At 41.7% G+C, this 40,492-nt stretch carries 37 protein-coding genes and 2 pseudogenes (1 of these 39 running past the window's edge); 20 read left to right on the top strand and 19 right to left on the bottom strand.

Annotated elements, in window-relative coordinates; all coding sequences use genetic code 11:
• Positions 1-287: 287 nt before the first annotated feature.
• From LC653_RS19375 to LC653_RS19365, 3 genes are read right to left on the bottom strand one after another with little or no spacing between them, the layout of a single operon-like run.
• A complete protein-coding gene (locus LC653_RS19375; RefSeq protein WP_229496233.1) occupies positions 288-602 on the bottom strand; it encodes a helix-turn-helix domain-containing protein in 315 nt (104 codons plus the stop codon).
• Between the two features lie 47 nt (positions 603-649).
• Positions 650-895, bottom strand: a complete 246-nt coding sequence (locus tag LC653_RS19370; RefSeq protein WP_229496232.1) for a hypothetical protein — start codon at positions 893-895, stop codon at positions 650-652.
• Positions 896-949: 54 nt separating this feature from the next.
• A complete protein-coding gene (locus tag LC653_RS19365; RefSeq protein WP_229496230.1) occupies positions 950-1,333 on the bottom strand; it encodes a surface-adhesin E family protein in 384 nt (127 codons plus the stop codon).
• 289 nt (positions 1,334-1,622) lie between these two features.
• Between LC653_RS19365 and LC653_RS19360 the strand changes: the two genes are divergently transcribed.
• From LC653_RS19360 to clpB, 3 genes are all read left to right on the top strand, one after another.
• Positions 1,623-1,985 (top strand): hypothetical protein, encoded by a 363-nt coding sequence (locus tag LC653_RS19360; protein ID WP_229496228.1) that lies wholly within the window; start codon positions 1,623-1,625, stop codon positions 1,983-1,985.
• The gene (locus LC653_RS19355; protein WP_229496226.1) at positions 1,982-2,383 is read left to right on the top strand and encodes an HNH endonuclease; all 402 of its coding nucleotides are present in this window, start codon (positions 1,982-1,984) and stop codon (positions 2,381-2,383) included. Before LC653_RS19360 ends, LC653_RS19355 begins: the two co-directional genes overlap by 4 nt.
• Positions 2,384-2,573: 190 nt before the next feature.
• Positions 2,574-5,192, top strand: coding sequence for an ATP-dependent chaperone ClpB (gene clpB, locus LC653_RS19350; RefSeq protein ID WP_229496224.1), 2,619 nt, complete (start codon positions 2,574-2,576; stop codon positions 5,190-5,192).
• A 208-nt stretch (positions 5,193-5,400) separates the two neighbouring features.
• Here the strand turns inward: clpB and LC653_RS19345 are convergent, their stop codons facing one another.
• Positions 5,401-5,967: an SRPBCC family protein gene (locus LC653_RS19345; RefSeq protein WP_229496243.1), complete on the bottom strand. Its 567-nt coding sequence runs from the start codon at positions 5,965-5,967 to the stop codon at positions 5,401-5,403.
• Between the two features lie 421 nt (positions 5,968-6,388).
• On the opposite strand from LC653_RS19345, the gene LC653_RS19340 reads away from it, so the two are divergent.
• The 6 genes and pseudogenes from LC653_RS19340 to LC653_RS46855 form a co-directional block, all read left to right on the top strand.
• Positions 6,389-6,583 (top strand): hypothetical protein, encoded by a 195-nt coding sequence (locus LC653_RS19340; RefSeq protein WP_100901319.1) that lies wholly within the window; start codon positions 6,389-6,391, stop codon positions 6,581-6,583.
• Positions 6,584-6,911: 328 nt separating this feature from the next.
• The gene (rd, locus tag LC653_RS19335) at positions 6,912-7,073 is read left to right on the top strand and encodes a rubredoxin (protein WP_229496222.1); all 162 of its coding nucleotides are present in this window, start codon (positions 6,912-6,914) and stop codon (positions 7,071-7,073) included.
• 52 nt (positions 7,074-7,125) lie between these two features.
• The gene (locus LC653_RS19330) at positions 7,126-8,361 is read left to right on the top strand and encodes a BaiN/RdsA family NAD(P)/FAD-dependent oxidoreductase (RefSeq protein WP_229496220.1); all 1,236 of its coding nucleotides are present in this window, start codon (positions 7,126-7,128) and stop codon (positions 8,359-8,361) included.
• Positions 8,362-8,873: 512 nt separating this feature from the next.
• Positions 8,874-10,421, top strand: a pseudogene (locus LC653_RS46865) (serine/threonine protein kinase); the annotation flags it as partial.
• Entirely contained in the window at positions 10,388-12,649 is a 2,262-nt protein-coding gene (locus LC653_RS46860) for a GAF domain-containing protein (RefSeq protein WP_308189105.1), read from the top strand. The pseudogene LC653_RS46865 and the gene LC653_RS46860, both read left to right, overlap by 34 nt.
• A pseudogene (locus tag LC653_RS46855) lies at positions 12,637-12,780 on the top strand (ATP-binding protein); the annotation flags it as partial. The gene LC653_RS46860 and the pseudogene LC653_RS46855, both read left to right, overlap by 13 nt.
• Before the next feature lie 658 nt (positions 12,781-13,438).
• On the opposite strand, the gene lpxD reads toward LC653_RS46855, so the two are convergent.
• Together lpxD and LC653_RS19315 are read right to left on the bottom strand one after the other, a co-directional pair.
• A complete protein-coding gene (gene lpxD / locus LC653_RS19320; RefSeq protein ID WP_229496219.1) occupies positions 13,439-14,491 on the bottom strand; it encodes a UDP-3-O-(3-hydroxymyristoyl)glucosamine N-acyltransferase in 1,053 nt (350 codons plus the stop codon).
• Between the two features lie 564 nt (positions 14,492-15,055).
• A complete protein-coding gene (locus LC653_RS19315; protein WP_229496218.1) occupies positions 15,056-15,961 on the bottom strand; it encodes a CoB--CoM heterodisulfide reductase iron-sulfur subunit B family protein in 906 nt (301 codons plus the stop codon).
• Between the two features lie 421 nt (positions 15,962-16,382).
• Between LC653_RS19315 and acpP the strand changes: the two genes are divergently transcribed.
• The 7 genes from acpP to LC653_RS19280 all read left to right on the top strand — a co-directional run bounded on the left by acpP (position 16,383) and on the right by LC653_RS19280 (position 23,134).
• A complete protein-coding gene (acpP, locus tag LC653_RS19310; protein ID WP_229496217.1) occupies positions 16,383-16,637 on the top strand; it encodes an acyl carrier protein in 255 nt (84 codons plus the stop codon).
• A gap of 258 nt (positions 16,638-16,895) precedes the next feature.
• Positions 16,896-18,146, top strand: a complete 1,251-nt coding sequence (fabF, locus tag LC653_RS19305; RefSeq protein ID WP_229496216.1) for a beta-ketoacyl-ACP synthase II — start codon at positions 16,896-16,898, stop codon at positions 18,144-18,146.
• Between the two features lie 306 nt (positions 18,147-18,452).
• Positions 18,453-20,480 carry a transketolase gene (tkt, locus tag LC653_RS19300; RefSeq protein WP_229496214.1) on the top strand — a complete coding sequence of 676 codons (2,028 nt, stop codon included), beginning with the start codon at positions 18,453-18,455 and terminating at the stop codon, positions 20,478-20,480.
• Between the two features lie 121 nt (positions 20,481-20,601).
• Positions 20,602-20,877, top strand: coding sequence for a hypothetical protein (locus LC653_RS19295; RefSeq protein WP_229496212.1), 276 nt, complete (start codon positions 20,602-20,604; stop codon positions 20,875-20,877).
• 159 nt (positions 20,878-21,036) lie between these two features.
• Positions 21,037-22,038, top strand: a complete 1,002-nt coding sequence (locus LC653_RS19290) for an ATP-binding protein (protein ID WP_229460625.1) — start codon at positions 21,037-21,039, stop codon at positions 22,036-22,038.
• A 27-nt stretch (positions 22,039-22,065) separates the two neighbouring features.
• Positions 22,066-22,386, top strand: coding sequence for a hypothetical protein (locus LC653_RS46850; RefSeq protein ID WP_308189103.1), 321 nt, complete (start codon positions 22,066-22,068; stop codon positions 22,384-22,386).
• Between the two features lie 355 nt (positions 22,387-22,741).
• Positions 22,742-23,134, top strand: coding sequence for a hypothetical protein (locus LC653_RS19280; RefSeq protein ID WP_229496210.1), 393 nt, complete (start codon positions 22,742-22,744; stop codon positions 23,132-23,134).
• 214 nt (positions 23,135-23,348) lie between these two features.
• Here LC653_RS19280 and LC653_RS19275 read toward each other — a convergent pair whose 3' ends face one another.
• The 4 genes from LC653_RS19275 to LC653_RS19260 form a co-directional block, all read right to left on the bottom strand.
• Positions 23,349-23,540, bottom strand: coding sequence for a hypothetical protein (locus LC653_RS19275; RefSeq protein ID WP_118167650.1), 192 nt, complete (start codon positions 23,538-23,540; stop codon positions 23,349-23,351).
• Positions 23,541-23,756: 216 nt separating this feature from the next.
• Positions 23,757-23,927: a hypothetical protein gene (locus LC653_RS19270; RefSeq protein WP_229496208.1), complete on the bottom strand. Its 171-nt coding sequence runs from the start codon at positions 23,925-23,927 to the stop codon at positions 23,757-23,759.
• A 141-nt stretch (positions 23,928-24,068) separates the two neighbouring features.
• Entirely contained in the window at positions 24,069-25,613 is a 1,545-nt protein-coding gene (locus LC653_RS19265; RefSeq protein WP_229496206.1) for a hypothetical protein, read from the bottom strand.
• A 111-nt stretch (positions 25,614-25,724) separates the two neighbouring features.
• A complete protein-coding gene (locus LC653_RS19260; RefSeq protein WP_229496204.1) occupies positions 25,725-26,327 on the bottom strand; it encodes a DUF3318 domain-containing protein in 603 nt (200 codons plus the stop codon).
• 428 nt (positions 26,328-26,755) lie between these two features.
• Between LC653_RS19260 and LC653_RS19255 the strand changes: the two genes are divergently transcribed.
• On the top strand, positions 26,756-27,016 hold the full coding sequence (locus tag LC653_RS19255) for a hypothetical protein (RefSeq protein ID WP_196528148.1): 261 nt from the start codon (positions 26,756-26,758) through the stop codon (positions 27,014-27,016).
• Positions 27,017-27,120: 104 nt separating this feature from the next.
• On the opposite strand, the gene LC653_RS19250 is transcribed toward LC653_RS19255, so the two are convergent.
• The 5 genes from LC653_RS19250 to LC653_RS19230 all read right to left on the bottom strand — a co-directional run bounded on the left by LC653_RS19250 (position 27,121) and on the right by LC653_RS19230 (position 33,416).
• Positions 27,121-28,785, bottom strand: a complete 1,665-nt coding sequence (locus LC653_RS19250; protein WP_229496202.1) for an iron uptake porin — start codon at positions 28,783-28,785, stop codon at positions 27,121-27,123.
• 127 nt (positions 28,786-28,912) lie between these two features.
• On the bottom strand, positions 28,913-29,542 hold the full coding sequence (locus tag LC653_RS19245) for a Crp/Fnr family transcriptional regulator (RefSeq protein ID WP_229496200.1): 630 nt from the start codon (positions 29,540-29,542) through the stop codon (positions 28,913-28,915).
• A gap of 1,056 nt (positions 29,543-30,598) precedes the next feature.
• Positions 30,599-31,267: a phosphate signaling complex protein PhoU gene (gene phoU, locus LC653_RS19240; RefSeq protein WP_229496198.1), complete on the bottom strand. Its 669-nt coding sequence runs from the start codon at positions 31,265-31,267 to the stop codon at positions 30,599-30,601.
• Positions 31,268-31,296: 29 nt separating this feature from the next.
• Positions 31,297-32,613 (bottom strand): sensor histidine kinase, encoded by a 1,317-nt coding sequence (locus LC653_RS19235; protein ID WP_229496196.1) that lies wholly within the window; start codon positions 32,611-32,613, stop codon positions 31,297-31,299.
• Positions 32,614-32,666: 53 nt separating this feature from the next.
• Positions 32,667-33,416 carry a winged helix-turn-helix domain-containing protein gene (locus LC653_RS19230; protein ID WP_229496194.1) on the bottom strand — a complete coding sequence of 250 codons (750 nt, stop codon included), beginning with the start codon at positions 33,414-33,416 and terminating at the stop codon, positions 32,667-32,669.
• 903 nt (positions 33,417-34,319) lie between these two features.
• On the opposite strand from LC653_RS19230, the gene LC653_RS19225 reads away from it, so the two are divergent.
• Together LC653_RS19225 and LC653_RS19220 are read left to right on the top strand one after the other, a co-directional pair.
• The gene (locus LC653_RS19225) at positions 34,320-35,303 is read left to right on the top strand and encodes a coiled-coil domain-containing protein (protein ID WP_229496192.1); all 984 of its coding nucleotides are present in this window, start codon (positions 34,320-34,322) and stop codon (positions 35,301-35,303) included.
• A 53-nt stretch (positions 35,304-35,356) separates the two neighbouring features.
• Complete coding sequence (locus LC653_RS19220) at positions 35,357-36,436, top strand: coiled-coil domain-containing protein (RefSeq protein ID WP_229496190.1); 1,080 nt, start codon at positions 35,357-35,359, stop codon at positions 36,434-36,436.
• An 871-nt stretch (positions 36,437-37,307) separates the two neighbouring features.
• Here LC653_RS19220 and LC653_RS19215 read toward each other — a convergent pair.
• The 4 genes from LC653_RS19215 to LC653_RS19200 form a co-directional block, all read right to left on the bottom strand.
• Positions 37,308-37,958: a Uma2 family endonuclease gene (locus LC653_RS19215; RefSeq protein ID WP_229496188.1), complete on the bottom strand. Its 651-nt coding sequence runs from the start codon at positions 37,956-37,958 to the stop codon at positions 37,308-37,310.
• Between the two features lie 329 nt (positions 37,959-38,287).
• Positions 38,288-39,061 carry a 1-(5-phosphoribosyl)-5-[(5-phosphoribosylamino)methylideneamino]imidazole-4-carboxamide isomerase gene (gene hisA, locus LC653_RS19210; protein ID WP_229496187.1) on the bottom strand — a complete coding sequence of 258 codons (774 nt, stop codon included), beginning with the start codon at positions 39,059-39,061 and terminating at the stop codon, positions 38,288-38,290.
• 280 nt (positions 39,062-39,341) lie between these two features.
• Positions 39,342-39,626, bottom strand: coding sequence for a DUF3593 domain-containing protein (locus LC653_RS19205; RefSeq protein WP_229496185.1), 285 nt, complete (start codon positions 39,624-39,626; stop codon positions 39,342-39,344).
• Positions 39,623-39,958 carry a DUF2499 domain-containing protein gene (locus tag LC653_RS19200; RefSeq protein WP_118167662.1) on the bottom strand — a complete coding sequence of 112 codons (336 nt, stop codon included), beginning with the start codon at positions 39,956-39,958 and terminating at the stop codon, positions 39,623-39,625. The genes LC653_RS19205 and LC653_RS19200 overlap by 4 nt, the downstream gene beginning before the upstream one ends.
• Positions 39,959-40,372: 414 nt before the next feature.
• On the opposite strand from LC653_RS19200, the gene csaB reads away from it, so the two are divergent.
• Positions 40,373-40,492, top strand: partial view of a polysaccharide pyruvyl transferase CsaB gene (csaB, locus tag LC653_RS19195; protein ID WP_229496183.1) — the 5' portion only. Its footprint extends 924 nt past the window's final position; the window shows 120 of its 1,044 coding nt (coding positions 1-120); its start codon is at positions 40,373-40,375; its stop codon lies off the right edge, out of view.

Here is a 40,492-nt window from a genome sequence, read left to right as displayed (position 1 = left end):
GGGCAGGATTTGAGGGTTCTAGGATACTGGCTCTCACCTACATGGTCATTCAGTTATCAAGGTTTTGTACCTTGCGGCTAATCCTCCAGACCCTTATGGGTCTTAGTTTCTAGCCAACGATTCGCACCTCATCCTCATAATCGAAATCATCATCTTCAAAGTCGTAGGGGTCATTCATTTTCAGCATCCACTAGGCGACCTGGAATCATGTTAACTCTGTGTGGCGGCAAGATAGAAGAACTTTAATACGTCATGCTTGGTGTACGTATTTAGATTTATGCTCAGGTTCAGCCAGCTTCGGCAATAACCTTTCCAATTTCTTGAAGGGTTGCACCTGTTGCCAGCATCGCACGTATCAACAGTTCAATTGAAACTGAAGCATCACCATTCTCTGCCTTAGCAACACGCGGTTGACTTGAGTGAATTCTATCGGCTAATTCAACTTGTGTCATTACTTTTTGTCGTCGTGCTTTTAAACTCTGGCTAAGTGCTAGTTTGATTCCAATCAGAGCATTTTCTTCTGGCGTTAGTTCCAAAAATTCTGAACCTGTGCCAACCTTCCAACCCCTTGCTTCTAGACGTTCCTTTTTAAGTTGATCCATGACTAATACTGTGTATCTGTATCGGATTTACTCAATTGCTCTTTACGTTAACCATACATTCTAAGAAAAAAATAGTAAGCTTTAGCTTTCGGGGGTAAGCTGTTTTCAATGCGATTAAGTGTAGTTGACCTTATAAAATATCTACTTGACCATTTCACATCTTTTAAATATAACTTTACCTGCTCCAAATCTCTTTCTTGGGAATAATTCTGTTTAATAAGTATCTCTATAATGTCATCAATATTAATCGAAAAAGCTTTGAGAGTTTCTTTGATAGCTGCTTGTGAATTCATTGTACTTGTCTTATTTTTCCATCTGCTTTCTATAAAAAACTTATCAATTGTCAGTTAGCGAGAGCATACTGCTTTAAAAATACTCTCACCCACAGTGCCAGGAACAAATTTGTTGAGAGGCTCATTATCTCCATCGTTCATACTAAAAATGACTTCACCTGTGCTGTTATAAGAAATTAATTGCCTTATGCGATAGGTACGATTACGGCAGTCTGTAGAGTCAAAGGATTTTGTGGAAATCACTCCGGTTTCATCAGGTTGTACTCCTTCTCTCATTCTCCAATACCACGCTACGGCTCCTCGTCTTTCATACGACTCGTTATCAATAAAAATACGAGTACCGTCCGATGCTTCGCTAACTAAAACCCAATCAGCAGCCAATGCAGTCGAAGGAAATGCTATTAAAGAAGCAATTGCTAATCCTATAACTCGTTTCATAAAACTGATATCTTAATTAAAACTTTTGCATGGTTAAAATCGGATTTTTGCCTGCAAGAGTATAACTACTTTTTAGCAGGTTTATCAGATACCACATTTTATTTGTCTATTACCTATAATGGGTTCAGTAATTCTGCTAAACCTTAATCTGGTAAGACCATTTAAGTAAAAACTAATTTATAAAGCAAGTATGAATTTTCTATAATCGCTTTTTACAATTCTCAATCACTTGCTCAGGTGTTGTTCGCGTAGAGCTATAATTTGAGGCAAAGGATTCCAAACTGGAAGCATGACTACAGTAGCAATCTTGCCAATCTTTGATGCTGATGGTGAAAAAACTTATCGCGCCATTGCAGGGGATAAGCACTCTGTTGGCAAAACTGCGGGGCAAGCCCTAGATGCGTTAACTATTCAGTTGGGTGAAACGGAGTTCAGCGCACTGCTTGTCATTCAAAATTTCAGCCCTGACCCGTTTTTTAGCGCTAAACAACAAAAACGGTTATCGAAATTAATGAGTTTATGGCGGTTGGCACGAGATCAGGGGCAAGCATTACCATCAGAGCAACAAGCAGAGTTGGATACTTTGGTTGAGGCTGAATTAAGAGCAGCAGCAGCCCGAACAGCTGCATTGATACAGCAAGAGAGTTTGTGAATCGGTATTACGCTGCGATCGCACAACGTGCCAACCATCGTTGCGAGTACTGCCAAGCCCCTGAACTAATCTTTAACTTTCCGTTTGAGGTTGAGCATATCATCCCGCTCTCTCGGCAAGGGGAAAATGACGAAGCAAATTTAGCTCTTGCGTGTCGCTCGTGTAATCTCCGTAAAGGAACTCGTATTAGTGGCATTATGCCTGCTTCCAACATTGAAGTTAATTTCTTTCATCCCAGACAGGATAAGTGGAGTGAGCATTTTCAGGTTGATACTCAATCTGGCAAGATTATAGGCATTACTTCCTCTGGAAAAGTCACTATAGAATATTTGGAGATGAACAGTGCTTCTCAAGTGGCAGCCCGACAATTATGGATTCGCTTGAGTTTGTTTCCGTAGTTGTACAGCACAGCAATAAATGGGAAATCGGAACTACGGGAAAATACGACTTTTACAAGACGTGAACACCGATCTAGGCGATCGCTCTGCTGTTCATACAATATCTATTGAGAACAGAAATTTTATTTACTTGGTGTTCTGGTGGTAGCCTCTGACAAGCTGCTGCGCCTTTACGTTCCTGAAAAAGCCTATGCAACCTACTAATCCTAACCAATTTACAGAAAAAGCCTGGGAAGCGATCGCCCATACCCCGGATATTGTTAAACAATATCAACAACAGCAAATTGAAAGTGAACACCTGATGAAAGCGCTGCTAGAACAAGATGGTCTAGCAACTGGGATTCTCACTAAGGCGGGTGTTAACCTCCAAAAACTGCGCGATCGCACTGAACAATTTTTCCAACGTCAGCCAAAAGTATCCGGTAGCAGCAGTTCTGTCTACTTAGGACGCAGCTTGGATACACTTCTAGATCGAGCAGACGGATATCGCAAAGAGTTTCAAGACGAATATATTTCAATTGAACACTTATTGCTGGCTTACGCTAAAGATGACCGCTTTGGCAAAGCTTTATTCCAAGAGTTTGGTTTAGACGAAGGCAAACTCAAAGATATTATTAAACAAGTTCGGGGGAGCCAAAAAGTGACCGACCAAAATCCAGAAGGCAAATATGAAGCACTGGAAAAGTACGGGCGTGACCTTACAGAAGCTGCACGTAAAGGTCAACTCGATCCAGTGATTGGGCGAGATGATGAGATTCGTCGCACTGTCCAAATTCTCTCTCGCCGCACCAAGAATAACCCTGTGCTAATTGGTGAACCAGGTGTTGGTAAAACTGCGATCGCTGAAGGATTAGCACAGCGCATTATCGCAGGTGATGTACCCCAATCCCTCAAAGACCGCAAGCTAATCGCTTTAGATATGGGTGCTTTGATTGCAGGGGCAAAATTCCGGGGTGAATTTGAAGAACGTCTGAAAGCAGTATTAAAAGAAGTTACCGAATCTGGCGGCAATATTGTTTTATTTATTGATGAAATTCACACCGTTGTCGGCGCTGGTGCAAGCCAAGGCGCGATGGATGCTGGTAACTTATTAAAACCAATGTTGGCGCGGGGCGAATTGCGCTGTATTGGGGCGACAACTCTAGATGAATACCGCAAACATATCGAAAAAGATGCCGCACTAGAAAGACGCTTCCAGCAAGTTTATGTCGATCAGCCTAGTGTAGAAGATAGTATTTCGATTTTGCGCGGGTTGAGAGAACGTTATGAAAACCACCACGGGGTGAAGATTTCTGATAGTGCTTTAGTTGCAGCAGCCGTATTGTCGAGTCGTTATATTAGCGATCGCTTCCTTCCTGATAAAGCCATTGACTTAGTGGATGAAGCCGCCGCGAGATTAAAAATGGAGATTACCTCCAAACCAGAAGAACTCGACGAAATTGATCGCAAGATTCTGCAATTGGAAATGGAGAAGCTTTCGCTGAAAAAGGAAAGTGATGCAGCTTCTCGTGAACGTCTAGAAAAATTGGAAAAAGAAATTGCTGATCTCAAAGAAGAACAAAGAACCCTGAATAGTCAATGGCAGTCTGAAAAAGATATCATTGACAAAATTCAGTCTGTTAAAAAAGAGATTGAACGGGTTAACCTGGAGATTCAGCAAGCAGAACGCGACTACGACCTTAACCGCGCTGCGGAGTTGAAATACGGCAATTTAACCAGTTTGCACCGTCAATTAGAAACAGTAGAAGCTGAATTGGCAAACGCTCAAAGAAGTGGTAAATCACTATTACGGGAAGAAGTCACAGAAGCTGATATTGCCGAAATTATTTCTAAATGGACAGGAATTCCTATCAGCAAGTTGGTGGAATCGGAGAAAGAAAAACTGCTGCATTTAGAAGATGAACTGCACCGCCGCGTGGTTGGACAAGAAGAAGCAGTCACAGCTGTAGCCGATGCAATTCAGCGATCGCGGGCTGGATTAGCCGATCCCAATCGTCCCATTGCTAGCTTTATTTTCCTTGGCCCTACGGGTGTGGGTAAAACCGAGTTGGCGAAAGCGCTGGCGGCGTATATGTTCGATAGCGAAGATGCGCTGGTGCGAATCGATATGTCTGAGTATATGGAGAAACACGCCGTCTCTCGCTTAATCGGTGCGCCTCCAGGATACGTGGGTTACGAAGAAGGCGGACAACTTACAGAAGCAATTCGTCGCCGTCCTTACTCAGTGATTCTTTTCGACGAAATCGAGAAAGCACACCCCGATGTATTTAATATCTTCTTGCAAATTCTTGATGATGGTCGCGTTACTGATGCCCAAGGTCATAAGGTGGACTTCAAGAACGCTATTATCATCATGACTAGCAACATCGGTTCGCAGTATATTCTTGATGTCGCCGGAGATAACACCCACTACGACGAAATGCGCCGTCGAGTGATGGAAGCAATGCGAAATAGCTTCCGTCCAGAGTTCCTGAACCGGATTGACGAAATCATCATCTTCCACGGTTTAGATAAGAAAGAATTGCGGCATATTGTGCTATTGCAAGTGGAAAGATTGCGGCAAAGATTGAGCGATCGCAAAATATCCCTCAAGCTCTCGGATGCTGCACTTGACTTTTTAGCCGAAGTAGGGTACGACCCAGTATATGGGGCGCGTCCACTGAAGCGGGCGATTCAGCGAGAGTTAGAAACTCAAATCGCTAAAGCCATCTTGCGCGGTGAATTCACCGACGGCAACACCATCTTTGTAGATGTGCAAAATGAGCGTCTTTCTTTTAGTCGCTTACCTGCTGAGGTATTTACCAGCTAATTGAGAAAGAGGCAGGGAGCAGGGAGCAGGGAGCAGGGAGCAAGGAACAAAGTGACTTGAGTGAGAACTTGCAACAAGTCTTTCCCCTTGTCCTCTTCCCTCTTCGTTGAAGATCATTTCACAAAAAAACGCCAAGTCAAGCAAGAGCCTCTTGGCGTTTTTTTGTAAAACATTCGTAAGGTAATAATTACGAATTACGAATTACGAATTACGAATTATTTTGACCCTTACAAAGTACTTGTCGCATTTTACGCATATTTGCAGGTAACTCTAAATTCATTGCTTGTTGAATGAAAATTGATGGAATTGGAATAAGAGGTGTAGCTTGCACAGTATAAGCAAGTATTGTGCCGTTACCGCAATCTTTGAGTTCTAAATTGGCGTTAAAATCCTCAAAAGTCCCTTTTTCCATGCGAAATTGGATTTGTTGCCCCAGCACCTCTACAACGTTAAGGTAAATTTCAACTTGAGCTGTGAAAAAGAAAAAGGCTTTTTGTGCTGCTTGATACAGGCGTTTGACTTCACCTTTATGTAATATCTCGCTTTTAGTGATATCGGGGAAATATTGCACCCACCGGGGGTAATCAGTTAATTGCTGCCAGACTTGCGATCGCACCATCGGCACATACATCCAGGCTGTCACCGCGCCACCCCAGCTTTTGTGCGATCGCGTTTCTATTAAAATTTCACCCTGTACCAGCAACTTTTGCTTGTCTTGATTCCAAGCCATATCTGAACCTGCAATAATTGAGTCTGAGATATGAGACGCAGACATCATGATTTTAGTTACTCCTCAACTCATCCACCTAAATAGAGTTGAAACTACAAGCCATAAAACTTGATTTAGATCCAACTCACTAAATTTTAGTTCCAGTGTAATGCCTATCCTTTACAGAAACGGCGAGTTTTTGGTAATTATTTCAGTTATTCTACTGTAAAAACTGTAGTTCTTATCACAATTAACACAATTAATATTTAAGTAAACTTGATAATAGCGGTATTTATAAATTAAAAACTAAGTTATTAACAGCTAGAATGGCACAAACACGACCTAATATCAAGTATCTTACCCCAACGTTTGGATAGCATCTCTCGATTTTTACGTGTTATTTCTGATGAAACTGCAACTTCATCGTAACTTCATATTTTATTGTCAATATCAAGTGTAATCTCTGTTGAGTTGAGAGGAAAAGTAGGTGAGTCAATCTTCTTTAAATCGTAGATTAATCCAGATTTTCGGTATCCTTCTCGGCATTAGTGTAGCCGTCTGGGTACTGAGAGGTTTTGGTATTCTCACTTTTATTCCAGGTGGAATAATTTGGCTACTGCTACTAGGGGCGATCGCGATCGCGATTATCAGTTATGTTCAAAGGACATGGTGGCGTTTTTAGTTATTTGTCATTTGTCATTTGTCATTTGTCATTGGTCATTGGTCTAAGATACAAGAGTTTTTGGTATATATCGCACCACTCCCAATACGGTTCGGTTAAGAATATTTGTAGGTTGGGTTGAACATTCGTGTTACCCAACAAATCCCACAATATGTTGGGTTTCGTTCCTCAACCCAACCTACACATTTTCATTTTTCGGGCTTAACCGAACCGTATTGGCGTTGGGTGGGCGTGGTTTCTCTTGGACTAATGACTAAGCCTATTTTGACTAACTACCAGAAGTATTTAATACTGAAGCAAAGCCAACAATTTACTAGAGGAAACGAACATGGCAAAGTATATATGTACTGTTTGCGGCTATGAATATGACCCAGAAGTAGGCGATCCAGATAGCGATATAGCGCCAGGAACAGCCTTTGAAAATATACCAGATGATTGGGTATGTCCGACTTGTGGTGCCACAAAAGATCAATTTGAACTAGTTGAATAGTGAAGATAACGGCTAGCCTAGTAAAGTACGTGCTATTGAGAAATTTTAGAACTTGCTACCGTTACGAATCGTAGTTATTGGGGGTGGGGCAGCAGGATTTTTTGGCGCGATCGCTTGTGCTAAAGCCAATCCTGATGCCCAAGTTACTTTACTTGAAGCCAGTCGCCAACCCCTAGCGAAAGTGCTAATTTCTGGTGGCGGACGCTGCAACGTTACTCACGCTTGCTTTTTGCCTGAGGAGTTAGTGCAAAATTACCCCAGAGGTGCAAAAGCTTTGCGGGGTGCTTTGACTCGGTTTGGGACTCAAGACACAGTAGCTTGGTTTGCTGCTGGTGGAGTCTATCTAAAAACTGAAGCCGATGGCCGGATGTTTCCTGTCACCAATACTTCAGAAACCATTGTGGAATGTCTGATTAAAGCGGTGGCGACATCTGGTGTCAAACTCCGTATCGGTACACACGTAACTTCGGTGATAACCGCAGCAGATGGAGGGTTTGATATTCATCTGAAGTCGGGAGATCCGATTCAATGCGATCGCCTACTTCTTGCGACCGGCAGCAGCCTGGTAGGTTATAAAATTGTCAAAGAGTTAGGTCATCAAATAGAACCGCCAGTACCCTCTCTATTTACCTTTAACATTGCTGATCCTCAATTGCGGGCTTTAGCTGGAGTTAGTGTTAACCCTGTACAATTGCGGTTATCTGCGGGCGGAAAATCCCAATTACAACAAATTGGGCCATTGCTAATTACTCACTGGGGTTTGAGTGGCCCCGCAGTTCTGAAGCTTTCTGCTTGGGGTGCGAGAGTTCTGCACGAAAGCCGCTATCAAGCCACATTATTGATTAATTGGCTGCCTAATTTGCACCAAGAACAAGTACGAGAAAAAGTTTTAGCAGTTAAAGATGAATGGGGAAAGAAAGCGATCGCATTGCATCGCGGCGTTGATCTCCCCCATCGTCTCTGGCAATATATCATTGCCCGTGCAGGCATTACCACAGAAGACCGTTGGGCAGAAATATCTAGTAAAACCTTAAATAAACTGGTGCAGGAACTAACTCAGGGACAATATTTAATTAGTGGTAAAGGAGCCTTCAAAGAAGAATTTGTTACCTGTGGCGGTGTCAACCTCAAAGAAGTCAACTTCAAGACGATGGAAAGTAGGTTAGTTGCGGGCCTTTATTTTGCCGGAGAAATCTTAGATATTGATGGCGTCACCGGTGGATTTAACTTCCAAAGTGCTTGGACAACAGGCTATTTAGCAGGCATAGCAATGGCGACTAGCGATTAGTAGTCTGTCAGCTTTGAATTGAGGAGTAAACAAGTTCGTAGTAAGGACTTTAGTCCTTGTTTTCTAAGCACTAAAGTCCTTACTACAAACTCTCAAAACTAGCTTGATAGACTACTTTTGTGCCGCTTTGCTCACACATCTCTACACGCTAATCATCTACTTATAAGCCTGCTGGCAAATGTCAGTAAGGGACTTCCAAATAAAAAAATACCCAATAAATTTACGAAAAAGCTCTCTCTCCTCATTCCTCTGTGTTCTCTGTGTCTGGAGTGGTAGCCTGCGGCAAGCCCTCCGGGTTCGGGGGTGACGCTCCTAACGTCGCTAACGCTGCGCTAACGCAATCGACGGGAACCGCCAAGACTGCGACCCCCTCACCGCTTTGCGTCTACGTTTATTTGGGTAATTTATTTCTTGGAAGTCCCTAATGTAACAACCGTTATCAATACTCAAGTTAAGGGCATACTAAGCGTATAAATTTCTGCCATGAAACTTGTGCGGTAAGGTAAGTACAAATGGATGCGATCGCCATAATTCCCCGATATCAACTAATAGAAAAACTCTATGCTGGCTCTAGAACAGTGGTCTATCGAGGCATAAGAGAAGTAGATCAGCTTGGCGTTGTGGTCAAATTGCTACAGCGCGACTACCCAACCTTCAGTGAACTGTTGCAGTTTCGTAACCAGTATACCATTGCCAAAAATCTAGATAGTCCGGGGATTATTCGTCCATATAGTTTAGAAACCTACCGCAATAGCTATGCATTAGTGATGGAAGATTTTGGCGGTACTTCACTACGAGACTATGTTCAAAATCAACCACTAGCATCAACGGAGTTTTTGGAAATTGCCATCCAACTTGCGGATATCCTCAACTATCTGCACCATCACCAGATTATCCACAAAGACATCAAACCTGCAAATATCTTAATTCACCCAGAGACAAAGCAAGTTAAAATCATCGATTTTAGTATTGCTTCATTATTACCCAAAGAAACCCAGGAAATTAAAAATCCTAATGTTCTAGAAGGGACACTAGCCTATCTTGCACCAGAACAAACTGGACGGATGAATCGAGGGATTGATTATCGGGCAGATTTCTATGCACTGGGAGTCACTTTTTTTGAATTGTTGACGGGACAACTGCCATTTTTGACTGATGATCCAATGGAGTTGCTACATTGTCATATTGCCAAACAACCGGATCAATTTAAAATTAAAAATGACGCTCTCTACGAGACGCTGCGCGTAGCTTGCTTCTCCGAAGGAGTACGCGGACTCGCTAACGCTGCGCTAACAACATTCAAAAATGAAGAAACAGTTCCCCAAGTTCTCTGTGACATTGTGATGAAGTTGATGGCAAAAAATGCTGAAGACCGCTATCAGAGTGCATTGGGTTTGAAATATGATTTGCAAACTTGTCTAGAACAACTCAATTTTACAGATAAGATTAAGACCTTTAAAATTGCAACCAGGGATGTGTGCGATCGCTTCCTCCTCAGAGAAAAATTATACGGACGAGAAAACGAAGTTCAGCAACTACTAGCAGCCTTTGAGAGAGTCGCTAACCCCCCTGAATCCCCCCTTGGTAAGGGGGGACTAAGGGGGGTTGAACTGATGTTAGTAGCAGGTTTTTCCGGTATTGGTAAAACTGCTGTAGTTAATGAGGTTCATAAACCCATTCTTAAACAACGGGGTTATTTCATTAAAGGTAAATTTGACCAATTTAATCGCAATATTCCCTTCTCTGCATTTGTGCAAGCTTTTCGGAATTTAATGATGCAGTTGTTAACAGAAAGCGACCAACAGCTACATCAATGGAAAACTAGTATTCTGGAAGCTGTCGGCGAAAATGGACAAGTAATTATTGAAGTTATTCCTGAATTAGAAATAATTATTGGTCAACAACTACCTGCACCAAAGTTATCAGGAAATGGGGTACAGAATCGCTTTAATTTACTATTTCAGAAGTTTGTAGAGGTATTTACAACTAAAGAACATCCCCTAGTGATGTTCTTAGATGATTTGCAGTGGGCAGATTCAGCCTCTCTGAAGTTGATGCGATTCAAATCCAATCTTATTTAGCTCAAAGTCGTTTTGATAATTCAATTCAGACTGCGATCGCACTACTGAATCTTTTAGGTATTAAACTCTCTCCTCAAGCAAGTCAAACCCAAACATTACTCGGTTTAGGCAAAATAACATTACGATTGCTAGGTAAATCTCCGTTAGCTTTAATTGACTTGCCTAACATGACTGGGGGCGAACAACTAGCAGCAATCCGAATTCTGGCTAGTACGAATTCAACGGCTTATATTGCTCGTCCAGATTTACTACCACCAATTATTTTGAGCGAAGTCAATTTATCAATGCAGTATGGTAATGCGGCAGAATCTGCATTTGGCTATGCCTGGTATGGATTGATTCAGTGTGGTGTTGTCGGTAATATTCAAGCAGGTTATGAATTTGGTCAATTAGCATTACAAGTTCTGGAAAAATTTAATGATCAGGAATTAAAAGCTAAAACCTTTTTCATTGTTGAAACATTTGTCAATCACTGGCATCAACACCTTCAAGAGACAATTGCACCGTTAATCGAAGCTTATCAAATAGGTTTAGAAACGGGAGATATTGAATATGCCTCATGGGCTAGTTATAGTTGTAATTTTCATGGGTATTTTCTCGCTCAGGAATTATCTGAGTTAGATAAACAGATGGGAGATTATGCTGAAGTATACAAGCAATTTAAACAGGAAAAACCTTACACATATATAAATACATTTCGTCAAGCCATCAAAAATCTGTTGGGGGAATCTACTAATCCTAGTAAATTATCAGGTTCTGTTTATGATGCCAAAACCATTCGCACATTACAAGAACAAGCAGGCGATCGCACTGGATTAAGTTTTAGCTATGCCAATGAATTAATACTTTGCTATCTGTTTGAAAATTATGCTGAAGCCTCAGAGGCAGCGATTAATGCCATAACTTATTTAGATGGGGTAACATCGGCAGCAGTAGTACCAATAGTTTATTTTTATGATGCATTAGCAAAACTGGCTCTTTATCCACAATCAACCGTTATTGAGCAAAAACAAATTATTAAAAAAGTAAGTTCCCACCAAAAAAAGTTGAAAAAATGGGCGCATCATGCCCCAATGAATCATCAGCACAAATTTTACTTAATTGAGGCAGAACGGCATCGAGTTTTACAGCAAAAAAACAAAGCAATCGAATTGTATGATCGCTCTATCTCCCTCGCCAAAGAAAACGGCTATATCCAAGAAGAAGCCATCGCCAACGAACTTGCAGCCAAGTTATACCTAGAATTGGGAAAAGAAAAAGTAGCTCAGGCATATATGCAAGAAGCTTACTATTGCTATGCCAAATGGGGCGCTAAGGCAAAAACTGATGACTTAGAAAAACGCTATCCTCAGCTACTCCAACCTATTCTGCAACAACAAAAACTCAACTTCAACTCTCTAGAAACTATAGCCGCTATTGGCAGCACTTCAATTTCCAAATCAAGACTTAGTTCTAGTTCTAATAATATTAGTATTTCTGATGTCTTAGATTTTGGATCTGTCCTCAAAGTAGCTCAAGTCATTTCCCGCAGCATCCAATTAGACGAATTAATCGCTAATCTCACTAAACTTATTTTGGAAAATGCTGGAGCCAGAAAATGTGTATTAATTCTACCAGATAAAAATGAATGGCAAATTCAAGCGATCGCCTCTATTAATCCCGGTAATCAGCAACTGACAACAGTTCTTTACTCACAAAGATTAGATGATTGTCAAGAGGTTCCTGTACAACTGATTCAATACGTTAAGCATACATTAGAACCTCTTGTAATTGACAATTGCCAAACCGAAATCAGTGGTGTAATTGGCGATTATATGTTGCAATATCAACCTAAAAGTGCTTTGTGTATACCAATTCTCAATCAAGGGCATTTAGTTGGAATTATTTATCTAGAAAACAGCTTAACTCAAGGTGTATTTACAGTTGAGCGGCTAGTAGTTATTAACTTTCTTTGTACCCAAGCCGGAATTTCTCTAGAAAATGCTCGACTTTATCAACAGTCGCAACAAGCATTGCAAGACTTACAAAAAGCTCAATTGCAACTTGTACAAAGTGAGAAAATGTCAGCATTGGGTAATTTAGTTGCAGGTGTCGCCCATGAAATTAACAATCCTGTAGGCTTTATTGCCGGAAATATTACCCCAGCATTAGATTATCTCAAAGACATTTATTTACAACTAAAGGAGTTGGTCAAGGTACAGGATTAGGATTAGCGATCGCTCGTCAAATTGTGGTAGAAAAACATGGTGGTCAAATCATTGTGCAGTCTGAAGTTGGTGAAGGCACACAATTTGTGTTGGCTCTGCCCACCGCAGGTATCGTCATCCCTGTGAATTGAAGGAGGCAGGGCTATTTCGTTCTATACAGAAACCGCCCAGAACTGAAGTTCAGCGGCTCATAGCTAAAGTCCGTTAAAACGGACTAAGCTAATCGTCAACCCCTTCGGGGAATTCAAAATTCACGCATTCAAAATTCACGCATTATTAATCCCCAAAGGATTTATCCGGGGGCTTGATACTTCTGATGCTGCGCTTTTTATACCTCCATTAATAAATTCTTGGCGCAAGACCGTTGCACGAACATTCAATTTCAAGTTCAAAATTCAGATAATAAAGAAGTGAAAATTGAAAAATTATTTAATTAATTTTGAATTTTGAATTGATAATTTTGAATTTCGAGAAGCGACGGTCATTTATTTTTCCAGATTGATTCGCTTGTAGTAAGCGGCTCCAGTCCTGCTTTTATGCAACTTAAATGCTCATTAGGGACTTCCAAATAAAAAAATACTCAAAAAACTCTCTCCTCCTTATTCCTCTGTGTTCTCTGCGTCTCTGTGGTTCGTTTATTTGGATAATTTATTTCTTGGAAGTCCCTTAGCTTATAACCTTTTGTTAGTCGTCTAAAGACGACTTTCGCTATTAGACTCAGAATTCATTCTGAGGCGGACTAGATGAGAATGTTACAAAAATGTGGGTAATTCCAACCTCATGCCTTCTTCACTCATTGTTATTTTTGGATTTACGTTGTAATTGTTTTAACGATTGATACATATCTGGCAGGCGATTATAAACAGCACATACCTTGAGATATAGTTTGTAAGGAATGGCTGGAGATCCGCAGACAACTTCTCCTGGTGCAACATCGCTGTGAATTCCACTTTGAGCAGATGTCATCGCCCCATCTCCAATCTTCACTTGATTGGCTATTCCTGTTTGTCCAGCCAAAATAACGTGATTTCCCAGCTTAACACCTCCGGCCATGCCAACCTGACCTGCGATCGCACAGCCTGCACCAATTTGGCAACCGTGACCTATTTGCACTAAGTTATCAATTACTGTATTGCAGCCTATCCGTGTTTCTCCAACGGCTGGGCGGTCAATGGCACTGTTGCAGCCAACTTCCACGCCATCTTCTAAGACTGTACAGCCAGATTGTTCCATTTTCAACCAACCAGTACGAGTAGGAACAAAACCAAAGCCTTCTGCACCAATGACAGCACCACTATGAATCACACAATCTGCACCGATGCGGGTGCGTTCGTGGATGGTACAGTTAGCGTGCAAGGTGGTGCGATCGCCTATTTTGGCATCTGGATAAATCACCACATTGGGATGAATAATTGCCCCATCGCCAATTTCTACCCCTTGTTGAATCACAGCATGGGGGCCAATGTAAACATCACTACCAACTTTTGCGGTGGAGTGAATCACAGCAGTGGGATGAATTTCTGGGATAGGCCGATATGGTTGATAAAAAAGTGCGATCGCTTTGGCAAACAATAATCGCGGATCTGGGGTTGCTAGCCAGACAATACCGCTCTCTTGTGCAAGCACCTGTAATTTTTCATCCTGGGGCAAAATTAAAGCACTAGCATTGGTCTTGCCGATAAAAGACCCAAACTTTGCCCCTTCTACGTAGCTGAGAGTACCGATAGTAGCTTCATCAATGGCTGCTACCCCTATAATTTCTGGGTCATCGTCTGGGTTGCTAGTCAAACTATGATTGATAGCGGCATCACCAAATTGGCCGAGGATTTCGCTGAATTTCATTGTTGGATATATTCAAAAGTAATTTCGTAGACGCATAGCATAGTGGAAGCCAGCGCGTTGCTGGGGTTCCCACGGCAGTCGCTCATGGGGGAAACCCCCAAGACTGCGCTGCCTCCCCGTTGTAGCAACTGGCAAACACAAACTAAATAGTACTAGTACAGCGTGGCGGAAATGAAGATACCATTCTCAATCGTTCAAAGCCCTAAAATAAATGACTTTTGACTTTTGACTTTTGCGTAGCGGTACTAGCCCTTTCAAGGTAGGTAAAAATTTTGGTTAATAAATTCCTCTTTAAACTCTTTACTCTGTGTCCTCTGCGCCTCTGCGGTTTAAAAATAATTTATTTAACCTTATTAGCCGCAGAGAGCGCTGAGAAAAAACAATCTTATTTTACGAGTCATCTTGAAAGGGCTAGGTCGTGTTTTCAAACCTCTCTTTAAGCACCCTAGTCTTTGAAGATCCCCCCAACCCCCCTTTCCAAGGCTTGCTCTTAGAGTTTCTTTTCCCCCCTTTTTAAGGGGGGTTAGGGGGGATCTTCGAGTTTGAAAACAGTCCCTAGTCCTACTAAAATCCTAATTTCTCCAATACTGGCTTTGTAGAAACAACGTGGCGATCTAAACCCAGTTCTTTTGGACTAACCCCAAGTGCCAAAGCAATCAACTGGGGTAAATGCAGCACTGGTAAACCTAACTTTTGCTCAATCACCTTTTCCACCTCTGGCTGACGCGAATCTAAATTTAAGTGGCACAAAGGACAAGGTGTAACTATACAGTCAGCACCAGATGTCAAAGCGTCCTGAATATGCATCCCCGCCATCTTGAAAGATTGGGTAGTGGCATAACTAGCCAGGGGCCAACCACAACATTGTGTCCGGCCTCGGTAATAAATTGGTGTCGCATCCACCGCCCGAAACATATTTTCCATCGCTTCCGGTTGGAACGGGTCATCATAGGGCATAGATTTTTGGGCGCGGAGGAGATAACAGCCATAAAAAGCCGCGCATTTTAATCCAGTTAACTTCCGGGTGACACGTTTGGTAATTTCCTCTAAACCGTAATCTGTTACCAAGGCGTAGAGAAGATGTTTAACGTCGGTAGTGCCGCGATAAGGTGAACAGCCTTCTTTATCCAGTAAGCCATTAACCTGTTGAATGTAGGCAGGGTCAGAAGTCTTACATTCTTTCAGGTGTTCGTTGACATGACCAATAACACCTTGACAAGTGCTGCAATGGGTAAGTAAGGGCAAATTTAATTCTTCTGCTAGGGCAATATTTCTGGCGTTAACTGTATCTTCCAGCAGTTTAGAATCTTCTTTAAATGTCCCAGATCCGCAGCAAGCAGCTTTTTTAAGTTCAACTAGTTCAATGCCCAGTGCTTGGGTAAGCGCTTGAGTTGACTGGTAAAGTTCCCGACAGGCCCCTTGGGCAACACATCCAGGAAAATAAGCGTATTTGAGTGTCTGAGATAGCATAGAGGTATGTTTGGGTTAGAGCGATCGCTCTAAAACAATAACTGTTTTATTATTCCTTGTTAGCATTTAAGCTCTGATGTTTGATGTTCACCGTCTCTTTAACCGTCTAGGTTCAAAGCCGCAGCGTCTATATATTTTGATTGCTAGCAAGGCTTTAAATACTGACCGAGACATTGTAAAAAAAGTTAGCAATAATTGGACAACCGAAACATTTACATGCTGTTGGCAATGGCGTAGCCCACTCCCCTACCCAATTCTAAGAAAACTTACCCGATTCTCTTGAGGAAAGGGAGGGATTTTCTAACAGAAAAACCCTTGGTAGTATACGGGCGATCGCGCTTGACGATAAGATGTATATGCTCAAAACAATGTTTCCCATAAAGAGCAGAACCTAGCAACTGGTTAAGGACTTTTATTATTTATGAGCCAAACGGAACTTTTTGATAAGGTCAAAAAAATCGTCGCCGAACAATTGAGTGTCGAAGATGCTACCAAAATCACACCCCAGTCCAAGTTTATGGACGATCTAGGAGCAGATTCCTTGGATACTGTTGAACTGGTGATGGCCTTGGAAGAAGAATTTGATATCGAAATTCCCGACGAAGCTGCCGAGCAGATTTTAACGGTTCAAGACGCAGTAGATTACATCAATAACAAAGTTACCGCATCAGCTTAAAAAAGTTTTGAGTCTTTGAAGTTTAGATGGCAATGCCATGCCCCCTCTGGGCATCTAGGCAAAAACCACTGCTTTAACTTTTCACTGAGTGCTGAGAGACGCGATTAATCGCGTCTGTACAGGGTTTAGGAGTTAGAGTTTTAGGAGGCAAAAGTTCGGAGTTTTCTCCATCTTTGGGTGCTTCCAAAACTCAGAACTCAGACTCAGAACTCAGCACTGTTTAATGCCTGCTGCTTTTTCGCCACCTTTAACTGAATCATGACAGATTATACACGTAAACGCGTTGTTGTAACTGGTGTTGGCGCGATTACACCTATCGGTAACACAGCAACAGAATATTGGGATGGATTATTGAGTGGACGCAATGGCATTGACTACATCACATTTTTTGATGCGTCTCGCCATGATTGCCGCCTTGCTGGTGAAGTAAAAAACTTCGATCCACATGATTACTTGGAGCGCAAAGAGGCCAAGCGCATGGATCGATTTGCCCAATTTGGGGTTGCGGCAGCAAAACAGGCTTTAGCTAACGCGCAGTTAGTTATTAATGAACTGAATGCAGAACAGGTAGGTGTCATGATCGGTTCTGGCGTTGGTGGCATTAAGGTATTAGAAGACCAGCAAACTATCTACCTCAACCGTGGGCCCGATCGCTGTAGTCCATTCATGATACCGATGATGATCGCCAATATGGCAGCAGGATTAACGGCAATTCACACGGGTGCTAAAGGGCCAAATTCCTGCCCAGTAACTGCCTGCGCTGCTGGCTCTAACGCTGTAGGCGATGCTTTTCGCTTAATTCAAGGGGGATATGCCCAGGCGATGATTTGCGGCGGAACAGAGGCAGCTGTGACACCATTATCGATGGCTGGGTTTGCCGCTTGCAAAGCCCTCTCTTTTCGCAATGACGATCCGCATAAAGCTTGCCGTCCCTTTGATAGCGATCGCGATGGATTTGTCTTGGGTGAAGGTTCAGGAATTTTAATTCTAGAAGAACTGCAACACGCCCTCAGTCGCGGCGCTCACATTTATGCCGAAATGATCGGCTATGGTATGACCTGTGACGCTTACCATATCACTTCCCCTGTCCCTGGTGGACTCGGAGCCGCTAGAGCAATAGAACTAGCGCTCAAAGATGCCAACATAACTCCCGAACAAATTAGCTATATTAATGCCCACGGCACTAGTACCCCAGCTAATGATTCAACTGAAACCTCAGCCATCAAAAAAGCTTTGGGAGAACATGCCTATAAGGTGGCAATTAGCTCCACCAAATCGATGACAGGTCATTTATTGGGCGGTTCTGGAGGTATTGAAGCAGTCGCAACAGTGCTGGCGATCGCTAATGACCAAATTCCACCGACAATAAATCTAGAAAATCCCGATCCAGAGTGTGACTTAGATTACGTGCCTAACTTTAGCCGCGCTCAAAAAGTTGAGGTGGCAATATCCAATTCTTTTGGGTTTGGCGGTCATAATGTCACACTGGCCTTTAAGAAATACGTTTAAAAGAATTCAGGAGTCAGAATTCAGGAGTCAGAATTCAGTAGTTTTATCCGACTCTGCTCGTTTGCCCCCTGCCCCCTGCCCCCTGCCCCCTGCCCCCTGCCCAAAGTATCATAGATATCATTCCGATATAACTTAAGCGTTCAGCATGACCCAATTATCAGCTTGATTTATCACCAGAAACTCAGGAGATCCCGCTTGTCCATCGACAAGCGGGAGTGGGATGATGAGGATACTGTGGGGAATCTAAAATAACCCCAACAAGAGAAGCTACGAAGAGTGCTAACCCGTCGTTAAAAACAAGAGATTATGACTGTTGCAACCCAATCCGCCAAAGAATTGTCCGTCGAAGAACTGGCTATTAACTCGATCCGCTTCTTGGCTATTGATGCCGTAGAAAAAGCAAAATCGGGACACCCAGGACTACCAATGGGTGCGGCTCCGATGGCTTTTGTCCTCTGGGATCGCTTTTTGAAGTTTAATCCCAAGAATCCCAAATGGTTTAACCGCGATCGCTTTGTCTTATCAGCCGGTCATGGCTCGATGTTGCAGTACGCCCTACTGTACCTGACAGGCTACGATAGCGTCACCATTGAAGATATCAAGCAATTCCGTCAATGGGAATCCAAAACCCCCGGACACCCCGAAAACTTCATGACCCCAGGCGTGGAAGTCACAACTGGCCCCTTGGGTCAAGGAATTGCCAATGGAGTTGGTTTAGCGATCGCCGAAGCGCACCTGGCCGCTAAATACAACAAACCCGATACCAAGATTGTTGACCATTACACCTACGTGATTGTGGGTGACGGTTGCAACATGGAAGGAATTTCCGGTGAAGCTTGTTCTTACGCAGGACACTTGGGATTAGGCAAACTCATCGCTCTGTACGACGACAACCACATCTCTATCGATGGTTCCACAGATATAGCATTTACCGAAGATGTTTCTAAGCGCTTTGAAGCATACGGTTGGCACGTCCAACACGTCAAAGATGGCAATACCGATTTAGAAGCGATCGCCAAAGCCATTGAAGCAGCCAAAGCTGTTACCGATAAGCCTTCTTTCATCAAGGTGACAACCACCATCGGTTATGGTTCCCCCAATAAAGCAAACACCGCTGGTGTTCACGGCGCTGCCCTTGGTGGAGACGAAGTAGCATTGACTCGGAAAAATTTGGGTTGGGAATACGAGCCTTTCGTAGTCCCAGAAGAAGCCCTCAACCACACGCGCAAAGCAGTAGAACGTGGCGCAGGTTACGAAACCGAATGGAACAAGACTTTTGCGGACTACAAAGCTAAGTATGCCCAAGAAGCGGCTGACTTTGAACGCTATATAAGCAGCAAACTACCTGATGGTTGGGATAAAGTACTACCCACCTACACCCCAGAAGACAAAGGACAGCCCACCCGCAAACACTCAGAAATCTCCCTCAACAAACTAGCGGCAGTTTTACCTGAATTGATTGGTGGTTCCGCTGACTTGACCCACTCCAACCTTACCGAAGTCAAGGGCAAAGGCGACTTCCAAAAAGGGCAATACGAAAATCCCAACATCCACTTTGGTGTACGGGAACATGGTATGGGCGCAATCTGTAATGGGATAGCGCTGCACAGTTCGGGATTAATTCCCTACGGTGCTACCTTCTTGATCTTCACAGATTATATGCGTGCTGCCATCCGCTTATCCGCGCTTTCCCAAGCTGGGGTGATTTGGGTGATGACTCACGATTCCATTGGACAAGGTGAAGATGGCCCCACACACCAACCCATTGAAACTCTGGCTTCCTTGCGAGCTATTCCTAATTTATTAGTGTTTCGTCCCGCAGACGGTAACGAAACCTCTGGCGCTTATAAAATAGCGATCGAGAAAGCGAAGCAAAACGCTCCGTCTCTGTTGGCGTTCACCCGTCAAAACGTTCCCAACTTGGCTGGTACATCGGTTGAGGGTGTGGCGAAGGGTGGATACACAGTAGTTGATAGCGAAGGTACACCCGATATCATCCTGATTGGTACTGGTTCAGAATTGAGCCTCGCCGTCAGCGCAGCCGAAAAACTTACAGCCGAAGGTAAGAAAGTTCGTGTCGTCTCGCTACCTTCATGGGAACTGTTTGAAGCACAGGATGCGGCTTATAAAGAGTCCATTTTGCCGAAAGCTGTCACCAAGCGTTTGTCTGTAGAAGCTGGTAGCAGTTTCGGTTGGCACAAATACGTGGGTACTGAAGGCGATACTGTTAGTATCGATCGCTTTGGTGCTTCAGCTCCAGGTAATGTTTGTTTAGAGAAGTTTGGCTTTAGCGTTGATAATGTATTAGCTAAGGCTAAACAATTGTTGGGTTAATAGCAACAGAATATTCTCAAAATAGTGTGGGGTGGGCTGAAAGGCCCGCCTTTTTTTCGCAGAGGGGCGCTGAGAAAGATTGTTTATAATTGAGGTAATTATTTGATGAATGGAGGAAATTATGCAGGAACTTTCGAGGGAGAAAAAAGAACTTCTAGCTCGAATAACAAAAATAGTAGAACATTTGATGCAAAAGGATAGTAGCTATCAGTATTACTTAGATAAAGATAAAGCTATTCAAATGATATTTAAATACTATTGTGAGAAAGTTTCTATAAAGGAACTAAAAGCTATGTCTGATTTCAGATTAACAGGGTTTGTTGAGGGACATCTGATGACTTTGTTATTGATCGAAGGGGAAGATGATATAGACCTTAAAGCAATGTTTTATGTTTAGATATAGTAAATTTCTAAGTAGAAAAATTATGTTTTCTTTATATAACTTAATATAATGATTAGGGGCAAGCTGATCGCGTTATGATCTACAATGCACTATACTTTTATAGTACAATAGTACTGAATTAGTCAAAAATTATTATTTATACTGAGAGGCAGTATGAAAGCAGAGCTTCTCAAGAGATTTTTTAGAGCGATCGCTAGTTCAGATCAAGACGCGATTGATAAGCTCACATACCTAGTGATTGAGGAAGAACGCAGTAAGGGACATACTCTCTTAGCTGACCAGTTAGAGAATATCACTAAAAAAAGCCAGAAAGAGAAGCCTACTAACATCAGCAAACCTGCTTCTTCAGTACCAGAAAACTTACAGACATTAACTGAATTATCAACCAGTAAGCGATTTAATCTTCCTCTAGTAACTATCATACCAAGGGATCATTTGCGGCATCACATGGTGTTGCCAATAAATATTGAGAAACGTTTCTGCCGAATTGAACGCGAATATGCGGCAAGAGATAGGCTTGCTCATCATGGATTGCGTTACAGACAAAAAATTCTTCTATATGGGCCTCCTGGCTGTGGAAAGACGCTAGGAGCAGAACGTTTAGCTTGGAATACAGGATTACCACTCCTGAAAGTTCGGTTTGATGCAATGGTGTCGTCTTTTTTAGGCGAAACTGCCAGCAATTTAAGACTTGTATTTGAGGATGCCTCAAAAAGTCCATGTTTATTGTTTCTTGATGAATGTGACTCAATTGCTAAGACACGAGAAGACTCTCAAGAAGTAGGAGAAATTAAGCGAGTAGTCAATACATTTCTTCAAATTTTGGATGAGTATCAACCCTCTTCAGGGCTTTTAGTAGCAGCAACGAATTTGAATAAATCTCTGGATACTGCTCTTTGGAGAAGATTTGATGATTTGATCGCAGTACCCAAACCCGGAGAACAGGAGCTAGAATTTATACTAAAGGAAACACTATCTGCAATTGAAGTGGGATCTATCAACTGGCCAAGGATCATTGAGCAGATGAGAGATTTTTCTGCGGCTCAAGCTGTAAGGGTTGCACAAGATGCAGCTAAAAGAGCAATCCTTGAGCGAGAGGAGCTAGTGATTCAGGAACACTTAGAAGAAGCGATCGCAGAAATCAAAGTTTTTTAGTATTAAATTTTGGTGTCGGAGAAATAAATGGTTGAAGGTTCTCAGGGTTTTCCGCATATCCAGCTTAGGCTGACAACAGAAGGACGTGCTGCATCGCCACCAGGAGGAGGAAAAAAGAATCCTATAACAGTCGTTAATCTGGGTAATCGCCAAGGACATGGAAGTAAACTCAAAGGTTCGGTTGAATCCTTAATATTCGATTGGCAAATTACATGGTTGCGCTGGTGGGATAATCAGGGTAATTTGCTACCAACAGGATGGGAGCGATCGCACCAAACAGAAGCGCGATCGCAACGCTTGGCTGCTAAACTAAGAGAATTAAATATTAACCCCGACGAGTTAGTTTAATTATTTTGTCAACTATCTTTAGATAGATAGGGTAAACAGTACGCGATTTATCATCAGAAATCGCTTGCTAGTACTGAAAAAATCAAACTTTCATACCTAAAAATATACAATGCATCTTTAGTTTATTTTGTCAATGTGTAATCTCTAGTATCGCCTAAGAAATCAGCAAGCCCTTCTCAAGGCTTAATTTATATTCATGCTTTCAGGTGATGCAGTTATGACTTTATAAATGGGATTATGTATATGTCCTCAAACAATAGATAGTTGCTGTTGTCCAATTGAAAAAATATGATTTTCTCTGACTCCAGTAACTTTAGATTTATCCAATTGTTTGATGTTTTGAGAAGGTAACACAATGAATAATATCCTAAAACGCACACTTCTACCCAGCCTCATGGCTGCAAGTTTAGCTGGTGTCACTATAATTCCTGCTAAACCAGCTGCGGCTGATGACCGAGTATTAAGAGATGCAGGTATTGGGGCTGTTACCAATGTAGTAACCGGAGCAGTTAGAGGAAATGGTCGTGTATTAGACAATGCTGTTAAAGGTGGTGTCACTGGTGCGGCTGTCAATGGTGCAAATGGTCTAAGAAACAATCGCCGTAACCGCAGCGTTGTTCAAGATATCGGAGTCGGTGCAGGCGCTAGCGCAGTGACTGGCGTAATTACTGGCGATGGCAAAGATACCCTTGGGAATGCTGTTGATGGTGCAGCTGTAGGTGCAGCAATCCATCTACTAACCAAATAAATAATTCGTAAATTCATCAGCTAAAATACTTCCCAACTGCTAACGGGTTGCACTTGTAAAAACTACGAACTTATCCCTCCCCTAATTCCTCTCCTTTTTGGATGAGCAAACACAACCCCCTTTCCCTAGTAGGGAAAGGGGGTTGGTGGGTTAGATTTATATTGGGATATATGCCACCATCAGGTTCAGATGACTTTAAACTTAATAGTAAACTCTAGCCCTTCAACGCCTTTCTAAAGTTTCGACGATAGGATTGATTTGTAATAAACAAAGCTGGCCATAGCAAAGATAAACCAATGCGATTGGTCAAAGTTGGATTAAAATTAGTCCGTCCAAACCCATTCCAAAACTTCCAAACGCCGCCTCCGTAAACTACTATCAAGGCAAAAATAATAAAGTTACCCATTGCTATCAACTCCGTTAGTAACTGACAGAATTTAAGTTAAGTTTTACCAAACGAGGTAAGCACATCATAACCAATACCAAGAAGGTATGACTAAACTCCTTAGCCTCGAACATCTAAGTTAGTTAAACACACATTCTCTTATTCCAGTGTAGATTAGCCTTACGCATCGCAGCTAGTTATCACTGGTGGTAAGCTAACTCAAAGGGCGTAAAAGCCTTATTTATGGGGTGTTTGGGCGATACATGTTGCTTGTAGAACAATCAAGCCTTTAGTTTCTAAGACAAAACAGCGCTGTAAAATGCCTAAGAGAGCAGGATTAGTTCCCTGTTGTAGCTTTAAAGAGATATCTTTTGCTATCGATTGCCACTGGATAAACCAAAGATTCATAGCGATATATTCAGGTGTAAATGCTGATTGCTTCAGTACAAAAAAGTCTATCCCATATTTCTGAATGAAATTTTGTAATTCTCTTTACCTCGAAAATTGACTCCAATCTGCCTGATAACTGCAAAATTCGGCGCACTATCCTTATGCTTCATCTACCCAATAAAGATAATATCGTTCACTATCCACCCAGCCTCTCTGAAAATCTTTGATTGGAACAATTTTCAAATCATTGCGGTTGACATTCAGCTTACTATTTAAAATCAGCAAAATTTTCTTTTGCTCATCTTGATTTTTGAGTAGAGAATTAATTTGGCTTAATATCTCAGCTTGTTCGACACCTTTACGACCGTTTTTAAATAGGGTAAAGCTTCCCATTTTTTGAATCTCAGGATAGTAAAACTTTCGATTGAGATAACCCGATAAAGGAGCCATATTTGCATCTCGACTGGCAACAATAAACTCATTATCTAACCCAGCTTTTTGAATATATTGAACTGTTTCCCGACTGGCAGAAAATGGTACAACTAAATCTCTTGAAAAACTAGAAATACCTCCCAAAAACTGGACATAAAGAATTAGCATCAAAGCGACATGATGCCATTTTTGAACAAATATAATTGAATTTGGACGAACAGAAAACTTATTGAGTATAACCATAGAGTCTTGATAATAACTTTCCAGCCATAAAGCCGCTATCAGAACTAAATAGAAATGTCCAAAATGCCGAGGCATACCTGTAAATCTGAAGTATGTAAAGGCAAATATTACAGAATTACCTATAATGTAGAAAAACAATGTAACTGGCTTTTTAGATAATTTAATCAAGGTTAAAATTACAATGGAGAGAGCAATTATCGCACAAATAATTAAATCAAGCCATCTTTTGTGTTGAGGAATAATTAATAAATAACCACCAAATATTCTACCTATGCTTCTGAAGAAATGACGGATATCTAATTGTATTACCCAACCATTATTTAACCCACCATGAAGATAACTATCTGTCGGAGGAGTAATAATATAAATGGATAAAATAAAAGAAAATGTGATAATTACAAGACTTAAAAATAAGTCGTATTTTTGGCTTTGACTAAAATACTGCTGGCGATGTTCACTATCAAAACAAAATTCAGCTAGCAAAGTCAATGATAAAGAGAATGATACCAATAAACCATAAGCACTACTATTTGCTACTAAACCCAATAAAATTGCCAAATAAGTATAAGTTATTTTTCTGGATGAAAAAACTGTACAGAATGCAAAAATAAACAACATACTAAAGGCATAGTTTCGAGAAATTAAAAGATATTCGTAAAAAGGAAAGAAACCAAAGGAAAAAAGAAACTTTTGTTGATAGCTAAAAGGACTATATAGGCAAAAAAGAGTAACCGAAACAACAGTAATTGCCAAATGAAAAATTTGCATAATAATCGGATTATCGACTATTCTTCTCAGAAGTTCCAGAGAAAAATACCATAGAAGAGGATGACCTTCATAACGAATATTTGCAATTAAATCCCCTAAAGATTCACTATCTCTGACAATGAGCCAGGGATTTAGTTCATCTCGCCACATGGAATGGTTGAGAATACCTATTAAACCAAGAACAGAAAAAATAATGATAATAAACCAAGGAGAATGAAAAGGTAATCTCGAAGTATATTTGATGAGTTTTTTGTTTAGCATTGTTAGTTAAAAATCTTTCTAAAAATGCTATCACAATCTGAGAGAAAACTTATTCATCAAAATATTATCCTGATTCTTTAACTATTCAGACGAATGGATTCTTCCTGATTTCTACTTATAACTTTCTGGCATACCTACTGGTGATAAACCCGCGATCGCTCGTAAGTTTTGGCAACGAATCAACTCGGTAAAATTTAAACTGGAACGCCCTTCAATTTTGGCTACCGCTTCAATTCCAGATAACAGATGCTGCGCTGCTTCAGCTTCTGAATAACCACGCCGTTGTGCTATACGAATTGCTGCTGCATCGGCATTTAACTCTGACTCAAGAGATTTATTAGTGCGCCAAATCCGAAAAGCAGCGATCGCACTTAATCCCCCAGCTACGGCTACACCCACCACATCTGACTGTGCTGCTTCTAATAATCCGCCTAACAGCCCCGCCAGCACCACACCTTGATAAATGTCGGGTTTAAACCACTTCACCCCCGTCAACCAGCTAACCATCTGCAACAGCAGCAAGTCTCGTTGCGGTTTTGTCAGGCGACGCCACAAATCGAAATTAATATATATCGGTCGCGCCTGATTCCAGGGTTGGGGAAAGGAGGCGTCAATCACTTTTGCTTGCTCCGGCTTACTAACGATTTTTGTCGTCATCCGACCAGAGGCAGGCATCACATCTAACAAACGACGAATTTCAACATTTGGCTCCATAAATTTAATTATTAGCCATAATGTGCATGGTAACTATTTTAGTTGTCATTCATGTTAACCTTTGATTTGTGAGATGCTCTCGCAGTCTTTCTAAATGGTTGTTTTATTGGTAAATGGCGAGAAAGTGAATAGATTCAAATCAAGCCATAAGAATATTGATTAGAGCATGTTTGAAAAGTATTTGGCTGTGATTTTAGGCACTTATCGATCCCCCCTAACCCCCCTTAAAAAGGGGGGAACCGGAATCAAAGTCCCCCAATTTATCGGGGGATTTAGGAGGATCTAAAACGTTTTGATACCGACAAGAGGACTTTTCAAACATCCTCTTAAGCAGTTTGATAGTGTGGCGGGATTTTATCGTATCCGTTTGCCGCTAAATTCAAAACCTCAAAGTTTTGGATAACCATTGCTACTACACTTGTAACAACATGGACGCTTTTGCTACCCTTCCGCCTGAATGGACGAATAAGGCAATACATGCCTATGAATTTTGCTGTCCTAATTGCCACTCAAGTAGCCGAGAAGCTGAAAAAGTTTGGCTAAATCGGCGATCGCCTGTACTTACAGAAGACCGTCGTCGCAAATGGCAAGAGTTTTACTACTGTCACTGTGGCTCTGTGTGGTGGGCTTGGAGTAGCGATCGCCCCCCAAAAGACATATCCAATCAGCCAGATTATAATCCTACATAGCTCATTTTCTTCCTAAACAAAACCCCACATTTACGTGGGGTTTTGTTTATCTAATTCTCAGCTTCATCGAAACAGAATTCAGGAGTCAAATTTCATCACCAATTTTAGAAGCTGAAGGTAGTACGTAGAGTACCTACATAGATGGTATCATTAGCGTCGTTATGTTCTGGATTGAAGATTACCAATACGCCAGGAGTTACCTGAATATTATCGGAAAGCTTGAACTTGTAAAGACCCTCTAAGTGATAAGATGTATCATCGTCTCGGTCAACATTGGTGGCGACATCTTTTACGCTACCATCAGTAACTTTGGGTGGTTGACCAAAGATAACACCTAAGACGTTGCCTTCTCCACCAAAGTCTTTCAAAGCAAGTGAGCCAGCCCAGTACCAAATATCTGCATCTGCATTAGCACCAGTCCTAGTATCAGCAGTTGTGTAACCTCCCCAACCACTAATAGCCAACGCAGAGCTAAGTTGGAAGGTAGCTTCTACACCGTAGTTGTTGGATTCAATACGAGTATTACTAGTATTAGTACTGCCAAAGGGATTATTTGCAAAAGCGCTACCTGTACCTTGGAAGAGGCTGTTGGTACTATTGCCAGCCAGGTAAGTGCGGGCATAGGTTAGACCAATATTAAAAGCTTTGCTGGGTTGGAAAGATAACTGACCGAAGATGGTGTTATCACCATTCAACAGTCCGTTATTATTGTTGGGATTATTAGCGCCAAAAGCACCATTATTAGTGGAGGGTGCTAGATAACCACCAGTCAAGCTGATAGGGCCGGTAGGATTGAAACTAACTGTCAAACCAGCGCCACCTTGACCTTGACGATATATGGGGCTGAAACGTCCAAAACGAGAGAGAGCACCTCTACCAGAGCTAGCAAAGTCAGGGTTGAATGTATTAACGTTTTCGTAGAACTCACCACCACTAGCATCAACTTTGACACGCACCGCGTCAGTCAAGTTGAAAGCATAGTTGATTTTATCTATGCTAACGCTGTTGTTAGTATTACCGTCATACCCCAACCGAGTCATGTTAGTACCAGTCACAGTACTATTATTGAAGATATTCCCAGCATTCAGACGGATTTGCAACTGGTCTTTACCAGTGAAACTGCTGTACAAGTTCAAACGAATGCGGTTATCAAAAGTGGTATTGCTGTCTAGGTCGGGGTTATTGTCAGGGTTAGTATCTGTATCAGCTCTTTGTTCACCAAAAGGCTGAGACACATTGAAAATTGCTTCTCCAACCAACTTGGTAGTAGTGGAGAACTGATTAGCTTCCAACTCAGCAGTGCGGGCTTCTAGTCCATCCACGCGACCGCGCAGGGTTGCTAGTTCAGCAGAAAATTCTTCTCGTAAGCGCTGTAAAGTAGCCAGGTCTTGTTTAGTGACTAAATCGGCAGTAGCTGTAGCAATCAGTTCGTTAACCCGATCTAAACAGGCATTCAAACCTGCGGCAAATTCATAACGGGTCAAAGCACGGTTACCACGATAGGTACTGTTGGGATAACCTGCAATACAGCCGTAGCGCTCAACTAGAGATTGTAAAGCTTGGAATGCCCAATCTGTAGGTTGCACATCCGAAAATTGCGAAACTGATGTTACCTGGCTCATGCTGTTAGAGTCTTGAGCCTCAGATAACTCGGCAACATTTGTTACTTGATCGTTGACTTCAGCAGCTACAGCGCTATTCGCAGCGAAAAATGCAGCAGCTAAAACAACCGGACTAACCTTACAAAGATTCCAGAATCGTTTTGTCATGTTATTACTCTCACTCACACCTACATAATCCAGTCATGATAAAATGCTTAAAACACTTTAATTTCAGGAATTTTACACACAATTACAGTCATGATAATACCTTTATACTGTGATAAATACAAGTCCTTTAATATAGTGCTGAACTATAATTTTGAATTAATTTATTTTGTAACCGCAAAATAATGCGGCGTTTATGACGTAAAACTGTTCCTTCTTCCTCCAACTGTTGTAGGAGTCGGGTAACTGTTACTCGCGTGGTATTTAACACTTCAGCAATATCTTGATGGGTAACATTTAAATCAATTAGCTTGCCCTTCTCTATATCACGTCCAAATTTTTCACTTAACCACACTAAAAACTGCCATAAGCGTAGCGAAATTGGTTTTCGATGCACAATGCTTAGTAGATTTTCTGCCTGTTGAATATGAGACAACAAAGCATTAATATCTTGATGCCACAAATGAGGTGGCACAATGCTTATTTCCACGCCTGTGAGACATTCAATCTGGTAGGGCTTGACCCTAGACAAAGGATAGCCAATCAGATCCCCTAGTCCCCAATAGCCGAGAGTGATAAATGTTCCATCCTCACTCCACGTTAAGGTACGAACTGCACCTTGCTCAATCCGCCAAAGTACATCATTTTGAAACGGAATTACTTCCCTACGGGTAAATATATGCTGGGGTAATTGTCCGCCCAAAGCAGAGCTATTTGACAGGACAGAAAAGTTTGAAGTAGGAGTTGTGGAATACATCATTAACCGTAACTACATAATTATCAGGGAATCTCGCTATTTACAATCATTAAGAAACTCTAATAATTTGTATTAAAATTTACCTATAGACTTGTCAGTGTATTCTTCTCAATTAGAGCTAGAGACTAACTCAAAATTTTCTTATGGAAACAACTTATACATCGAGGTATTTATCAGTAAGATAGACCGGAATTTTTCAGTTGTTTATCTGTTACTTTAATTGTGCAAGTTTAAGAATAGGTAAGCTTTTAGTAAAATATTTAGTTAACTTACTTTTAAGTATTTAATATTTTCTTAAGATTCAGGAAATACGTAGGCACAAATAATTATGAAGAGAGTAGGGTGGGTTACACTACTGCTCGGTTAAGAGTCGATCCCCCCAACCCCCCTTAAAAAGGGGGGCTTATTTTCCCCCTTTTTAAGGGGGACTAAGGGGGATCTTCAATGACTATGCACTAAAACCCGAGCAGTATTGGGGTGTGTTACGGCTTTAGCCTAACGCACCCCTATGTAATACCATTTCACTTTAATAATGATACAAATATGCTGGTAGAGGCATGGCATTGCCCATAGGTGTCAACTTAAGCTAAAACCCTCAATTTACCGTGGTTTTAGATCCCCCAACCCCGATAAATTGGGGGCAAAAGACTCTAGTTCCCCCTTTTTAAGGGGGGTTAGGGGGGATCGAAAATCTAGGTAGTACATCGAAAAATTTTGAAATGCTTATCAGACTCCGCTTTCACGTTAAGTTGACACCAATGGGCAAAGACAAGCCCCTACGAAAAATCTATATGTATCAGGGTTTTAGTGAATTGGTATAACATGGTGCATTAGGTGTTCATATCATGTTTTTTGTGACAAATCATATCAAAACATGCACTTAACACACCCTACAGTTTTATTTTTACTTTATAAATGACCTGTTATAGGATTTTATAAATTCGTAGCGAATCAATTTTAAAAAATCTGCGCTCCTAGAGCATTTAACTAATTCGCTTGAGTCGTCAGCCTTTGTTTGTAGAGGTAGTGGCTAAAGCCTGTGGACTGATGAACCGTCAATTAAGAGCGTTGACCGGTGACAATATATGCTACCCTTTGACCGATATTAGTGGCATGATCTGCCATGCGTTCCAGACAACGAATTGCCAATGCTAGCAGTACAATAGGCTCGACTACACCAGGTACATCGCGTTGTTGGGCTAAAGTCTGATAAACGCGATCATAGGCATCGTCTACAGTATCATCTAGGTGCTTTAAACGGCGTCCACCGGCTTCATCGAAATCTCCCAAAGCCTTCAAACTAGTTGCTAGCATCGACTGCGCGTGAAGGGACATAATTTCAATGTCGGGCATTGACGAATGAGGCGCGTAAGGAAAAATTTTAATTGCAATCTCAGCTAAATCCTCAGCATAATCGCCAATGCGCTCTAAGTCGCGCACCAGCTGCATAAAGGCACTCAAGCAGCGCAAATCTTGAGCCGTAGGCGCTTGCAGCGTCATAATCGCCGTACAGTCTGATTCGATTTGTCTATAAAAGCGATCGATCTTTTTATCTAATCGGGGAAGTTCCTCAGCTGCTGTTAAGTTACGAGCAAATAACGCTTGGTGGCTGAGGCGAAATGATTGTTCTACCAAAGCACCCATGCGTAAGACATCCCGTTCTAAGCGCCTAATGGCGCGTGCGAGTTCGGGTCTTTGAGGATTAGGACTGTAATCGATAGCTTTCACACTTGTTGTCTCAAAGGTGAAGATTATTATTAACTATAGTCTTGGCTTAAGGAGTTTGCCATAACTTCACAAAATTGGAGTTGCATCCACGCACCACCAGTTTCTGGATGGTTCATAGCTTTGATTGAACCACCGTGGGCGAGAATAATTTGCTCAACGATCGCTAATCCTAATCCATTGCCAACGATCGCCCCTATGGAGTTACCATCTTGTGAAGAATGGGTTCGCGCTTTATCTCCTCGATAAAATCGCTCAAAAACGTGGGGTAAATCTGCCTCAGAAAACCCGATTCCAGAATCAATAAGATTTATTTCCAGAATTGGAGAAGCAGCATCATTATCCTTTGTTGATAAGATTTTCGCTTCAACGTGAATACTTGTACCAGGAAGACTGTACTTAATGCTATTGTCTAGCAAGTTGAGAAAAACTTGGTAAATACGGGCTTGATCTGCTTTAATCCAAAGATTTTCTGGGCCAGAATAAGAAAGAGATAGATGTTGGCGCCCTGCTAAGGGTTCTAGTGTTTCCCAAACGGATGTAATTAGCGATCGCAATTCTACAGGTTTGGCTTGCAATTGCACGTTTGGGTTTGCTTCCATTTGGGTGAGGTCTAGCCAGCTTTGCACCAAGTTAATCAGTCGGTCAACTTCTTGCATTAGGCGGTTAACCCAGCGATTTAAAGGTGGTTCCAAACGGGTTTGTAAAGTTTCCGCAACCAAGCGAATCGAAGTTAGTGGCGTTCTGAGTTCGTGTGCTAAATCAGAAAAATAGCGATCGCGTACTTGATTTATATCTAATAGGGGTTGACGATTTTCTAAAAAGACTCCCACTTGTCCATTGGGTAAAGGCAAGCTAGATGCCCGCAAAGCCAAAGATTTTATTGTTGCCATCTCTGCCGCATCATCACAAGATGGATGAAATATCCATTCTCCTGTCTGTGGTTTTTGCAAATCACGAGTTTGCTCAATTAAATGGTCAAGTTCATAAGACCTTACCAACTCCAGTAACAAGCGTACCTGTTCTGGTTGCCAGTGCAGATACAAAATTTCCTGCGCCTGTTGATTGCACCACAGCAGTTGATTTTCCTCATCCACCTGCAAATATGCCACTGGTGCAAAATCTAGCAGGTCTTGGTAAGTTTGCAATGACTGCTGCAAATCTTGCCGGTTCTGCTTCACCATCGCTATTTCCTGCCGTAACCCAGGAATCAGCAGCAGTCCCATCTTGTAAGAATGCGAGGTTAACGGTCGGAGTAAGCGCCCCAGGTAACGGTTAAGTTGAACCTGTTGCCAAACCCAAAACCCAATGCCTACCGCTAAACCCAGAAAAAATCCCAATAAAAGCATTTGAGTTGTTAGTTTCTTGGTGACTACTAAAAACTAACAACTATCCAAACTAATTATCCAAACCTATAGCCAAAACCTCGTACAGTCACAATATATTCGGGATGACTGGGGTCTTGCTCTAATTTTTCCCGCAACCACCGAATGTGAACGTCTACAGTTTTACTATCGCCAACGAAATCTGGCCCCCAAACCTGATCTAGCAATTGTTCGCGTGACCATACCCTGCGGGCGTAACTCATAAACAGTTCCAGCAAGCGGAACTCTTTGGGGGAAAGATTCACCTCTAGACCACGAACTAGCACGCGGCATTCTTGGGGATTCAAGGTGATATCCTTGAATTTTAATACTGGTACTTGTGGTAAATTACTTAGGCGTTGGCGGCGGAGTAGAGCACGACAACGAGCCACTAACTCGCGCATACTAAAGGGTTTGGTCAGGTAGTCATCTGCTCCCACCTCTAACCCCAGCACGCGGTCAGTTTCACTACCTTTAGCACTCAGCATTAAAATTGGTACTGGGTTTCCTTGATGACGCAGCAAACGGCAAATATCTAGCCCATTGATTTGAGGCAGCATCAAATCAAGAATGAGCAAATCAAAGGGAAGTTCCCCCGAATTTTCAAAACTTTTGAGATACTCTATAGCAGACCGCCCATCGGGTGCTGTTGTCACCCCATAACCTTCCTCTTCAAGGGCTACAGCTAGCATTTCCTGGATTAATTCTTCATCTTCTACTACTAGAATTCGGCTGGTTTGTCCAATGTCCGTTCTAGCAGAGTATTTGGTCGATTCAGTGGTATACATTGATATCACAAAAGTCTGGGACTGTGCTTGTATCAATTAGGATGATTAAATCTATTATCTAGCCTTACTGCAACCACGCTTCTACTAGGGTTGATTCTTTAGATTTTCTTTATAAAAAGTAACATAAGCCACAGCACCCTGCTAAATCAAAAATCACTCTTAACAATAGGACAATAGGGAGCAGGCGATCGCAAAATAAATTTTCATCTTTTGTTGTTAGGAATTACGCAAAATATCTCTCAAACTCTTATTTCTCCGTGTCGCGCCAGTTGCTTCTCCCTACAGCCCTTCTCAAGACAGGAGACGCTGTTCGCGTTCGGGCATCCTACGGCAGGCGCTAGCCTCTCACGAATGGGATTCGGGGAGACGCGCAAGGGACAAGTCTCTTAACCGCAAGGGCGCACTGGCTTCTCTGCGCCTAATAAGGTTCGTTATTCCGTAACTCTTGCGTAACTCCTAGTTATGTGACGCAATTTAGATGAAGGATTGTCTTGACAAAAGCAGATTAAGTTGGGTATATTTACTTTAGTACAAAAATACTATACAGTCTCAAAGGGAAAACTATAGCACTTTTCCTTTGTATGTAATACACTCCGGCCTCTCTCTAGGTTTGAATTTTACTCCCCTTCCAGCGACAAAAGTTTTTCTGTTTCCCTCTCCTCGTAGGAGAGGGTTAGGGAGAGGTAGGTCAGTATTGGACTCAACTGAGAAACGCTACATACCTGAAAAACATAAGGACATATATGTGGAAAATTTGTACTACTTAAGTGTCCTCTGCTGATCTTTCCGTATTTACACTGCGTTAAAAATGTTGATTTAAAAGCTATTCTGATGTCTGCATAGGGTAGTCATTGGTATGGCTTGCTACCCAATAAATCATTGCCTATTGAAGGGAGTTGGAAGATGACTACAGTTGGAGTCAAGGACAGCAAACAACAACTAATGCAAGCATTTCAACAAATTATTATTCAAAGAAAAAAGCTGGAATCTAAAATAGCAACCAAACAAGAGGAAGCAGAAAAGGCAAAAAGTCAAGAAATTCTGCAAACAGCTTCTGCATATACGGTTGATAGTATTGTCAAAGGTTTAGCTGATTTACAATTGGAGTTTGGCAGTATTCTCAATGGATTATCTGAAAAACTAGCTCAGGAAAATTCCAAGTTAGATGAATTAAACCGAGCTATAGAAATTGAAACTCAACGCTTACTAGAGCTTCAACAAATCAGAGTTGTAGCGGATACTCTAGACATTTTAAGTCAAGAACACCAAGAAAAATTAAAAACCTTAGAACAAGATACTATCAGCAAAAGGGAAACACTAGAGAAAGAAATTACAATCAGGCGGAAAGAATGGCAAAAAGAGCAAGCAGAATATGAAGATAAACTCCAATCATATAACGATTTATTAGCCAAAGATCGCCAGCAAGAACAAGAAGAATCTCAGTATAAGTTAGAAACTAATCGTAAACTAAATACAGATAGCTACGAAGCGATAAAGCGTCAACAACAAAGGGAAATACAAGAAAATTCTCAAAAGAAAGAGAAAGATTGGGCAGAACGAGAAAAGATATCGGCTGAACGTCAACCACTCTTTGCAGATTATGAACAAAAGGTAACTAAATTTCCTAATGAGCTGGAAGAAGCCATTAAGAAAGCTAGGGAAGAAGCAATTAAAGAAACAAGCCAAAAAGCTAAAGTTGAAGCTGATTTATTTGAAAAAGAATGGGAATCTAACAAACAGAGTTATGAACAAAAAATTCAATCTCTGGAAGAAACAATTAAGAAACAGTCTGAGCAAATAGAAGGGATTTCTGCTCAATTGCAAACTGCATTAAAACAAGCACAAGACTTAGCTATGAGGGCTTTTGGTAGTTCTAATCCTAAATAGTTATGAGTTTGTTGCGTCTTAATCATTCTTAATTCCTGAAGAGGAGGTTTGTTGTGGTGGTGAAAAAGCCGACTGATAAGAATACTAAGGTAGAAATTCTTCAGGCGTATGAGGAGTTAGCTAAAGAAAAAGCAGCGCTGAAATCGCAACTTGAACAAGTTGCTAAGGAAAACCAGTCTGGAACTCAAGAACAGCCTAAATTAGAACAAAAAACAGCTATGACTCAGCTTTCTAGTGTCCAACAGAAGATGAACAATACAATTGAAAGCTTGGCGAAGATTCAATTAGGTTTTGGCAGTGCTGCTAATGAATTATCAGAACAGCTAACCACAAAAGCTTCTAAGTTAGAAGAAATCAGGCAAACTTTAGAAGAAGAAATTCAACAATTAACACAACTGCACAATTTAGAAATTTCTGATGATATTTTGGATACTCTCATCCAAGCTTATGAAGATAATACTAAAGCTTATCAGGAAGAATATAGCCAGCGTTCTGAACTGTTATTTCAAGAAATATTAGAGCAAAGGAATACTTGGGGAAAAGAACAAGAGGAACAGCAACGGGCGATAAAAGAACGGAATGAAAACTTGAATAAAACTCGGCAACGCGATGCGTCAGAGTATAAGTATAATTTAGAACTCCAGCGACAATTGCAAAGTGACGAATACGAACAAGAGCAGAAAGCACTATATAAGCAACTGGAAGAATTACTACAAGAAACAGAAAAACAGTGGGCTGAACGCGAGAAAGCAATTTCTGAGAGAGAGAAACAATTTGAAGAATTAAAAGCAAAGGTAGAGACTTTTCCGAAAGATAAAGAAGCAGCCATCAAAAAAGCTACAGAAGAAGGCAAAGGCATCGCCCACTACCAAGCTAAAGTAAAATCAGATTTATATTCTAAAGAAGTGGAAGGGCAAAAGCGTTTTTATGAACAAAGACTGCAATCTCTAGAACAAACTATTACTAATCAAGAGACGCGGATTCAAAATCTTTCTAAACAACTTGAATCTGCCCTGAAACAAGTTCAAGATTTGGCAGTTAAAGCTATTGAAGGTACTTCAAATGTTAATTCATATCAGGCTATTAAAGAAATAGCTTTAGAACAAGCAAAGACTCAAGCGAAAAACAAATAAGCTGATTTCTTTTTGATGACAATTGTAGAGACTTAAGGGATTTCTAAGAAATAAATTATCCAAATAAACGTAGACGCAAAGCGGTGAAGCAGCGCGGTCTTGGGGGTTTCCCCCATGAGCGACTGCTGAACCCGGAGGGCTTGCCGAAGGCTACCACTCCAGACGCAGAGAACACAGAGAGAGAAGAAATAGAGAGAATTTTCGCGTCAGTTTTGGAATATTTTTTTATTTGGAAGTCCCTAATTTAAGTCTCTACAAGGAACTATAGTAGTTCTCGGTTGAGTAGGTACAGAACCCCACCTCCAACCCCCTCCCCGCTCTTCGAGAGCTTACTCTGATGTACACTTAATATAATGCTTTTTATTCGGTTTTGCTTGGTTTTTTGATGTCTGCGGGAGGCTGTGGTTTCTTCTTCTTTGTTCCGGTAGCTTTTGTTTGCTTAAATGCTTGATTGGAATTTTGTTCTTGACTAGACATAATACTAAATTTTAAAATTTACTACAATATTATCTACATCACGGGCATTGTTGATTACAGAAATATATCACAGAAAATTGAAGTTTAACTAGAAAAAGTTAGTAAATAATGTTACATCTGTAGGAAGCTTCACTTTTAACTGAATAAATACAAATCTTAATATATGAGTCAGCGAGTTTAAGTGCAGGGCTATTTCATTCTCATATAGCCCGCCTCAGAATGAATTCACCAGTCTAATAGCGAAAGTCATCTAAAGAGGACTGAGGAGAGGTTATAGTCCGTTAAAAGGGACTTTAGCTATAAGAGAAAAACTTTAGTTATGGGCGGTTTATGTCTAGAACGAAATAGCCCTAAGTTTAAGTGTATTGGGTGGGCAATTTAACCAAACTTGATATTACTGCGCTAATGCCTCACGTACCCACTGCCTAAATGCTCGTCGCGCTGTACTAGATCCTTCTGTAAAGCTAAATTGCAAAAACTGCAATATTCCTTCAATCACAGGCAAATTCCCAAATGTAGGACTAGTTTGCATCTCAACGTATTCTGCTTGATTTAAGACAAATACTTGCAACTTACCGCCTCCGTAACACCAAAGTTCAGGTACACCCAACGCCACATAAGCACTAAGCTGGGTCTTTGAGGTAACATCGATTTCAATTGCTAAATCTGGTGGTGGATCAACTGACAAATCTAACCGTCGCTTGCCGATCATTTGGCGAGCATTTTGGATATAAAAACAGGTATCCGGTTCTACACCTGCTGCCATTTGCGATCGCTTAAATGTTGTCGAGCCGTAAGGTTCCCAGTCAAGTCCTAACTCATCCAGTACAATTTTAACCATGTCGCCGATTAATTCTTTGTCAACTTCATGTTCTGGTGAAGGCATCCGAATCTCTAACAGCCCTTGATAGTAAGCAACTCGTGCAGCGCGATGTTCTCCAAGTTCCTCTAGAATTGCTTCAAACTCTGCCCAACTGATCTCGCGCAATGTCAAGTACTGCCCTGGTTGAACCTCGATCTGGCGCAGTTGCAGTTTAACAACCATTTCATCCTCCGTACCGTTCACTCTTTAGCTAAAACAAATAGCCGGACTGGTTAAAATAATTCGTAATTCGTAATTCGTAATTCGTAATTCGTAATTCGTAATGACGCTCTCTACGAAACACTGCGCGTAGCGTCTTGTAGAGAAGCCATCCTGAAGGCGTTGCCTCTCGAACGCGAGTGCGTCTCCCCGAATCCCATTCGTGAGAGGCTAGCGCCTGCCGTAGGATGCCCGAAGGGCTGTAGGGAGAAGAGAAGGCTTTACGCTGCGCTAACGTAATTAAGTTTTGTAACGGGGATTTAGACCCTCCGCAACAGACTTGTCCAAAAATGTCAAGCAAAGGTAGAAAAATCTAGATTCGGTGGAATATCCTGAATCCGGCCAGGCCCGATCGCTCGCAACGCTTCTTTGAGTAAAATATCCCCAGTATACAAGGCACGTCCGACAATCACACCAGTCACGCCTTGAGGTTCTAATGCCAACAAACTCAATAAATCGGTGACAGAACTTACCCCGCCAGAAGCAATTATCGGGATGGAAATTACTGCTGCAAGTTCTCGCAAAGCATCTAAATTGGGGCCGATAAGTGTACCGTCACGGTGGATATCTGTGTAAATTATGGCGGCTGCACCCAATTCTTGCATTTGTACAGCCAGTTGGGTTGCTAAAACTTCTGAGGTTTCTAACCAACCGCGAGTTGCTACGCGGCCATTACGAGCATCAATGCCGATAATAATCTGTCTAGGAAATTCTTCACACAGTTCTTGCACTAGCTGGGGTTGTTCTACAGCGATGGTGCCGAGAATTGCCCACTGTATGCCTAGATTGAATACTTGTTGCACGCTGGTGCGATCGCGCAATCCTCCACCAATTTCAATAGGCACTGACACCGCTTGTGCGATCGCTTCAATTGCCCCCAGGTTTACTACTTTACCTGCTTTGGCACCATCTAAATCAACTATATGTAATCTGGTAGCACCTTGATCTACCCACTGTTTGGCAACATCAGCAGGATTTTCGCTAAAAACTTGCGAGCGATCGTAGTCTCCCTGATACAGTCGCACACAGCGACCTTCTAATAAATCAATCGCTGGAATTACATCCATTTACTTCTTCCTCATTGCAATTAAAACCCTAGCTATAGCTGGGTTTATTATCTTTAGTTTTTCATTTTTAACATTTTTGAGGGGTCTAAGTCCCTCGCTTCTAAATCGCGACAAGTTTTGCGGTGGGGTTAAAATCCCCAGACGCTCTCGAAGAGACGCTAAAAGCGAACGCGGACTCGCTAACGCAACTCTTAGAGACGCACTCGCGTTCGCTAATGCAAAACAAAATTTACGTTAGCGCAGCGTTAGCGAGTCCGCGAGCGTCATTACGAATTACGAATTATTTTAATTGCCTTACAGCTTGCCCAAAACCTAGCACAAGCAAGATATTAGAAAGGGTCAAAAATAATTCTGCACTACCGTGCAACCAATCTACATCGGCCAAAAACTTGCCATAATGCAATACAGCATAAATCCCTGCTGGGATGGTGATGGCAACAAAGACGAGAGTGCCGTAAAATCCATACAGCGCTAAACGCGGCATTTGTGGACTGCGGCTGATAAACCACAAGAAACCCAAATAGGGAAACAGTGAAAGTGCAAACAGGGTTTCTTTAGAAATCATTGCTCTGATTTTATAGGTTTTGGTTCGACAGTGTTAGGAGACTTGGTAGAACGCCAAATCAAATACGCTGCTGCCCAAAGCGTAAAATTACCAACTAAGGTCATGGTAGCTTGAAGCGTTACCAACCATTCTAGAGATTCAGCGTTGTCGAAATAATGCCAGGTACAGGCACACATGGCGCTGACTAAAGCTGGTAACATGGCAAGGGATAATCCCCACCAATTGCGATTATTAGTGAGTTCGCCGTAAGTCCAAATTAACCAAATGGCGACAATCCACTCAATAACGCTAGAAATATGAATAATCCAGGTGGGAATCGAAAGGGCGTGCATAAGAAAGTTAGGAGTTAGGAGTAGAGACGCGATTAATCGCGTCTGTTAGGAGTTAGGAGTAGCACTGTCAAGGTGATATGTAGCTTGAATTTTATATTTGTTTCAACAAAATCTTCACTTGTTCTTTTAGAATTTTAAAGATTCCGAGTTCAAAGGCTCAACGTCCGAGTTCAAAGGCTCAAGTGCCGAGTTCTGAGGCTCAAGTGTCGAGTTCAAAGGCTCAAGTGTCGAGTTCAAAGGCTCAAGTGTCGAGTTCAGAGGCTCAACGTCCGAGTTCAGAGGAGGTTCTAACTATCTTCTGCACTATTCAAAGTAGAACTTGGCAATGAGTTTACCATCTGTATCAGGGACAGAGATTCATTTAATAATAACTATTAATCTAAAATCCAAAATCTAAAATCCAAAATGGTCAAGATGCGGGCGTTATTGTCTGGATATTACGGTAAAGGTAATGGTGGTGACGAAGCTTTGTTGGCAACGCTTTTGCAAATGTTACCATCTCACGTAACCCCTGTGGTACTTTCGGGGAATCCA

Source organism: Nostoc mirabile CHAB5784 (assembly GCF_020829645.1).
In the GTDB taxonomy this organism is placed as follows: domain Bacteria; phylum Cyanobacteriota; class Cyanobacteriia; order Cyanobacteriales; family Nostocaceae; genus Nostoc; species Nostoc mirabile.
Note: the sequence above shows the minus strand (reverse complement) of the source record. Positions and strands in the feature narration are given on the sequence as shown.

Bases quoted from the DNA above. Each gene is read 5' to 3' on its own strand.
- LC653_RS19275 (WP_118167650.1), bottom strand. From the start codon at position 23,540: ATGGGTAACTTTATTATTTTTGCCTTGATAGTAGTTTACGGAGGCGGC.
- rd (WP_229496222.1), top strand. From the start codon at position 6,912: ATGGCAAAGTATATATGTACTGTTTGCGGCTATGAATATGACCCAGAA.
- LC653_RS19280 (WP_229496210.1), top strand. From the start codon at position 22,742: ATGAATAATATCCTAAAACGCACACTTCTACCCAGCCTCATGGCTGCA.
- LC653_RS46850 (WP_308189103.1), top strand. From the start codon at position 22,066: ATGGTTGAAGGTTCTCAGGGTTTTCCGCATATCCAGCTTAGGCTGACA.
- LC653_RS19375 (WP_229496233.1), bottom strand. From the start codon at position 602: ATGGATCAACTTAAAAAGGAACGTCTAGAAGCAAGGGGTTGGAAGGTT.
- LC653_RS19230 (WP_229496194.1), bottom strand. From the start codon at position 33,416: ATGTATACCACTGAATCGACCAAATACTCTGCTAGAACGGACATTGGA.
- LC653_RS19250 (WP_229496202.1), bottom strand. From the start codon at position 28,785: ATGACAAAACGATTCTGGAATCTTTGTAAGGTTAGTCCGGTTGTTTTA.
- clpB (WP_229496224.1), top strand. From the start codon at position 2,574: ATGCAACCTACTAATCCTAACCAATTTACAGAAAAAGCCTGGGAAGCG.
- LC653_RS19370 (WP_229496232.1), bottom strand. From the start codon at position 895: ATGAATTCACAAGCAGCTATCAAAGAAACTCTCAAAGCTTTTTCGATT.
- LC653_RS19200 (WP_118167662.1), bottom strand. From the start codon at position 39,958: ATGCACGCCCTTTCGATTCCCACCTGGATTATTCATATTTCTAGCGTT.
- LC653_RS19235 (WP_229496196.1), bottom strand. From the start codon at position 32,613: ATGCTTTTATTGGGATTTTTTCTGGGTTTAGCGGTAGGCATTGGGTTT.
- LC653_RS19270 (WP_229496208.1), bottom strand. From the start codon at position 23,927: ATGAATCTTTGGTTTATCCAGTGGCAATCGATAGCAAAAGATATCTCT.
- LC653_RS19265 (WP_229496206.1), bottom strand. From the start codon at position 25,613: ATGCTAAACAAAAAACTCATCAAATATACTTCGAGATTACCTTTTCAT.
- lpxD (WP_229496219.1), bottom strand. From the start codon at position 14,491: ATGAAATTCAGCGAAATCCTCGGCCAATTTGGTGATGCCGCTATCAAT.
- LC653_RS19315 (WP_229496218.1), bottom strand. From the start codon at position 15,961: ATGCTATCTCAGACACTCAAATACGCTTATTTTCCTGGATGTGTTGCC.
- LC653_RS19295 (WP_229496212.1), top strand. From the start codon at position 20,602: ATGCAGGAACTTTCGAGGGAGAAAAAAGAACTTCTAGCTCGAATAACA.
- acpP (WP_229496217.1), top strand. From the start codon at position 16,383: ATGAGCCAAACGGAACTTTTTGATAAGGTCAAAAAAATCGTCGCCGAA.
- hisA (WP_229496187.1), bottom strand. From the start codon at position 39,061: ATGGATGTAATTCCAGCGATTGATTTATTAGAAGGTCGCTGTGTGCGA.
- LC653_RS19260 (WP_229496204.1), bottom strand. From the start codon at position 26,327: ATGGAGCCAAATGTTGAAATTCGTCGTTTGTTAGATGTGATGCCTGCC.
- LC653_RS19365 (WP_229496230.1), bottom strand. From the start codon at position 1,333: ATGAAACGAGTTATAGGATTAGCAATTGCTTCTTTAATAGCATTTCCT.
- LC653_RS19360 (WP_229496228.1), top strand. From the start codon at position 1,623: ATGACTACAGTAGCAATCTTGCCAATCTTTGATGCTGATGGTGAAAAA.
- LC653_RS19255 (WP_196528148.1), top strand. From the start codon at position 26,756: ATGGACGCTTTTGCTACCCTTCCGCCTGAATGGACGAATAAGGCAATA.
- LC653_RS19225 (WP_229496192.1), top strand. From the start codon at position 34,320: ATGACTACAGTTGGAGTCAAGGACAGCAAACAACAACTAATGCAAGCA.
- LC653_RS19205 (WP_229496185.1), bottom strand. From the start codon at position 39,626: ATGATTTCTAAAGAAACCCTGTTTGCACTTTCACTGTTTCCCTATTTG.
- tkt (WP_229496214.1), top strand. From the start codon at position 18,453: ATGACTGTTGCAACCCAATCCGCCAAAGAATTGTCCGTCGAAGAACTG.
- fabF (WP_229496216.1), top strand. From the start codon at position 16,896: ATGACAGATTATACACGTAAACGCGTTGTTGTAACTGGTGTTGGCGCG.
- LC653_RS19215 (WP_229496188.1), bottom strand. From the start codon at position 37,958: ATGGTTGTTAAACTGCAACTGCGCCAGATCGAGGTTCAACCAGGGCAG.
- LC653_RS19345 (WP_229496243.1), bottom strand. From the start codon at position 5,967: ATGTCTGCGTCTCATATCTCAGACTCAATTATTGCAGGTTCAGATATG.
- LC653_RS19245 (WP_229496200.1), bottom strand. From the start codon at position 29,542: ATGATGTATTCCACAACTCCTACTTCAAACTTTTCTGTCCTGTCAAAT.
- LC653_RS19290 (WP_229460625.1), top strand. From the start codon at position 21,037: ATGAAAGCAGAGCTTCTCAAGAGATTTTTTAGAGCGATCGCTAGTTCA.